This is a genomic window from Bradyrhizobium sp. AS23.2, from assembly GCF_001908185.1.
GTDB lineage: Bacteria > Pseudomonadota > Alphaproteobacteria > Rhizobiales > Xanthobacteraceae > Bradyrhizobium.
Genome location: NZ_LGHM01000108.1, coordinates 1 through 56,569, shown reverse-complemented (window position 1 = coordinate 56,569; position 56,569 = coordinate 1). Strand labels below are relative to the sequence as shown.

50 protein-coding genes and 3 pseudogenes (1 of these 53 cut by a window edge) are annotated in these 56,569 nt (G+C 63.9%); 32 read left to right on the top strand and 21 right to left on the bottom strand.

Features of this window, described 5'->3' with window-relative positions; genetic code table 11:
- Positions 1-678: the 5' portion of an exodeoxyribonuclease III gene (gene xth, locus AC630_RS22680; RefSeq protein ID WP_074120667.1), read on the bottom strand. 120 nt of this gene lie to the left of the window's left edge; 678 of the gene's 798 nt are visible here — the first part of the coding sequence; it begins with the start codon at positions 676-678; its stop codon lies beyond the left edge, outside the window.
- A 154-nt stretch (positions 679-832) separates the two neighbouring features.
- Here xth and AC630_RS22675 point away from each other — a divergent pair, with 154 nt between their 5' ends.
- Positions 833-3,139 carry an ATP-binding protein gene (locus tag AC630_RS22675; protein ID WP_502691529.1) on the top strand — a complete coding sequence of 769 codons (2,307 nt, stop codon included), beginning with the start codon at positions 833-835 and terminating at the stop codon, positions 3,137-3,139.
- 5 nt (positions 3,140-3,144) lie between these two features.
- Here AC630_RS22675 and erpA read toward each other — a convergent pair whose 3' ends face one another.
- Positions 3,145-3,474 carry an iron-sulfur cluster insertion protein ErpA gene (erpA, locus tag AC630_RS22670; protein ID WP_011087527.1) on the bottom strand — a complete coding sequence of 110 codons (330 nt, stop codon included), beginning with the start codon at positions 3,472-3,474 and terminating at the stop codon, positions 3,145-3,147.
- A 123-nt stretch (positions 3,475-3,597) separates the two neighbouring features.
- Here erpA and AC630_RS22665 point away from each other — a divergent pair.
- From AC630_RS22665 to surE, 12 genes and pseudogenes are all read left to right on the top strand, one after another.
- Positions 3,598-4,807: pseudogene (locus AC630_RS22665) on the top strand (deoxyguanosinetriphosphate triphosphohydrolase).
- Positions 4,808-4,816: 9 nt separating this feature from the next.
- Positions 4,817-6,607 carry an arginine--tRNA ligase gene (argS, locus tag AC630_RS22660; protein ID WP_074120664.1) on the top strand — a complete coding sequence of 597 codons (1,791 nt, stop codon included), beginning with the start codon at positions 4,817-4,819 and terminating at the stop codon, positions 6,605-6,607.
- A gap of 139 nt (positions 6,608-6,746) precedes the next feature.
- Positions 6,747-8,324, top strand: coding sequence for an SPOR domain-containing protein (locus AC630_RS22655; RefSeq protein WP_074120663.1), 1,578 nt, complete (start codon positions 6,747-6,749; stop codon positions 8,322-8,324).
- 46 nt (positions 8,325-8,370) lie between these two features.
- The gene (nagZ, locus tag AC630_RS22650; RefSeq protein WP_074120662.1) at positions 8,371-9,399 is read left to right on the top strand and encodes a beta-N-acetylhexosaminidase; all 1,029 of its coding nucleotides are present in this window, start codon (positions 8,371-8,373) and stop codon (positions 9,397-9,399) included.
- Complete coding sequence (locus AC630_RS22645) at positions 9,396-10,235, top strand: segregation and condensation protein A (RefSeq protein WP_074120661.1); 840 nt, start codon at positions 9,396-9,398, stop codon at positions 10,233-10,235. Before nagZ ends, AC630_RS22645 begins: the two co-directional genes overlap by 4 nt.
- A 21-nt stretch (positions 10,236-10,256) precedes the next feature.
- Positions 10,257-11,012, top strand: coding sequence for an SMC-Scp complex subunit ScpB (gene scpB / locus AC630_RS22640; RefSeq protein ID WP_074120660.1), 756 nt, complete (start codon positions 10,257-10,259; stop codon positions 11,010-11,012).
- Between the two features lie 167 nt (positions 11,013-11,179).
- Positions 11,180-11,413, top strand: coding sequence for a twin-arginine translocase TatA/TatE family subunit (locus AC630_RS22635; RefSeq protein WP_074120659.1), 234 nt, complete (start codon positions 11,180-11,182; stop codon positions 11,411-11,413).
- 83 nt (positions 11,414-11,496) lie between these two features.
- The gene (tatB, locus tag AC630_RS22630; RefSeq protein WP_074120658.1) at positions 11,497-12,015 is read left to right on the top strand and encodes a Sec-independent protein translocase protein TatB; all 519 of its coding nucleotides are present in this window, start codon (positions 11,497-11,499) and stop codon (positions 12,013-12,015) included.
- Complete coding sequence (tatC, locus tag AC630_RS22625) at positions 12,012-12,827, top strand: twin-arginine translocase subunit TatC (RefSeq protein ID WP_074120657.1); 816 nt, start codon at positions 12,012-12,014, stop codon at positions 12,825-12,827. Before tatB ends, tatC begins: the two co-directional genes overlap by 4 nt.
- A 199-nt stretch (positions 12,828-13,026) precedes the next feature.
- Positions 13,027-14,358: a serine--tRNA ligase gene (gene serS, locus AC630_RS22620; RefSeq protein WP_074120676.1), complete on the top strand. Its 1,332-nt coding sequence runs from the start codon at positions 13,027-13,029 to the stop codon at positions 14,356-14,358.
- Between the two features lie 95 nt (positions 14,359-14,453).
- Complete coding sequence (locus tag AC630_RS22615; RefSeq protein WP_074120656.1) at positions 14,454-14,816, top strand: hypothetical protein; 363 nt, start codon at positions 14,454-14,456, stop codon at positions 14,814-14,816.
- Between the two features lie 192 nt (positions 14,817-15,008).
- Entirely contained in the window at positions 15,009-15,776 is a 768-nt protein-coding gene (gene surE, locus AC630_RS22610) for a 5'/3'-nucleotidase SurE (RefSeq protein ID WP_074120655.1), read from the top strand.
- A 123-nt stretch (positions 15,777-15,899) separates the two neighbouring features.
- Here surE and AC630_RS22605 read toward each other — a convergent pair whose 3' ends face one another.
- Complete coding sequence (locus tag AC630_RS22605; RefSeq protein ID WP_074120675.1) at positions 15,900-16,271, bottom strand: response regulator; 372 nt, start codon at positions 16,269-16,271, stop codon at positions 15,900-15,902.
- Between the two features lie 242 nt (positions 16,272-16,513).
- Here AC630_RS22605 and AC630_RS22600 point away from each other — a divergent pair, with 242 nt between their 5' ends.
- Positions 16,514-17,164, top strand: coding sequence for a protein-L-isoaspartate(D-aspartate) O-methyltransferase (locus AC630_RS22600; protein WP_143198229.1), 651 nt, complete (start codon positions 16,514-16,516; stop codon positions 17,162-17,164).
- A 108-nt stretch (positions 17,165-17,272) separates the two neighbouring features.
- Complete coding sequence (locus AC630_RS22595; protein ID WP_074120654.1) at positions 17,273-18,670, top strand: LysM peptidoglycan-binding domain-containing M23 family metallopeptidase; 1,398 nt, start codon at positions 17,273-17,275, stop codon at positions 18,668-18,670.
- A 173-nt stretch (positions 18,671-18,843) separates the two neighbouring features.
- On the opposite strand, the gene AC630_RS22590 is transcribed toward AC630_RS22595, so the two are convergent.
- Complete coding sequence (locus AC630_RS22590) at positions 18,844-19,824, bottom strand: ATP-binding protein (RefSeq protein WP_074120653.1); 981 nt, start codon at positions 19,822-19,824, stop codon at positions 18,844-18,846.
- Between the two features lie 181 nt (positions 19,825-20,005).
- On the opposite strand from AC630_RS22590, the gene yajC reads away from it, so the two are divergent.
- The 6 genes from yajC to AC630_RS22560 are packed head-to-tail and all read left to right on the top strand — an operon-like array spanning position 20,006 to position 25,638.
- Complete coding sequence (yajC, locus tag AC630_RS22585) at positions 20,006-20,362, top strand: preprotein translocase subunit YajC (RefSeq protein WP_074120652.1); 357 nt, start codon at positions 20,006-20,008, stop codon at positions 20,360-20,362.
- 47 nt (positions 20,363-20,409) lie between these two features.
- Positions 20,410-22,014, top strand: a complete 1,605-nt coding sequence (gene secD / locus AC630_RS22580) for a protein translocase subunit SecD (protein ID WP_074120651.1) — start codon at positions 20,410-20,412, stop codon at positions 22,012-22,014.
- Between the two features lie 10 nt (positions 22,015-22,024).
- Positions 22,025-23,044: a protein translocase subunit SecF gene (gene secF / locus AC630_RS22575; RefSeq protein WP_074120650.1), complete on the top strand. Its 1,020-nt coding sequence runs from the start codon at positions 22,025-22,027 to the stop codon at positions 23,042-23,044.
- A 60-nt stretch (positions 23,045-23,104) separates the two neighbouring features.
- Positions 23,105-23,488 (top strand): Mth938-like domain-containing protein, encoded by a 384-nt coding sequence (locus AC630_RS22570; RefSeq protein ID WP_074120649.1) that lies wholly within the window; start codon positions 23,105-23,107, stop codon positions 23,486-23,488.
- A complete protein-coding gene (locus AC630_RS22565) occupies positions 23,485-24,348 on the top strand; it encodes a phytoene/squalene synthase family protein (RefSeq protein ID WP_074120648.1) in 864 nt (287 codons plus the stop codon). The genes AC630_RS22570 and AC630_RS22565 overlap by 4 nt, the downstream gene beginning before the upstream one ends.
- A 45-nt stretch (positions 24,349-24,393) precedes the next feature.
- Positions 24,394-25,638 (top strand): threonine ammonia-lyase, encoded by a 1,245-nt coding sequence (locus AC630_RS22560; RefSeq protein WP_074120647.1) that lies wholly within the window; start codon positions 24,394-24,396, stop codon positions 25,636-25,638.
- Positions 25,639-25,654: 16 nt separating this feature from the next.
- Here AC630_RS22560 and AC630_RS22555 read toward each other — a convergent pair whose 3' ends face one another.
- Positions 25,655-26,833, bottom strand: a complete 1,179-nt coding sequence (locus tag AC630_RS22555) for an aminotransferase class V-fold PLP-dependent enzyme (RefSeq protein ID WP_074120646.1) — start codon at positions 26,831-26,833, stop codon at positions 25,655-25,657.
- Positions 26,834-26,971: 138 nt separating this feature from the next.
- On the opposite strand from AC630_RS22555, the gene AC630_RS22550 reads away from it, so the two are divergent.
- Entirely contained in the window at positions 26,972-27,445 is a 474-nt protein-coding gene (locus AC630_RS22550; protein ID WP_074120645.1) for a VOC family protein, read from the top strand.
- Positions 27,446-27,559: 114 nt separating this feature from the next.
- Here the strand turns inward: AC630_RS22550 and AC630_RS22545 are convergent, their stop codons facing one another.
- The 4 genes and pseudogenes from AC630_RS22545 to AC630_RS22530 all read right to left on the bottom strand — a co-directional run bounded on the left by AC630_RS22545 (position 27,560) and on the right by AC630_RS22530 (position 31,011).
- A complete protein-coding gene (locus AC630_RS22545) occupies positions 27,560-28,111 on the bottom strand; it encodes a CAP domain-containing protein (RefSeq protein ID WP_074120673.1) in 552 nt (183 codons plus the stop codon).
- Between the two features lie 92 nt (positions 28,112-28,203).
- A complete protein-coding gene (locus AC630_RS22540) occupies positions 28,204-29,298 on the bottom strand; it encodes a serine/threonine protein kinase (protein ID WP_074120644.1) in 1,095 nt (364 codons plus the stop codon).
- Between the two features lie 7 nt (positions 29,299-29,305).
- Positions 29,306-30,667, bottom strand: a pseudogene (gene trmFO / locus AC630_RS22535) (methylenetetrahydrofolate--tRNA-(uracil(54)-C(5))-methyltransferase (FADH(2)-oxidizing) TrmFO); the annotation flags it as partial.
- A gap of 191 nt (positions 30,668-30,858) precedes the next feature.
- Positions 30,859-31,011 carry a DUF1127 domain-containing protein gene (locus AC630_RS22530; protein ID WP_074120643.1) on the bottom strand — a complete coding sequence of 51 codons (153 nt, stop codon included), beginning with the start codon at positions 31,009-31,011 and terminating at the stop codon, positions 30,859-30,861.
- Positions 31,012-31,664: 653 nt separating this feature from the next.
- Here AC630_RS22530 and AC630_RS22525 point away from each other — a divergent pair.
- Positions 31,665-31,988, top strand: coding sequence for a hypothetical protein (locus tag AC630_RS22525; RefSeq protein WP_074120642.1), 324 nt, complete (start codon positions 31,665-31,667; stop codon positions 31,986-31,988).
- 60 nt (positions 31,989-32,048) lie between these two features.
- On the opposite strand, the gene AC630_RS22520 is transcribed toward AC630_RS22525, so the two are convergent.
- The gene (locus AC630_RS22520) at positions 32,049-32,873 is read right to left on the bottom strand and encodes a lytic murein transglycosylase (RefSeq protein WP_074120641.1); all 825 of its coding nucleotides are present in this window, start codon (positions 32,871-32,873) and stop codon (positions 32,049-32,051) included.
- Positions 32,874-33,003: 130 nt separating this feature from the next.
- The gene (locus AC630_RS22515; RefSeq protein WP_074120672.1) at positions 33,004-33,912 is read right to left on the bottom strand and encodes a DUF2189 domain-containing protein; all 909 of its coding nucleotides are present in this window, start codon (positions 33,910-33,912) and stop codon (positions 33,004-33,006) included.
- Positions 33,913-34,245: 333 nt separating this feature from the next.
- Between AC630_RS22515 and AC630_RS22510 the strand changes: the two genes are divergently transcribed.
- Complete coding sequence (locus tag AC630_RS22510; RefSeq protein ID WP_074120640.1) at positions 34,246-34,659, top strand: DUF3597 domain-containing protein; 414 nt, start codon at positions 34,246-34,248, stop codon at positions 34,657-34,659.
- A gap of 57 nt (positions 34,660-34,716) precedes the next feature.
- Here the strand turns inward: AC630_RS22510 and AC630_RS22505 are convergent, their stop codons facing one another.
- Complete coding sequence (locus AC630_RS22505; protein ID WP_074120639.1) at positions 34,717-34,992, bottom strand: GNAT family N-acetyltransferase; 276 nt, start codon at positions 34,990-34,992, stop codon at positions 34,717-34,719.
- Between the two features lie 104 nt (positions 34,993-35,096).
- Between AC630_RS22505 and AC630_RS22500 the strand changes: the two genes are divergently transcribed.
- The gene (locus AC630_RS22500; RefSeq protein WP_074120638.1) at positions 35,097-36,032 is read left to right on the top strand and encodes a tetratricopeptide repeat protein; all 936 of its coding nucleotides are present in this window, start codon (positions 35,097-35,099) and stop codon (positions 36,030-36,032) included.
- Between the two features lie 93 nt (positions 36,033-36,125).
- Here the strand turns inward: AC630_RS22500 and AC630_RS22495 are convergent, their stop codons facing one another.
- From AC630_RS22495 to AC630_RS45550, 3 genes are all read right to left on the bottom strand, one after another.
- Positions 36,126-36,401 (bottom strand): GNAT family N-acetyltransferase, encoded by a 276-nt coding sequence (locus AC630_RS22495; RefSeq protein WP_074120637.1) that lies wholly within the window; start codon positions 36,399-36,401, stop codon positions 36,126-36,128.
- Between the two features lie 11 nt (positions 36,402-36,412).
- Positions 36,413-36,928 carry a DUF3828 domain-containing protein gene (locus AC630_RS22490; RefSeq protein WP_074120636.1) on the bottom strand — a complete coding sequence of 172 codons (516 nt, stop codon included), beginning with the start codon at positions 36,926-36,928 and terminating at the stop codon, positions 36,413-36,415.
- 91 nt (positions 36,929-37,019) lie between these two features.
- Positions 37,020-37,388 carry a hypothetical protein gene (locus AC630_RS45550; RefSeq protein ID WP_074120635.1) on the bottom strand — a complete coding sequence of 123 codons (369 nt, stop codon included), beginning with the start codon at positions 37,386-37,388 and terminating at the stop codon, positions 37,020-37,022.
- Positions 37,389-37,566: 178 nt separating this feature from the next.
- On the opposite strand from AC630_RS45550, the gene AC630_RS22480 reads away from it, so the two are divergent.
- From AC630_RS22480 to AC630_RS22470, 3 genes are all read left to right on the top strand, one after another.
- A complete protein-coding gene (locus tag AC630_RS22480) occupies positions 37,567-39,174 on the top strand; it encodes an acyl-CoA synthetase (RefSeq protein ID WP_074120634.1) in 1,608 nt (535 codons plus the stop codon).
- 9 nt (positions 39,175-39,183) lie between these two features.
- Positions 39,184-40,044, top strand: a complete 861-nt coding sequence (locus AC630_RS22475; RefSeq protein ID WP_074120633.1) for a PCC domain-containing protein — start codon at positions 39,184-39,186, stop codon at positions 40,042-40,044.
- Positions 40,045-40,150: 106 nt separating this feature from the next.
- The gene (locus tag AC630_RS22470; RefSeq protein ID WP_074120632.1) at positions 40,151-40,948 is read left to right on the top strand and encodes an AAA family ATPase; all 798 of its coding nucleotides are present in this window, start codon (positions 40,151-40,153) and stop codon (positions 40,946-40,948) included.
- Positions 40,949-41,345: 397 nt separating this feature from the next.
- On the opposite strand, the pseudogene AC630_RS22465 reads toward AC630_RS22470, so the two are convergent.
- The 6 genes and pseudogenes from AC630_RS22465 to AC630_RS22435 all read right to left on the bottom strand — a co-directional run bounded on the left by AC630_RS22465 (position 41,346) and on the right by AC630_RS22435 (position 51,494).
- A pseudogene (locus AC630_RS22465) lies at positions 41,346-43,416 on the bottom strand (DUF1217 domain-containing protein).
- Positions 43,417-44,306: 890 nt separating this feature from the next.
- On the bottom strand, positions 44,307-44,963 hold the full coding sequence (locus AC630_RS22455) for an HAD family hydrolase (RefSeq protein ID WP_074120671.1): 657 nt from the start codon (positions 44,961-44,963) through the stop codon (positions 44,307-44,309).
- Between the two features lie 45 nt (positions 44,964-45,008).
- Positions 45,009-46,403 carry an RNA/DNA-binding domain-containing protein gene (locus AC630_RS22450; protein ID WP_083636349.1) on the bottom strand — a complete coding sequence of 465 codons (1,395 nt, stop codon included), beginning with the start codon at positions 46,401-46,403 and terminating at the stop codon, positions 45,009-45,011.
- A gap of 108 nt (positions 46,404-46,511) precedes the next feature.
- A complete protein-coding gene (gene uvrA / locus AC630_RS22445) occupies positions 46,512-49,493 on the bottom strand; it encodes an excinuclease ABC subunit UvrA (protein ID WP_074120631.1) in 2,982 nt (993 codons plus the stop codon).
- Between the two features lie 321 nt (positions 49,494-49,814).
- Positions 49,815-50,483 carry an outer membrane protein gene (locus tag AC630_RS22440; protein WP_074120630.1) on the bottom strand — a complete coding sequence of 223 codons (669 nt, stop codon included), beginning with the start codon at positions 50,481-50,483 and terminating at the stop codon, positions 49,815-49,817.
- Between the two features lie 237 nt (positions 50,484-50,720).
- Positions 50,721-51,494, bottom strand: coding sequence for an outer membrane protein (locus AC630_RS22435; protein WP_074120629.1), 774 nt, complete (start codon positions 51,492-51,494; stop codon positions 50,721-50,723).
- Between the two features lie 452 nt (positions 51,495-51,946).
- On the opposite strand from AC630_RS22435, the gene AC630_RS22425 reads away from it, so the two are divergent.
- From AC630_RS22425 to gyrA, 4 genes are all read left to right on the top strand, one after another.
- A complete protein-coding gene (locus AC630_RS22425; protein WP_074120627.1) occupies positions 51,947-52,444 on the top strand; it encodes a single-stranded DNA-binding protein in 498 nt (165 codons plus the stop codon).
- An 88-nt stretch (positions 52,445-52,532) separates the two neighbouring features.
- Entirely contained in the window at positions 52,533-52,736 is a 204-nt protein-coding gene (locus tag AC630_RS47165; RefSeq protein ID WP_074120626.1) for a GDCCVxC domain-containing (seleno)protein, read from the top strand.
- Positions 52,737-53,060: 324 nt separating this feature from the next.
- The gene (locus AC630_RS22415) at positions 53,061-53,459 is read left to right on the top strand and encodes a DUF2306 domain-containing protein (RefSeq protein WP_074120625.1); all 399 of its coding nucleotides are present in this window, start codon (positions 53,061-53,063) and stop codon (positions 53,457-53,459) included.
- 169 nt (positions 53,460-53,628) lie between these two features.
- Positions 53,629-56,361: a DNA gyrase subunit A gene (gene gyrA, locus AC630_RS22410; RefSeq protein WP_074120624.1), complete on the top strand. Its 2,733-nt coding sequence runs from the start codon at positions 53,629-53,631 to the stop codon at positions 56,359-56,361.
- Positions 56,362-56,569: the final 208 nt, after the last annotated feature.

Here is a 56,569-nt window from a genome sequence, read left to right as displayed (position 1 = left end):
CAGCAAATGGTCGATCCGTAGGCCCTGGTTCTTCTGCCAGGCGCCGGCCTGATAGTCCCAGAACGTGTAGAGCCCGGGCTCGTCGGTGACCGCGCGCAGGGCGTCGGTGAGGCCGAGCCCGAGCAGGGACTGGAAGCTCTCGCGCGTCTCGGTCTTGAACAGGGCGTCCTCGGTCCAGGCGGCCGGATTGTGGACGTCGCGGGCTGCCGGGATGACGTTGAAGTCGCCTGCGAGGATCAGCGGCTCCTCGGTTTTAAGGCGCTCCTTCGAATACTCAAGAAGCCGCGACATCCATTTGAGCTTGTAGGGATATTTCTCGGTCCCAACCGGGTTGCCATTGGGCAAATAGAGGCAGGCGATGCGCAGTACCCCGTGCTTGAGCGTCACCACGCCTTCGAGGAAGCGGGCATGCGCATCCTCGTCGTCGCCGGCGAGTCCCGACTTGGTCTCGTCGAACCGGAGCTTTGAGAGCAGGGCGACGCCGTTGAACGTCTTCTGCCCGTGCGTGACCACGTTGTAGCCGAGCGCCTCGATCTCCAGCCGCGGGAAGGCCTCATCGACGCATTTGATCTCCTGGAGGCAGACGATGTCCGGCTGGCACTCCTTCAGCCAGGTCACCAGGAGATCGATCCGCTGCCGGACCGAGTTCACATTCCACGTAGCTACTCTGATGGGCATTTCGGCGGCTCCAGGCAGGGGCCATGGTTAGAACAAACTGCAAACGCGCCCGTCAAGGACGCCGCAAAATCTCCCACAAAATTAACCCGGCTTAAGCCGGCCCTGGGCCATTGATACCGAAAAGGTTTTTCGAATGGGACGGCCGGACCAATCAATGAAGCGAAGCGAGCCCCGCGACGGCCTGATCGGCGCGTTCCTGTACTGGCTCGGCGGCTTCGAGATCGAGGACGGCCTGACCGCCGATCTCAGTGAGCGCGAGATGCGCCGCATCCGCGCCAAGCAGATCGACGCTGTGACGCGCCTGATCCCGGTGACGATGGCGGTCACCATGCTCAACGTCGCCATCGTGCTGATCCTGTTCTGGGGCAGGGGCTGGAATGACTTTCTCGCGATCTGGGGCCTGACCCTCGCTACCACCGCCTCGCTCGCCGTTCGCGCCTGGCGGCGTTCGCATCAGAACCCGCCGCAGGAAGCCCCGCCCCATGCCGCGCGGCAAATGCTGCGGCAGGCGTTTTTCCTCGCCGCGACCTGGGGCACGCTGCCGCTCGCGCTGTTCAGCCGCGTCGGCCCGACCAGCCAGCTCATCCTGGCCTGCCTGATGGTGGGCATGATGTCCGGCGGTGCCTTCACGCTCTCGACCTTCCCGCGCGCGGGCCTCGTCTATCTCGCCACCATGACGCTCGCCTGCGTCGGCGCGCTGCTCCTGTGCGGCACCGGGCCGCATCTCGTGACCGCTGGGCTCCTGCTGCTGTTCGCGTTCTTCATGGCGCGCAACATCGTCTCGCAAGGCAATCTGTTCCTCGGCAATCTCAAGGCCCAGCTCGAACTCGAACGGCAGACCGAGATCATCTCGCTGCTGCTGAAGGAGTTTCAGGAGAACGCCAGCGACTGGCTCTGGCAGACCGATGCCGATGGGCACCTGGTTGACGTGCCTGAACGCTTCGCCGACGTCGCGCAGCTGCCGCTTCCGCTCCTGAAGGGCTCGCACTTCGCCGACGTGCTCGACATGCTCTGCCCCGAGGACAAGAGCGCGGCCTACAACATCGTCGGCCTGATGGAGCAGAGCGAGCCGCTGCACGAAATGAACGTCAAGGTCGTCGCCGGCGGCGAGGCGCGGCTGTGGTCGCTGACGGCGAAGCCGGCCTACGACCGCGACGGCCAGTTTCTCGGCTATCGCGGCTTCGGTCGCGACGTCACCGAGCGTTGGCGCGCGGAAAAGGCCGAGGCGGAGAGCCGCGCCAAGTCCAACTTTCTGGCGGTGATGAGCCACGAGATCCGGACGCCGATGAACGGCGTGCTCGGGCTTGCCAGCATGCTGCTCGAAACGAAACTCGATCCGGAACAGCGCGAAGCGGTCACCACCATCCGCGAGTCCGGCGACAATCTCCAGCGCATCCTCAACGACATCCTCGATCTCTCCAAGCTAGAGGCCGGCCGCTTTGCGTTCGAGGCCATCGACTTCGCGCCGCAGGCGCTGGTCGAGGCGGTCGCGACCGTCGTGCGCGCCAGCGCCAACAGCAAGGGGCTGGCGGTGAAGGTCGAGCTCGATCCGAACCTGCCGCCGACGCTGCGCGGCGACGTCGCGCGGATCCGGCAAGTGCTGCTCAACCTTGCGTCCAACGCGGTGAAGTTCACCGATGAGGGCGAAGTGACGATATCCGCGACATGTCAGGCGCGCCGCGACCTGCTTGCGACTGTCCAATGGACTGTGACTGACAGCGGCATCGGGATCGCGCCGGAAAAGGTCGGCCAGCTCTTCAGTGACTTCGCCCAGGCCGACGCCTCGATCAGCCGCCGCTTCGGCGGCACCGGGCTTGGGCTTGCGATCTCCCGGCGTATCATTGAGCAGATGGGCGGCACCATCGGCGTCACCTCGACGCCGGGCGAAGGCTCGACCTTCCGCTTCACGCTGGTGTTGCCCTGGAGCCAGACGCGGGCATCTGACCAAACCGCCGGCCGCGATGAAGCCGACGAGCTCAAGGAGTGTATCGCCAGCCTCGATCGGCCGCTGAGGGTGCTGGTCGCCGAGGATGACGCCGTCAACCGCATGGTCGTGAGCAAGATGCTCGGCGCCTTCGATGTCGAGCTGCGCGTCGTCGCCGACGGTGTCGAAGCCGTCGCGGCGGCCTGCGAGGGCGACTACGATGCCGTGCTGATGGACGTGCGCATGCCCGACATGGACGGGCTTGCCGCCACCCGCGCGATCCGCGCCCAAGGCGGCCACTTCGCAAGCCTGCCGATCATCGCGCTGACCGCCAACGCTTTCCCCGAGGACGTCAAGATCTGCCGTGAGGCGGGCATGTCGGACTTCTTGGCCAAGCCGCTACGCAAGCCCGCGCTGGTCGCGGCACTGCTGCGCGCATTGAACCATGTCGCGGCGGCGGATGCGCCGCTTCAGCCGGAGCTGATGCCGGTCGAGGTGGAGTGGACGGACGAGGAAAGGCAGATGACGGGCGCGTAAGCCTATCAGATAGAGAAGCTGGTCCCGCAGCCGCAGGACGCCGTCGCGTTGGGATTGTTGACCCGGAACGAGGCGCCGATCAGATCGTCGACGAAATCGACCTGCGATCCCGCCAGGAATGGCTGCGAGGCGGAATCGACCAGCACCACCGCATTGTCCTGCTCGATCACGAGATCGTCGTCGGTGCGGTCGCGGTCGATATCGAACTTATATTGGAAACCGGAGCAGCCACCGCCCTCGACGGAGATGCGCAGCATCGCGCCCGACCCCTCGCCCTTGAGGATCTCCCCAATCCGGCGTGCGGCCCGGTCACTGATGGTCACGGCAGTCGTCATCGTTGGTCTCCGATAGTCCCGCGGTCATACCAAGTTCACTTGCCCAATTCATTTGGTATCCCGCGCCCGACATAGTTAAGTGCCACCATACGCAGAATCAAATGGATAGGGACTAAATTCGCCGTGTCCGTCGGAATGGCAGCCCCCCCGCGCGCCCTATGCCTGCGACCCCGATCGCAGCCGCGGCCGGCTGGTCGCTGAGCCGCCGAGCCGAACCCGCAGCCCGTTCCGGCGGGATTGCGACCGGGTGATCCATTCCACCGCGTTCCGCCGCCTGAAGTACAAGACCCAGGTGTTCGTGTTCCATGAGGGCGACCACTACCGCACCCGGCTGACCCATTCGCTGGAGGTGGCGCAAATCGCCCGGGCTCTGGCCCGGCAGCTTGGGCTCGACGAGGACCTCACCGAGACCCTCGCACTCGCCCATGATCTCGGCCATCCGCCCTTCGGCCATGCCGGTGAACGTGCGCTTGATGCCTGCCTGAAGGATTTTGGCGGCTTCGACCACAACGCCCAGACCCTGCGCGTCGTCGCCGCGCTGGAGCACCGCTATCCCGAGTTCGACGGGCTGAACCTGACCTGGGAGTCGCTGGAAGGGATCGTCAAGCACAACGGTCCACTGACGGATCGCAGCGGCGCGCCGGTCGGGCGCTATCGCGCGCATGGCGTTCCCGTTGGGATCGCCGACTACATCAAGACCTATGATCTCGAATTGTCGAGCTTCGCCTCGCTCGAGGCGCAGGTCGCCGCGATCGCCGACGACATCGCCTATGACGCCCACGACATCGACGACGGTCTGCGCGCCGGCCTGTTCCATCTCGACGATCTCAAGGTGATGCCGCTCACGGCCGAGATCATCGCCGAGACATCAGCGCATTATCCCGATCTCGAAGACGTCCGGCGCGGCGCCGAACTGGTGCGCGAGCTGATCTCGCACCTGATCGGCGCGGTGTTTGCGGAGGCGCAGAAGAACCTCGCCGACGTCAAGCCGCAATCGGCCCAGGACGTGCGCCAGCAGAGTAGGGCGCTGATCTCGTTCCCTGCCGAGGTCGCCGAGGAGGAGGCTGCCATCAAGCGTTTCCTGTACCAACACATGTACCGCCACAAGCGGGTGATGCGGGTGATGGGGGAGGCGGAGCAGATCCTGTTCGACCTGTTCGCCAAATACCTGAAATCGCCGGACGAGCTGCCGCCGGAATGGTTGATGGGGGCCGAGGCGGACAATGAGGGTGACCGGGCCCGTCGGATCGGCAATTTCATTGCCGGAATGACCGACCGTTTCGCCCTGACCGAGCACCAGCGGCTCTTTGACTCGACCCCGGATTTGCGTTAGGCGGCGCCCATGCCCGACACATCCTCATCGCTGCATCTGTTCGCCGACGTGCTCGCGCGCGTGCACGCCGCCTGCCGTACGCTCGCGGCGGAAGCCAACTGGCCCGAGGGCATCGATTTCTCGCGCGTGGTGGTCGAGCCGCCGCGCGATCCCTCCCATGGTGACATGGCGACCAACGCCGCCATGGTGCTTGCCAAAGAGGCAAAGGCAAAGCCGCGCGACCTCGCCGAGCAGATTGCCGAGCGGCTGCGCGCGGACCCGCTGATCGCCAAGGTGGATGTCGCCGGCCCCGGCTTCATCAACCTGACGCTGAAGCCTGCCGCCTGGGCGGAGGCGCTGCGCACAGTGCTGGGCGAGGGAGCCGATTACGGCCGCGTCCGGGGCGGCTCCAAGGTCAACGTTGAATATGTCTCGGCCAACCCGACCGGGCCGATGCATGTCGGCCATTGCCGTGGTGCAGTGTTCGGCGACGCGCTGGCGAGCCTGCTCCAGTTCGGCGGCCACGACGTCACGCGCGAATACTACATCAACGACGCCGGCGCCCAGGTCGACGTGCTCGCACGTTCCGCGTTTCTCAGGTATCGCGAGGCGCTTGGCGAGGATATCGGCGCTATCCCGGAAGGCCTCTATCCGGGCGACTATCTGAAGCCGGTGGGCGCAGCGCTGGCGAAGGAGCATGGCGACAAGCTCCTCGCGATGACGGAAGCCGAGTGGCTGCCGACGGTTCGCGCCAAGGCGATCGCGATGATGATGGACGAGATCAAGGACGATCTCGCCGCCCTCAACATCCGTCACGACGTGTTCTTCTCGGAGCGCTCGCTGATCGAGAACGGCAACAACAAGGTCGCCCAAACGATCGAGTTCCTGCGCGCCAAGGGCGACATTTATGAGGGCCGCCTGCCGCCGCCGAAGGGCGCGCCAGTGGAGGACTGGGAAGACCGCGAGCAGTTGCTGTTCAAGGCGACGGCCTACGGCGACGATGTCGACCGTCCGCTGATCAAGTCGGACAATTCCTACACCTACTTCGCGTCCGACATCGCCTACCACAAGAACAAGTTCGACCGCGGCTTCGCCGAGATGATCGACGTGTGGGGCGCCGACCATGGCGGCTACATCAAGCGCATGCAGGCAGCGGTGAAGGCGACAACCTCCGGCAAGGGGGCGCTCGACGTCAAGATCGTCCAGCTCGTCAAGCTGCTCCGCAACGGCGAACCAGTGAAAATGTCCAAGCGCTCCGGGGACTTCGTCACCTTGCGTGAGGTGGTGGATGAAGTCGGTCAGGACGCCGTGCGCTTCATGATGCTCTACCGCAAGAACGACGCGGTGCTGGATTTTGATCTCGCCAAGGTCATGGAGCAGTCGCGCGACAACCCGGTGTTCTACGTTCAATACGGCCACGCCCGCGGCCACTCGATCTTCCGCAACGCGCGGACCGAGGTGTTTCCGGAGCTCCCGGAGGATGCTGGCAAGCGCATCGCCTGGCTCAGCGAGTCGGCGGTGGAGCGGCTGTCGGACCCGGTGGAGCTCGACCTTCTCAAGCGTCTCGCAATTTATCCGCGCATGCTGGAAGCGGCAGCAAGTGCCCACGAACCGCACCGAATTGCCTTTTATCTCTATGATTTAGCTAGCGAATTTCACGCGCTTTGGACGAAGGGGCGCGATTTGCCCTATTTACGCTTCATTATCAATAATGATGCAGAGCTTACGAAGGCGCGGCTGGCTATGGTCCAGGGCGTCGTCTCTGTCCTGGCATCGGGCCTCGCCATCCTCGGCGTCCATGCTCCGGACGAGATGCGGTAGTTTGGGGCGAACTACTTAAGGGAATTCGGGGTAACCGGCAGAAGCCGGTACGCTTAGACTTGGTTGAAAGCCTTGTGGGACGAAAGCCGTGCCTGAGTCGAGGGGGCGCGCGGCTTTCCCGAAGGGACGCATCATCACGATGGCCGAACGATATCAGCACAGACCGTTTCCTTCCGATGACTATGGTCGCGGTGGCGATCAGCATGGGAAGACGGAAAACGACCCCTTGGCCGAACTTGCCCGCCTGATCGGACAGACCGATCCTTTCGCGGCGCAGGCGCGGCCCGGCACGCAGCCTCCGGCGGCACCTGTGCCCGCACAGAGCTATCAAGCAGACGACTATCAGCACGACGACTATCAGCAGGACTATGCCGAGCCGGCAGTTGCGCCTCCGCCCGGTCCGCCCTCATGGATGCGGCGCGCCAATGTGCAGCCGCAGCCGGCATCCGCGCCGGAGCCCGACTATCCCAGCTCTGTGAACCCGGTTCATCCATTGCAGCGCTATTCAGCCCAGCCGACGGCGCCCGCGCGTGATTTCCATCAACCGCAGGCCTATCAGGATCACGCTTATCAAGGTCAGGCCCATCAGGGGCAGGCTTACCAGCAGCACGATCAGGCTTACCAGGAGCAAGCCTATCAGGAGCCGTATCAGCAGCCCGATCCGTCGCGCTACGACGACGCGCTCTACGGCAAGCTCGAAGCGGGCGAGCAGGACTACCAGCGCGATCCGGCCTATCCGGACGATCCTTACGCGTTCCAGAGCGACTATCCCGAGGCCGATCTCGACGAGCCGAAGAAGCAGCGCGGCGGCATGATGACGGTCGCGGCGATCCTGGCGCTTGCCGTGGTCGGCACGGGGGCTGCCTTCGCCTACAAGACCTATGTGGGCTCGCCCCGCAGCGGTGAGCCGCCGATCATCAAGGCCGACAACACCCCGACCAAGATCGTGCCGGCGCCGACGGACTCCTCGGCCAAGGTGCCGGATCGCATGGCAAGCGGCGACGGCTCCGAGAAGATCGTGCCGCGCGAAGAGGCGCCTGTCGACGTCAATGCCAAGGCGAGCGGTCCTCGCGTGGTGTTCCCGCCGTTGAACCCAAACGCGAACCCGCCGCCGGTGGCGAGCGTCTCGCCGTCCACGGTGCTGCCTCCAAGTGCGGGGCCGGTCCCGGGCAACGGCACCCTGCCGGCCAACACGCCGCGCCCGATCAGGACTGTTGCGGTGAAGGGCGATCAGACTGACAGCACCGCCCCGCAAGCCGCGGCGGCTGCCAGGTCGGGAACTCCGCCGAAGCCCGTTGCCGCGCCCGCGGCATCGGCTGCGCCGCGCAATCCGCCGACCTCGGCCAATGCCAGCGCCAACCAGCCGCCGCTGTCGTTGGCGCCGCAATCGGCGCCCGCGGCGGAGCCGCAGCGGATGGCTGCGACCAACCCGACGCAGGTTGCGCCCGCGAGCAGCGGTGGCGGTTACATCGTGCAGGTGTCCTCGCAGCAGACCGAGGAAAGTGCCCACGCCTCCTACCGGGTGCTTCAGAGCAAGTATGGCAGCGTGCTTGGCTCTCGCGCGCCGGTGGTCAAGCGGGTCGATCTCTCCGACAAGGGCAAGGGAATCGTCTACCGCGCCTTCGCCGGGCCGTATGGTTCGGCCGAGGAGGCGACGCAGGCTTGCAACAGCCTCAAGTCGGCGGGCCTGTCCGCCTGCTTCGTCCAGAGGAATTAACGGCCGTTTCCTTGACCCTCCCGCAGGGCAGGGTTAATCGGCCGTTATGAGCACGCGGGCCTTCATTACCGGCGTATCCGGAACGGAACTGACCGCCGCAGAGCGGGAGTTTATCCGTGCGGAGCGCCCGTGGGGTTTCATCCTCTTCAAGCGCAACGTCGAGACTCCAGCTCAAGTTGCTGCATTAGTTGCGGAATTGCGGGCGGTGGCGGGCGCCGCCGACGCTCCTGTCCTGATCGACCAGGAGGGCGGACGGGTGCAGCGGCTGGGGCCGCCGCATTGGCCGGCCTATCCGCCGGGCGCCATTTTCGCGACCTTGTACGACACTGATTCGGCTCTCGGGCTGACCGCTGCGCGCCTCAGTGCGCGGCTGATCGCGGCCGATCTCGCTGATCTTGGCATCACGGTAGACTGCTTGCCGCTGGCCGACGTGCCGGTACCGGGCGCCGATGCCGTCATTGGCAACCGGGCCTATGGCACCTCACCTGACAAGGTCGCGGCGATTGCCCGCGCGGTCACCGAGGGTCTGGAGCAGGGCGGCGTGCTGCCGGTTCTCAAGCACATTCCCGGCCATGGACGTGCCACCGCCGATACCCATTTCAAGCTGCCGACGGTCGATACACCCAGGGACGAACTCGAACGGACCGACTTCGCGGCGTTCAAGCCGCTTGCGGACCTGCCGATGGCCATGACTGCACATGTTGTGTTTAGCGCCGTCGACGCCGCCCATCCGGCGACGACATCTGCGACAATGATTGCTCAGGTGATTCGCGGCGCAATCGGGTTCCAGGGTTTGTTAATGAGTGATGACGTGTCGATGAACGCGCTGGCGGGAAGCATTGCTGAACGGACCCGCGCCATCTTCGCGGCCGGTTGCGACATGGCCCTGCATTGCAACGGCAACATCGAGGAGATGCGCGAGGTCGCCGGCCAGACACCCGAACTGTCGGGCAGGGCGCTGGAGCGGGCCAACGCTGCGCTCGCCGCGCGCAAGCCGCCGCAGCCGTTCGACCGGGCGGCCGCACGCGCCGAACTGGACGCATTGATCGCACGGGCAAACACGGCATCCGCATGACCGCAGAAATCCTATCGTTCGAAACCGGGCGGCCCGCAGAACTCGCCGAGGGTGAGCCGGCGTTGGTGGTGGACGTCGAGGGCTATGAAGGCCCGCTCGACCTGCTGCTCGCACTCGCGCGCCAGCAAAAGGTCGACCTCGCCAAGATCTCGATCCTGGCGCTGGCCGACCAGTATCTTCACTTCATCGAAGCCGCGCGAAAGATCCGGCTTGAGCTTGCCGCCGACTACCTCGTGATGGCGGCGTGGCTCGCCTTCCTGAAGTCGCGCCTGCTGCTGCCGGAGCCGCCGACGGCGGAAGGTCCGAGCGCGGAAGAGATGGCCACCGCGCTCGCCAACCGGCTGCGCCGGCTCGAAGCCATTCGCGAAGCCGCCAACCGGCTGATGAACAGGCAGCAATTGCTGCGCGACATCTTCCCGCGCGGCGAGCCCGAGCAGATCGCCGAGATCAAGCATCCGAAATATACGGCAACGCTCTACGATCTGCTCACCGCCTATGCCTCGCAGCGCCAGTCGCGCGTGCTGGCGAGCGTGCATCTGGCCAAGCGTACGGTGTGGTCGTTGGCCGAGGCGCGCGCCACGCTGGAGCGGCTGGTCGGCAGCATCAGCGAACAGGACGACTGGGGCGTTCTCGACGACTTTTTGATCCGGCACGTCGCCGATCCGACGCAGCGCGCGACGGTGTTCGCCTCGAGCTTCGCCGCCGCGCTCGAGCTGGTGCGCGAAGGTCAGCTCGAACTGAACCAGAAAGAGGCGTTTGCGCCCATCTATTTCCGGAAGGGGCGTCCTAAACCGGTCCCGGACGCAGCTCCTGCGCCCGATGCGCCGGTCGGTTAAGTGCAAGAAGGAGGATCTGCCATGGCGAGCCTGGCTGAAGTGCGGGTAGAAGAGGCCGAGCCGATGGAGAACGAGTCCCAGGCACGTCCCGAGGAACTGCGGCTGCTGGAAGCGCTGCTGTTCGCCTCGAATGAACCGCTGGACACCGCGACGCTGGCCAAGCGCATGCCGGAGGGCGTGGACGTGAAGGCAGCGCTCGAGCAGCTGCAGGCCGATTATGCCTCTCGCGGCGTGAATCTCGTGCGGGTCGCCAACAAATGGACCTTCCGCACTGCCGGCGATCTCGCCTGGCTGATGACGCGGGAGAGCACCGAGACCCGCCGCCTGTCGCGCGCGGCGATCGAGGTGCTGGCAATCATTGCCTATCACCAGCCGGTGACGCGGGCCGAGATCGAGGAGATCCGCGGCGTCGTCACCTCGAAGGGCACGCTGGACGTGCTGCTGGAGACCGGCTGGATCAAGCCGCGCGGCCGTCGCAAGACGCCGGGCCGTCCGCTGACCTTCGGAACCACCGAGGACTTCCTGTCGCAGTTCACGCTGGAACAGCTCGGCGATCTGCCGGGCCTGGAGGAGCTGAAGGGCACGGGCCTGCTGGATTCGCGCCTGCCGACCGGTTTCAGCGTACCCACGCCGTCCGATGACCCGACGCTCCGCGAGGACGAGGACCCGCTGGAACCCGGTGAGGACCTCGATCTGGCGCTGGCGCCTGCGGTCGAGCCCGAGACGCCGCCGGAAGGCAGCATCGAGGCGAGTGGTGAGGGCGGCGGCGAGGAGTGACGCCCCGGCCTTCTACGGGCCCCCTGCGACCGGTTAACACTAGCCAGATTACGTAGCGCCAGCAGCGAATTGGCGCTGCCTTGGTCCTTGTTTTTGAGGCCTGCGAAGCCTACGTTTCGGTGAAGATCGGCCGGCTCCCCGGCCATACGCGTTTGGAGGATTGCAGGATGGGTTCACTTAGCATTTGGCACTGGATCCTGGTGATCGCAGTGGTCCTGCTGTTGTTCGGCCGCGGCAAGATTTCGGATCTGATGGGTGACGTGGCGCAAGGCATCAAGGCGTTCAAGAAGGGCATGCAGGACGACGACAAGGTCGCCGACAAGCCCGAGCCGGCCAAGTCCATCGAGCACAATGCCGCGCCGACCGCGGCCCGGTCCGACGTCGGCAGCAAGGCCGTCTGAGCCAAAGATTGGACGGACGCGGGCGGTCCCGATCCTGTGCGAGAGGATTGGGCCGGTTGCGGCTGGCCTGAACGGAAGACCTCATGTTCGACATCGGGTGGAGTGAACTGGTCCTCATCGGGGTCGTGGCCCTGGTCGCCATCGGCCCGAAAGAGCTGCCGGGCGTGCTGCGCACGGTCGGGCAGTGGATGGGCAAGGCCCGCAAGATGGCCGCCGAATTCCAGGGCCAGTTTCAGGAAGCGATGCGCGAGGCCGAGATGGCCGACCTCAAGAAGAGCTTTGACGAGGTCAAGGAAGCGGCTTCCGGCTTCACCGGCAACAACCTGATGACCTCGCTTCAGAAGGACGTCAGCGACGCGCTCCGCGTCGATGCGCTGGACAAGCCGGCCGAGACGTCCTCAACCCCTGCCGTTGAACCGCCGACGACGCCGACGACTCCCGAAGCGCCGACGCCCGCGACTTTTGTGGAAGCCGAGGCGCATGCGGCTGTGAACGAACCGCTCGCTATCACCCGTGAGGTCGAGCAGGCACAGGTTACCCAAACCTCGGTTACGCAAGACACCGTGCCATCCGAGGCGATCAAGGACGCCAAAGCGTCATGAGCGACGCCGATATCGAGGCCAGCAAAGCCCCATTGATGGACCACCTGATCGAGCTGCGTTCGCGGCTGATCAAGGCGCTGCTTGGATTCGGCGTGGCCTTTATCTTCTGCTTCTTCTTCGCCAAGCAGATCTACAATGTGCTGGTCTGGCCGTTCGTGTGGGTCGCTGGTCCCGAGAACTCCAAGTTCATCTACACCGCGCTGCTGGAATATTTCATCACCCAGCTCAAGCTCGCGCTGTTTGGCGCCGGCTTCATCTCGTTCCCGATCGTCGCGACCCAGATCTACAAGTTCGTGGCGCCGGGCCTCTACAAGCACGAGAAGCAGGCCTTCCTGCCGTATCTGGTCGCGACCCCGTTCTTCTTCGTGCTGGGCGCAGCGCTGGTCTATTTCGTCGTGTTGCCGATGCTGATCCGCTTCTCGCTCGGCATGCAGCAGCCCGGCAGCGACGAGACGGCGCAGATCCAGCTGCTGCCCAAGGTCGGCGAATATCTGTCGCTGATGATGTCGCTGATCTTCGCCTTCGGCATCGCCTTCCAGCTTCCGGTGATCCTGACGCTTCTCGGGCGGATCGGTATCATCACGTCGAAGATGCTGCGCGAGAAGCGTCGCTATTTCATCGTCATCGCCTTCGTCATCGCGGCCGTGCTGACGCCGCCCGACGTGCTCAGCCAGTGCTCGCTCGCGATTCCGTTGCTGGCGCTCTATGAGGGCTCGATCATCGCGGTGGCGATGGTGGAGAAGAAGGCATCGGCTTCGCAAACCTCCAGCACCAGCACCGACGTGTCGTCACCGGCCAATCCGGCAGAGTAGGGCGGCCAGACCCTCCTGTGTCATTCCCCGCGAAAGCGGAGAATCCAGCACGCCGCAGCCTATCCAGAAATCACTGACGTCTCTGGAATACTGGATCGCCCGCTTTCGCGGGCGATGACAGCCGTGCTAGGGAAACCAGCCATTTGCACAGATGCAAATCCAGGATTTGCAGGATTGCAACAAGCCCAGGACCACGGCCATGCACGACATCAAATCGATCCGCGACAATCCGCAAGCCTTCGACGCCGGCCTCGCCCGGCGGGGCCTGAAGCCGATGTCGGCCTTGCTGCTCACGATCGACGAGAGGCGGCGGACGGCGATCCTGGCCTCCGAGCAGGCGCAGGCGCGGCGCAACGCTGCCTCCAAGGAAATCGGCGACGCCAAGAAGGCCAAGGACGAGGCGCGCGCGGCCAAGCTGATGGCCGAGGTGGCTGAGCTGAAGACCACGATGCCGAAGCTCGAAGCCGCCGCGAAGGCCGCCGACGAAGAGCTGACGAAAGAGCTGTCCGCGATTCCTAATATTCCGTTCGACGAAGTGCCCGATGGCGTCGATGAGCACGGAAACGTGCAGCACCACGTCTTTGGCAGCAAGCGCAATTACGGCTTCGCGCCGAAACTGCATGACGATCTCGGCACCGCGCTCGGCTACATGGATTTCGAGGCGGCGGCAAAACTCTCCGGCGCGCGCTTCGTCGTGCTGAAGAAAGGGCTCGCTCGCCTCGAACGCGCGATCGGACAGTTCATGCTTGATCTTCACACGACCGAGCACGGCTACACCGAGATCAGCCCGCCGCTCCTGGTGCGCAACGAGGTGATGTTCGGCACCGGGCAGTTGCCGAAATTCGAGGACGATCAGTTCTGGGCGATCAAGGGCGAGCTACTGGCTGCGCCCGATCACGAGCGGCTGACGACAGAGCGCCTCGGCCTCATCCCGACGGCGGAAGTGTCGCTCACCAATCTCGCTCGCGAATCCATTCTCGACGAGAAGCAGTTGCCGATGCGTCTTACCGCGCTGACGCCGTGCTTCCGCGCCGAGGCGGGCGCTGCCGGGCGCGACACCCGCGGCATGATCCGCCAGCATCAGTTCACCAAGGTCGAGCTGGTCTCGATCACGACGCCGGAGACCAGCAAGGACGAGCTGGAGCGGATGCTGTCATGCGCAGAGCAGGTGCTGCAGAAGCTCGACCTGCATTATCGCGTGATGACGCTCTGTGCAGGGGACATGGGATTTTCGTCGCAGAAAACCTATGACATCGAGGTCTGGATGCCCGGGCAGGGCGACGGCGGCATGTTCCGCGAGATCTCGAGCTGCTCGGTCTGCGGCGACTTCCAGGCGCGACGCATGGATGCGCGCTCGCGCGGGCCGGACGGCAAGCCGCGCTTCGTCCACACGCTAAACGGCTCCGGCACCGCGGTTGGCCGCGCGCTGATCGCCGTGATGGAGACCTATCAGCAGGAGGACGGCTCGATCGCGGTCCCCGGCGTGCTCCAGACCTATATGGGCGGCCTGAAGGTGGTCGCGCGCGACTAGGGCGCTACTGCCCGTCTGCAACGCAGAACGTTTGGTTGCGAAGATTGGGCGGCTGGTTATCCTGACCGCCATCCGGCAACTCGAAGCGATCGTTCATGGCCTTGCACCGCGACATCTTCTGGGTCGGCAGACAATGGGCGGTGACGGGTGCCGGCATCCAGGCCGTCGACCAGCGCCTGCGCGGCGTGCTCGACATCGAGATCGCGCGACTCTGGGATGATGATCTCGTCCAGAGCCGACGGGCCAAGCCCGGTGTGAATGCCGCGGATTTCGACAAGGCGCTGACCGTGGCGCGCGCGCGTTTTCCTCAAGCGCCGGTGTCGGTCCCGATCGTTGCGCAATTGGAGGCGCTTGGCGTGATTGAGGCTCCTGTCATAAGTCCGGTCGTGCCGGCGTTGACGCTGCGTGCCGAAGGAAGGCTCGCGCGCTTCCTGCCGCAATGGCGTATCCGCCGCTGATGTGGCCTCGGGCTCGAATAGCCAGGCGTCAGCGCGGAAGTAGGCACCGGGATCGACCGTCTGGAGTGGGTGCTGCGGCGCGGCAACGAACATGCGCGCCGGCAGCCCGGAACCCTCGGCAGCGGCAGGTTTGCCTGATTGGCCATAGCCGGATAAGACGGCCCAGACCCGCTTCAGGAATCGATGTTTCGCATGCGCATTCTCTGCACCAATGACGACGGCATTCACGCTCCCGGCCTCAAGGTCGTGGAGGAGATCGCGCGCGCCCTGTCCGACGACGTCTGGATCGTCGCGCCCGAGCTCGACCAGTCCGGCGTATCGCATTCGCTGTCGCTGAATGATCCCCTGCGCCTGCGCGAAGTCGGCCCGCATCAATTCGCCGTACGCGGCACACCGACCGACTGCGTCATCATGGGCGCGCGCCATATCCTTGGCGCCAGGCCGCCGGATGTCGTGCTGTCCGGTGTCAACAGGGGCCGCAACGTCGCCGAGGATGTGGTCTATTCCGGCACCATCGCCGGCGCGCTCGAAGGCACTATCCTGGGGCTGCCGTCATTTGCGCTGTCGCAGGAATTCAGCGTCGAGACGCGCGAACAGCCGCCGTGGGACACTGCGCGCAAATTCGGGCCCGGCATCCTGCGCAAGGTGCTCGCCGCCGGCATCCCGAAGGACACCGTCATCAATGTCAACTTCCCGTCCTGCGCGCCGGAGGATGTGCTCGGCATTCGAGTGACGCGCCAGGGCAAGCGCAATCCCGGCTTCCTCAGGATCGACGAACGCAGGGACGGCCGCAACAATCCCTATTTCTGGATTGGTTTCGAGCGCGCTGCGATGATGGACACGCCCGCGGAGGGGACCGATCTGGCGGCGCTTCGCGAGCGCTACGTCTCGGTCACACCGCTGAGGCTCGACCGTACCAACGAAGCGTTTTCCGAGACGCTGAGTGCGACGCTGAAGTAAGTGACGGCCTGGAAATAGCGGTTAGAGTGTTTTCGAGCGAAGTGGATACCGGTTCGCGTAAAGAAAACGCGTCAAAACAAAAATCTAGAGCCCCGTTCCGATTCAATCGGAACGGAAATGGCTCTAGCCGCCGCGAAGTGCGGCTTCGATGGTCTTGCCGAGCGCGTCGAGCTGAAACGGTTTCTGAAGTGCCGGCCGGTCGCGGTACTGCTCGGGCAGGCCGGAGGAGCCGTAGCCGGTGGCGAAGATGAACGGGCGGCCTTTCGCCTTGATGAGATCGGCGACCGGCGAGATGATCTTGCCGTTGACGTTGACGTCGAGGATGGCGATGTCGAACTGGGTCGCCTGGGCGAGCCGCATGGCCTCGGTGATATCGCCGGCTTCGGCTGCGACCTTGTAGCCGAGTTCTTCGAGCATGTCCGCGACCATCATTCTGATCATCACCTCGTCCTCGACGAGGAATACAGAGCGGCCCGAAAGCCCTGTCGCGGTCATTGTCGTCGAGTCCTTGCCCATGCCCAAAAATCGTTCGCAGATAACACGAATCGACGCAATGCGCGTTTCGACGAACGGATGTGCGAAAATGGCCTTCGCGGCAGGCCCGTTGCAAGCCAATTTGTGGTCAAATACTCCAGCGGAAGCGTACCATGGGTTCCTGAGCAGGAACAAGATTCCCGCGCCCGGGGGCTTGGCGATGCAAGCATCGGGCTGGACCTGACGAGACGGCACAAGCAGAAATGACCTCCCATCAGCACCCGCCGGAAAAGATGATGTTTCAGCTCACGCTGAGGCGTCGGGGCATCAGCGATCAGGCGGTGCTGCGGACCATGGAGGAGGTGCCGCGCGAACTGTTCGTCGACGAGGCCGATCGCGACGCCGCCTATCGTGATAGCGCGCTGCCGATCGCCTGCGGGCAGACCATCAGCCAGCCCTTCGTCGTGGCCTATATGACCGAGCAGCTCCAGCTCCAGAAGCAGCACCGCGTGCTCGAGATCGGCACCGGCTCGGGCTACCAGGCCGCGGTACTGTCGCGGCTCGCAGGCCAGGTGCTGACGGTCGAGCGTTACCGCAAGCTGGCGGATGCCGCACGTGCCCGGCTCGAAAAGCTCGGCTGTCACAATGTCGAGGTGATGCTGGGCGACGGTCTCAACCTGCCTCCCAATATCGGCCCGTTCGATCGCATCATCGTTACCGCGGCGATGGAGCAGCTTCCGGAGAACCTTGTCGAGCGGCTCGAGGTCGGCGGCATCCTGATCGCCCCGGTCGGCCCGCATCAGGGTGTGCAGACGCTGATCCGGCTCAGCCGGACCGAAGCCGGGATCGGGCGCAGGGAACTCGTCGAGGTCCGCTTCGTGCCGGCGCTGCCCGGCGTGGCGCGGGAGCTGTAATCTCCGGATCAGCTGTGCCGCCAACATCTTATTGGGAGGGTTAAGCCGTTATTTACTCGGCGCGTGTTTACTTAAAAGACCAGTTCTGTTGCGTACGAGTGAGTAACCATGTCTGTTGTCGCCGAGTTGCTTTACTCGCGCCGCGTACCGCAGGTCGCGGTGCTGGCGCTGATCTCCTTCAGCTTCGCAGGGTGCAGCGCCGACATGTCGTCGCGGCTGTCCCAGTCGAACTTCTCCAATCCCTTCGCGGAATCGACCGGTTCGGTGCAGCAGGCGCCGCCGCCGCAACGTGAGCTGCCGCAATATGCGCGGCCGCAGACGCAGCCTGGCTACTATCAATCCCAGCCCTTGCCGCCGCCGACGGTTTCCGCCCCGCAATCATATCCCGTTGCGGCAGGTGGCGGGGTGTCCGGAGGCGGGCGTGGCATGGGGGCCTATGCGCCGCCGGCGCAGCCGCATCTTGATACCACGGCTACCGTGCCGCCACGCTCGGTTGCAGCGGCCCAGCCGGCCGGCGGCACCAAGATCATCGTGGGCACCAGCGACACGCTCGACGTGCTCGCCAAGCGCTATCATGTCGCCCCGCAGGCGATCCTCGCCGCCAACGGCTATAAGGGCCCGCGTGCGCTCTCGCCCGGCCAGCAGCTGATCATCCCGCATCCCGGCGCGACCGCTGCTGCGCCTGCGCCGGTGATGGCTCCCGTCGCGGCGGCTCCGGCGCTGGCACCGGCTGCCAAACCGGTTGCAGTCGTCGCTGCGCCGCCGAGCATTCACTTCGTCAATCATGGCGACACGCTGGCCAGCATCGCGCGCAAGAACCACATCTCGGCTGCCGAACTCGCCCGCGCGAACGGCCTCGCTCCGTCGGCCAAGCTCAAGCTCGGTACCAAGCTGACCGTGCCCGGCGCCAAGACCGCAGCGGCTGCGGCTCCGGTTGCTCCGGCTCCCGTCGCGGCCGCCCCGGTTGCGGGTACGCTGCAGCCCGTTGCTGCTGCTCCCGCGCCAGCCACCAAGATGGCCGCGGTCGCCGCGCCGGTGCAGAGCGCTCGCCTGGCTCAGGCCACGGCCAATGTCGAAGAGAAGCCCGCCGAGACGCCGGCGAAGGCTGCGGAGGCCACCGGCGCACTGCCGACCTTCCGCTGGCCGGTCCGCGGCAAGGTGGTTACGAGCTACGGCGCCAAGACCAATGGCAAATCCAATGACGGCATCAATCTTGCGGTGCCTGAGGGTACGCCGGTCAAGGCGGCTGAAGATGGCGTCGTCGCCTATTCCGGCAACGAGCTGAAAGGTTACGGCAATCTGGTCCTGGTTCGGCACTCCAACGGCTACGTCACCGCATATGCCCATGCGAGTGAGCTGTTGGTGAAGCGCGGCGATCCCATCAAGCGCGGTCAGGTCATTGCCAAGTCGGGTCAATCCGGAGAGGTGGCGTCGCCGCAGCTCCACTTCGAGATCCGCAAGGGATCGAGCCCGGTTGACCCGCTTCAATTCCTGAACGGGGCGTGAGGCGCACGCTTCCTGCGCAAGAACGATGGCGTCGCCCGGCCTGTGCGCAATTGCGCACTGGACCGGGCAGCCCAGTATTCAGAAGCGGTCGTTGTTGAGCCGACAAGCCGCGGCGTACTGGATTGCCCGCTTTCGCGGGGAATGACATTTGTGTGTGGAGCGAGACCTTCGGCTTACTTGGCCGTCAGCTTCACGCCGAGCCGGCCCGCAAGCTCCTGCACGAACTGCCAGGCGACGCGGCCCGAACGCGAACCGCGCGTGGTCGACCATTCCAGCGCCTCGCGCTCCAGCGCCTCGTCGTCGATCTTGATGCCGAAATGGCTGCAATAGCCGCGCACCATGGCGAGATATTCGTCCTGGCTGCAACGGTGGAAGCCGAGCCAGAGGCCGAAGCGATCCGATAACGAGACCTTCTCTTCGACCGCTTCGCCGGGATTGATTGCGGTCGAGCGCTCGTTCTCGATCATCTCGCGCGCGAGCAGATGGCGGCGGTTGGAGGTGGCGTAGAGGATGACGTTCTCGGGCCGGCCCTCGATGCCGCCTTCGAGCACGGCCTTGAGCGACTTGTACGAGGCATCGTTGCCGTCGAAGGAGAGGTCGTCGCAGAACACGATGAAGCGGAAGGACGAGGCGCGCAGCTGCTCCATGAGCGCCGGCAGGCTCTCGATGTCCTCGCGGTGGATCTCGATCAGCTTCAGCTTGTCGGCGGCCTTGCGGTCCGCGTTGATGCTGGCGTGCGCGGCCTTCACCAGCGACGACTTGCCCATGCCGCGCGCGCCCCAGAGCAGGGCGTTGTTGGCGGGCAGGCCGTTGGCGAAGCGCTCGGTGTTCTCCATCAGGATGTCGCGCATCCGGTCGACGCCCTTGAGGAGGAACAACTCGACACGGCTGACCCGCGGCACCGCCGCGAGGCGGCCGTCGGGGTGCCAGACATAGGCATCCGCACGTTCGAACGATTCGCGCTCGACGCCCGGATTGCTCTGGGCCGAGAGGTGCGCCGCAATGGTCTCAAGGGCGCGGACGATGCGCTCCTGGGAGAGGTCTGGGGCTGCGTTAAGGGCTGCCTTGGGGCGTTTTGCCGCGACGCGAGCGGGCTTCCTGGCAGCGGTACGGGGGCCTTTGCCGGCCGGGCTTTTGCTTGGTTTTTTGGGCATGTCCGAAGTTCCTGAGAATGCAGCCTTATCGGGCCTGCGGCCCCGCCGCAAGGTGGCCAAATCGACGGTCTGGCAGCGTTGCAATTGGGGCGGTGGCCGCTATAGTCCGCGCGAATTTGACCGAACCGGTCGCCTTTGAGGGCCTGACCGGCTTTCCCCCGTTCTCACGAGGATCGTCCGAATGTTGATTACCCCTGCGTATGCCCAGGCTGCGGGCGCCGGCGACACCAACAGCATGTTGATGTCGCTGCTGCCGTTCGCCCTGATCTTCGTGATCATGTACTTCCTGATTCTGCGCCCGCAGCAGAAGAAGGTGCGGGATCATGCCGACCTCGTGAAGAACATCCGCCGCGGCGACACCGTCGTGACGTCGGGCGGCCTCGTCGGCAAGGTCACCAAGGTCGTCGATGACGACCAGATCGAGTTCGAGATTTCCGATGGCGTGCGGGTGCGGCAGATGCGCCAGATGATCTCCGGCGTGCGTGCCAAGGGCGAGCCGGCCAAGGAAAGCTCCAAGGACGACGCTTCCGCGAGCTGATCGCTCGCGCAGGCATCTCAAGTCTCCTGATCTGACAGGTCCAGTCGATGTTGTATTTCACGCGGTGGAGGGCGCTGGGGATTATCCTGACGGCGCTGATCGTGTGCCTCTGCGCGGTCCCGAACTTCTTCCCCGAGGCGCAGGTCAAGACCTGGCCCGCCTGGGCGCAGCGTCGGCTCGTGCTTGGCCTCGACCTTCAGGGCGGCTCCTATCTGCTGCTCGAGGTCGACTCCAACTATGTGAAGAAGGAGAGGCTCGACCAGGTCCGCGACGACGTTCGCCGGACGCTGCGCGACGCCAAGATCGGCTTCACCGGCGGCGTCACCGTGCGCAACGACGCGGCCGAGGTCCGTATCACCAAGGAATCCGACGTGCAGCCCGCGCTCGCCAAGCTGCGCGAGCTGTCCCAGCCGCTGGGCGGATTGATGGGATCCAGCGGTCAGCGCGACCTTGAGGTGACCGATGGCGGTGGCGGGGTGATCCGCCTGAGCATCTCGCAGGCCGCGATGCTCGACCGCCTTCGCAAAACCATCGAGCAGTCGATCCAGATCGTCGAACGCCGCGTCAACGAGCTCGGCACCGTCGAGCCTGTCATCCAGCGCCAGGGCAACGACCGCATCCTGGTGCAGGTGCCGGGTCTTCAGGACCCGACCCGCCTCAAGGAATTGCTGGGCAAGACCGCGAAGATGGAATTCCGCATGGTCGACACGTCCGTGCCGCCGGATCAGGCGCAGCAGGGAAGGTTGCCGCCGGAATCCGAACTGTTGATGAGCGCGTCGCCGCCACCGGTTCCCTATGTCGTCAAGAAGCAGGTGCTGGTCGCCGGCGGCGATCTGACCGATGCCCAGGCGAGCTTCGACCAGCGCACGGGTGAGCCCGTCGTCAGCTTCAAGTTCAATACCTCGGGCGCGCGCAAATTCTCGCAGGCCACCCAGGAGAACGTGGGGCTGCCGTTTGCGATCGTTCTCGACAACAAGGTGATCTCGGCGCCCGTCATCCGCGAGCCGATCACCGGCGGGCAGGGCCAGATCTCCGGTAATTTCACCGTGCAATCGGCGAACGATCTCGCGATCCTCTTGCGCGCCGGCGCGCTGCCGGCGCCGCTGACCGTGGTTGAGGAGCGCACAGTCGGTCCGGGCCTCGGCCAGGACTCGATCGAGAAGGGCGAGCTCGCGGCTTACGTCGGCTCGATCCTCGTCATCGTGTTCATGCTGCTGACCTACCGGCTGTTCGGCGTGTTCGCCAACATCGCGGTGGCCATCAACGTCGCCATGATCTTCGGCCTGCTATCGCTGCTCAACGCCACGCTGACGCTGCCCGGCATCGCCGGCATCGTGCTCACCGTCGGCATCGCGGTCGATTCCAACGTGCTGATCTACGAGCGCATCCGCGAGGAGCTGCGCGGCGGCCGCAACGCGATCTCGGCGATCGACGCCGGTTTCAAGCGGGCGCTTGCGACCATTCTCGATTCCAACATCACCACCTTCATTGCCGCCGCGGTGCTGTTCTACATCGGCACCGGCCCGGTGCGCGGCTTTGCCGTGACGCTCGGTATAGGCATCATCACCACGGTGTTCACCGCCTTCACGCTGACCCGGCTGATCGTGGCCTGGTGGGTGCGGTGGAAGCGGCCGCAGAGCGTGCCGATCTAGGAGCCTGATCGTGACTCACTACGTTCTCATCGGGCTTGGCATCCTCATTGCCATTCTCACCGTGGTTGCGGCGCTCGGTCTGCTGCCGTCGCTGCGGATCGTTCCTGACAACACGCATTTCGACTTCACGCGCTTCCGCCGCATCAGTTTCCCGATTTCGGCCGCGCTGTCGATCGTCGCGATCACGTTGTTCTTCACCCACGGCCTGAATTTCGGCATCGACTTCCGCGGCGGCACGCTGCTCGAGGTGCAGGCGAAGTCCGGCCATGCCGACATAGCGGCGATGCGCACCACGCTCGACGCCTTGGGGCTTGGCGAGGTCCAGCTGCAGCAGTTCGGCGGCCCCGAGAACGTCCTGATTCGTGTCGCGGAGCAGCCGGGCGGCGACGCTGCCCAGCAGGCAGCCGTGCAGAAGGTCCGCACCGCGCTCGGCGATTCCGTCGAATACCGCCGCGTCGAAGTGGTCGGTCCGCGCGTCTCGGGCGAGCTGCTGGCCTACGGCATGCTCGGCCTGATGCTCGCGATCGTTTCGATCCTGGTCTATCTCTGGTTCCGCTTCGAGTGGCAGTTCGCGTTAGGCGCCATGATCGCCAACGTGCACGACATCGTGCTGACGATCGGCTTCATGTCGATCAGCCAGGTCGATTTCGACCTGACCAGCATCGCCGCGCTTCTGACCATTCTCGGCTACTCGCTCAACGACACCGTCGTCATCTACGACCGCATCCGTGAAATGCTGCGGCGCTACAAGAAGATGCCGATGCCGCAGCTTCTCAACGAGTCGATCAACTCGACGCTGTCGCGTTCGATCATCACCCACTTCACCGTGACGTTGGCGCTGCTGGCTCTGCTCCTGTTCGGCGGTCATGCCATCCACAGCTTCACCGCGGTGATGATGTTCGGCGTGGTGCTGGTCGGTACCTACACCTCGATCTTCATCGCGGCTCCGATCCTGATCTACCTCGGCGTCGGCGAGCATCGTGAAGATGCGCCCGATACGGCTACGCCGGCGAAGAAAAACAAGGCATGATCCGAACCCTATGCCCTCGCACGAGTTTGCGAGGGCAGTAAGCCTATTCGGACCAAGCTCATGGCCGGCGATCCCAACGCACCGCATTTCCCGCGCTCGGCGCCGATCGATGCCTATGGCAAGGGCGGCTTCGCTTTTGCCGGCATGTCGCATCGGGGATCGCTGCTCTGTCTGCCTGACGCAATCTGGGCGTGGGACGTGACAGATCCCACCGAGATCGACCGCTATTCGCTGGATCGGGTCTTCGCGGCCGCCAACAGCATCGACACGCTCCTGGTCGGCACCGGAACCGGCGTCTGGCTGCCGCCGCCGGAACTGCGCCAGGCGCTGAAGGCGGTGAGGGTGGTTCTGGACACGATGCAGACCGGCCCCGCCGTGCGCACCTACAACATCATGATCGGCGAACGGCGCCGCGTTGCGGCCGCGCTGATTGCCGTGCCATGAGCAGCGCCGCGCCGCCGCCCGATTCGGTTGCCTTCTGCGCCGATCTGGTGCGCAGCCATGACTTTCCGCGCTATGTCGCAACGCTATTCGCTCCCGCCGCCGAGCGCCGCGCGCTGCTGGCGCTCTATGCCTTCAATGTCGAGATCGTCCGCGTCCGCGACCAGGTGAGCCAGCCCTTGCCCGGGGAAATCCGCCTGCAATGGTGGACCGACATGCTGTCGGGCCATGTCCATGGCAGCGCCGAGGGCAATCCGGTCGCGGCGGAGCTCCTGCGTGCGATCGGCGATTTCGATCTGCCGGTCGAGCCGCTGTCGCTGCTCGCCGACGAGCATCAGTTCGATCTCTACAACGACCCGATGCCGACGCTGACGGCGCTGGAAGGCTATCTGGCCGCGACCTGTTCGGCGTTGTTCGCCCTCGCGGCGCGGATCATGGCGCCACCCTCGGAAGCAGCCGAGCATCTCGCGCGGCATGCCGGGCTGGCCCAGGGCATGGCGCAGATCATCGCGAACCTGCCGCGCGATGCCGCGCACCGGCAGCTGTTCGTGCCGCAGCAACTGCTGACGAGCCATGGCTGCGGCATGGAGGACGTGTTCGCCGGCAAGGAGACGCCCAATCTGCATGCGGTGCTGGAACAGCTCACAGGCGAAGCCGAGCAGCATTTGACCACGGCCTTGTCGCTGCTGGCGGAGGTGCCGGCATCAGTGCGTCCAGCGTTCCTGCCGCTGAGCCAGGTGCGGGCCGACATCAAGCGCCTGTCGCGGCCGGGACGCAATCCGTTCACGCCGCAGCCATCGTCGCGGCTGCGCACGCTGTGGACGCTGTGGCGGGCTTCACGATCGCGGGAATTTACCAAATAGAGGTTGGCTTATCGCCTCGACCTGCCAAATGCTCTATGCTGTCCCATGGCTGAGTTGTCCCAAAGCACGTCGTCCGATCTGAGTGGCTTTCCGGTCGCGCCGGCCGACATTCATGCTGCCGCCGAGACCGTCCGGGGCGCCGTCGTCGAGACGCCCTGCAGCTACAGTCGTACGCTGAGCAATATCTGCGGCTGCGACATCTGGCTGAAGTTCGAGAACCTCCAGTTCACCTCCTCGTTCAAGGAGCGCGGCGCGCTCAACCGGCTCACCGCGCTCACAGAGAAGGAACGCGCGCGCGGCGTCATCGCGATGTCGGCGGGAAACCACGCGCAGGGCGTCGCCTATCACGCCAAGCGGCTCGGCATTCCCGCGACCATCGTGATGCCGGTCGGCACGCCGATGGTGAAGGTCGAGAACACGAAGCACCACGGTGCCGAGGTGGTGGTCACCGGCGCGACGCTGGAGGAGGCGGCCGCGTTTGCACGAAGCCACGGCGAAGCCCGCGGCATGATCTTTGTCCATCCTTATGACGATCCGCTTGTGATCGCGGGGCAGGGCACTATCGGGCTGGAAATGCTCAAATCTGTGCCGGAGCTCGACACCCTGGTCGTCCCGATCGGTGGCGGCGGACTGATCAGCGGCATTGCCATTGCCGCTAAGTCGCTCAAGCCGTCGCTGCGGATATTGGGCGTCGAGGCCTGGCTCTATCCCTCGATGTACAACGCCATCCACGACAGCAATCTGCCGGCGCGCGGCGATACGCTGGCCGAAGGCATCGCGGTCAAATCACCAGGCAAGATCACCACCGAGATCGTCCGCCGTCTCGTCGACGACATCGCGCTCGTGAACGAAGCCGAGCTCGAGCGCGCGGTTGCGACCCTGATCTCGATCGAGAAGACTGTCGTCGAGGGCGCCGGCGCCGCCGGCCTTGCCGCGCTGATGTCCGATCCGTCCCGCTTCGCGGGCCAGAAGGTTGGCCTGGTGCTAAGCGGCGGCAATATCGATACAAGGCTGATTGCCTCGGTGCTCACCCGCGAGCTGGCGCGCGAGGGGCGGCTGACCCAGCTGTCGCTCGATATCCCGGACCGGCCGGGCCAGCTCGCTGCCGTGGCCGCGCTTCTGGCTGAAGCCGGCGCCAACATCATCGAAGTCTCGCATCAGCGCACCTTCTCCGACCTGCCGGCCAAGGCGACGCTGCTGCAGCTCGTCATCGAGACCCGCGACAGCGCGCATCTCGAGGAGGTCATGGCCAGGCTCGGGGCATCCGGATTGAGCGCGCGCTGCACGTGAGCGGACGCGCACCACGTTAGCGCTGCGCTAGGCTTGCGAGGTGGTCGATCAGCCGGTCGATCTCGGCTTCCGTATTGTAGTAATGTGGGGATGCACGCACGACCGGCGGCAGCGAGCGGAGTTCGGCATCGATGCGGGTGCTCGACGGATGTGACACGCCGATCGCAATACCGGCGGCAGCGGCACTGCTGACAATACCGTCCGCCTCATATCCCTTCATTGTGAAGCTAACGATGGCGCCCGGCGTGCGGCCGAGGTCGCGAATGGTAATGCTGCGAATGGAAGCGAGGCCATTGCGGAGGCGGTCCGCAAGCATGTGGCCACGCTGCTCGATAGGGGCAAGGCCGATCTCAAGAGCATAGTCGACAGAAGCGCCCAGCCCCAGCCGGGCCGCGTAGTTGTTCTCCCAGGTCTCGAAGCGGCGGGCGTCGTCGCGGAGTCGATATTCATCTCGCGAGACCCAGGGGGCCGCGAAGTGGTCGATCATGGGCGGCTCGAGTTGTTGCAGCAACGCCCGGCGGACGTAGAGAAAGCCGGTGCCGCGCGGGCCGCGCAGGAACTTGCGGCCGGTCGCAGACAGCATGTCACAGCCGATGGCTTCGACGTCGACCGCTATCTGGCCGACCGCCTGGCACGCATCGAGCAGATAGGGAATGCCCCGTGCTCGTGCGATCTTGCCGACGGCTGCCGCGGGATTGACGAGGCCGCCGTTGGTCGGAACCCAGGTGATCGCGATCAGCTTCACGCGCGCATCGATCATGCGCTCGAGCGCGTGGACATCGAGCTCGCCGCTGGTATCGCTGGGCACCACGTCGATGATCACGCCCGTACGCTTGGCGACCTGAAGAAAGGCGACATAGTTTGCGGCGTATTCCGCCTCGGCCGTCAGGATCCGATCGCCCTTGCGAAACGGAAGCGCGTAGAAGGCCATCTGCCAGGCAACGGTCGCATTCTCCATGAGGGCGATCTCGTCAGTTGCGGCATTCAACAGACGGGCGACGGAGCCGTAGACCGCTTCAAGCCGATCGGCCTCGCGGTCGGCGGCAGCATAACCGCCGATCTCGCTCTCCAGATCGATATGCCGCTTCATCGCCGCGACAACGGGCGCCGGCATGAGCGCCGCGCCCGCGTTGTGGAGATAGGCGAGCCGCCGTGCGGCCGGCGTGTCGGCACGTATGCGGTCGATGTCGATCACGTGAGATCCTCTGCCATCGGGTTCCCTGAGGTAGCCACAATGACGCACGCGAGCAAGATCAGGCAAACTGGAGCATGCCGATCCGGGTGCCTATGCTGATAGAGAGCGCGATTTGGCCCGGAACCGAAAGGACCCGCAATGGCGAAGAACACGATTTGCCTCTGGTACAACAAGGACGCCGAGGCGGCTGCCCGTTTCTATGCCGAGACGTTCCCCGACAGCGCAGTGAGCGCCGTCCACCGCGCGCCCAGCGACTACCCATCAGGCAAGGCCGGCGACGTGCTCACCGTCGAATTCACGGTTGCTGGCGTTGCCTGTCTCGGCCTCAACGGTGGTCCCGTGTTCAGCCACAACGAGTCCTTCTCATTCCAGATCGCCACCGACGACCAGGAGGAGACCGACCGCTATTGGAACGCCATTGTTGGCAATGGCGGGCAGGAGAGCGCCTGCGGCTGGTGCAAGGACAGATGGGGTATTTCCTGGCAGATCACGCCGCGCGTGCTGACCGAGGCGCTGGCGGCCGGCGGCACGGAAGCCAAGCGCGCATTCGAGGCGATGATGGGGATGACGAAGATCGACATTGCCGCGATCGAGGCGGCGCGTCGTGGCTGATATCGTCTCGCCCTAGAGCCATTTCCGTTCCGATGGAATCGGAACGGGGCTCTAGATTATTGTTTTGACGCGTTTTCTTTACGCGAACCGGTATCCACTTCGCTCGAAAACGCTCTAGATGCAGAGGCTGAGCAGCTTGATGTGGCAGCCGCTGGATTTGGGCTTGCTTGCAGGCGCGGTCTCGCGCTTCACGGCAACCAGCGGCTCCTTGTCTTTCTTGCCCTTGCCCTTCGGTTCGTAATCGCCAGCGATCACCATGGCCCAATAGGTGCGCTTGCCGCTGGTGTTTTTGGCGCTCGCGATTCCGACGCGGGATGCGTTGTGCAGCAGCAGGTTCCTGCGGTGCCCGGAGGAGTCGATCCACTGGCCGAGCGTCTTCTCGAAATTGTCGTAACCGTAGGCGATGTTCTCGGCGGCGCGGCCCGCGCCGGCCGGTGCGACGCGCCGGTTGAACGGGCCGAGGGCGTCGTGACTGAGATCGTCCTTTGCTGCCATCGCGCGCGCCTGGTCCATGGCAATGCGGTCGAGGGTGGCATCGCGCACGACGCGGACCTCGCCATGCTTGAGGCGGAAGCTGGAGATCAACTCGGCCGGGGATTCGGCCGCTGCAGGCGCAACCGTGAGCAGCAGAAGGCCGGCGATCATGCCGCCAACCGCACGTTGCATCATGGTCCCCCGAGTGCCCATAACCCCGCCAAGCCCGAACTATCCGACTGCTTCTCTATCGCCAATGTGGACGCTTCAAGGCACGGGCCGCGCTAGCTCGTCGGCAGGTCCGCCTCGAAATTGAAGCGGTCGCGCAGGTTCTTGCGCTGCTCCAGGATGTCCTTGAGGAAGGCGCGATCCTGGTCGTTTTTCATCATGGGCTCGATCAGGTCGAGTTGGTTCATGGCGACCAGTTGCAGGATCTCGGTGCGCGGCTTGCCGGTGGTGTCGCGCGGCAGCGCATGCACGACCTGGATGTGCTCCGGCGGCTTCGGACCCTTGGCAGCCGAAAGCTCGTCGCGGAGCTGGCCTTCAAGCGCGGCCTGATCGGCTTCGACGAAGGCATAGAGCCCGACGCCGGAGCGGCGGTCGGCGAAGGCGACGATGGCGGTGTCGCGCACGGCCGGGTTCCTGCGGATCAGCTCGGCCAGCACCGGCGCGTCGTTGACCAGCCTGCGGCCGCCGCCCTCGCGGTCGGTGAAGTTGAACACGCCGCGCGTGATCGCCCGGTAGACCTTCTTGCCGGTGGCGAGCCACAGGCTCGCCGCGAATGATTTCTTCGCCAGGATCTTGCGCTCGCGCGGCGTCAGCGCATCGGGCGCATAGGAACGCTTGTGCTTGAGCAGATGCCGGAGGTCTTCGTAGGCAAGAATGCGATAGAGGCGGCCGCGGCGGGCAAAGCAGGCAGCGAGCTGGAAGTCGGTCACGTAGGCGCGCCCATCGCGGCCCACCAGCCAGTTCTGCTCTTTGGCGAGATCGTTGTGGCAGATGCCGGCGCGACGTAGCCGGCGCAGTGCCGCCTTGGCCGAGCGGAAATAGGCGAGGTCGCCATGCGGCTTGGCCAGATGCAGTGCAACGCCGTCCACGAAGCCGCGAACCAACGCGCGACGGCCGGCCCAAAGCAGCTCGGGGCCGACGTTAAGACCTTTGGCGAGCGCCAGCGCATGCTTTTCGCGGGCGAACAGATGGCGCGCCAGGAGGAAGGACCACCACGGCACCTCGTCGAGCCGGCGCAGGACCGCGTCGACCTCGCCGTTGTCGCTGCGGAAGCGGCCGCGCTCGACGGTCGAGAACACGTCGCGCTTGAGCAGCACGCCCTCGGTCCAGCGCGCCGAGAGCTCTGCGGCGTCGTCTTTGGGGAGGCTCATCGAAAACTCACGCCGCAGCGGCTATGTGCAGGTGATCCGCGATCCAGCGATCGAGATCGGCGAGCGCCCGTGCACTCATCGCCTGCTTCTTGGCCACCGTCTTCTCGTTGCCGCGCAAGCGCGTGCCATCGGGCTTCTTCGTCGGAACGGTCGCGAGCGGCGGGAACAGGCCGAAATTGATGTTCATCGGCTGGAACGAGCGCGTGCCCGGCTCGATGGTCTCGATATGGCCGCCGGTAATGTGGCCGAGCAGCGATCCGAGCGCGGTCGTGCCGGGTGGGCTCTCCAGCGTTTGGCCGCGTGCATCTGCGGCCGCATAGACGCCTGCGATCAGGCCGACGCTGGCCGACTCCACATAACCCTCGCAGCCCGTCATCTGACCGGCAAAGCGCAGCCGCGGCTGTGCGCGCAGGCGCAACTGGCCGTCGAGCAGCTTCGGCGAGTTGAGGAAGGTGTTGCGATGCAGACCGCCGAGGCGGGCGAACTCGGCCTTTTCCAGCCCGGGAATGCTGCGGAAGATGCGCTGCTGCTCGCCGTATTTCAGCTTCGTCTGGAAGCCGACGATGTTGTAGAGCGTGCCGAGCTTGTTGTCCTGGCGCAGCTGCACGATCGCGTAGGCTTTCGTCGCCGGATCGTGCGGATTGGTGAGGCCGACCGGCTTCATCGGGCCGTGGCGCAGCGTCTCGGGGCCGCGCTCCGCCATGACCTCGATCGGCAGGCAGCCGTCGAAATAGGGCGTGTTGGTCTCCCATTCCTTGAACTCGGTCTTCTCGCCGGCGATCAGCGCGGCGACGAATCCGTCATACTGCTCCTTGGTCATGGGGCAGTTGATGTAGTCGGCGCCGTTGCCGCCGGGACCGACCTTGTCGTAGCGCGACTGGAACCAGGCTACCGACATGTCGATGGACTCGCGGTGCACGATCGGCGCGATCGCGTCGAAGAAGGCGAGCGCGCTCTCGTCAGTGAGTGCACGGATGGCGTCGGCGAGCGGTGCGGAGGTGAGGGGGCCCGTCGCAACGATGACGTTGCTCCAGTCGGCCGGCGGCAGGCCTGCGATCTCGCCACGGGCGATCTCAATGAGGGGATGCTCGTTGAGCGCCTTGGTCACAGCCGCGGAAAAGCCCTCGCGGTCGACGCGAGCGCGCCGCCGGCGGGCACCTGGTTGGCGTCGGCCGCGCGCATGATCAGCGAGTCGAGGCGGCGCATCTCCGCGTGCAAGAGGCCGACAGCGTTGTTGGCGGCGTCGTCCGAGCGGAACGAATTGGAGCAGACGAGCTCGGCGAGCCCGTCGGTGCGGTGCGCCTCCGTCATGCGGGTCGGCCGCATCTCGTGCAGCACCACGGGCACGCCGGCTTTGGCCACCTGCCAGGCGGCTTCTGAACCGGCAAGGCCGGCGCCGATGACGTGCACGGTATTGGATAGGGGTCCTGTCATGGGGCGGACAGGTAGCGCTTTTCGGCGGTCAGTGGAATCGCCGAGATCGAGTTTTCTGCCATCAGAAACGACAACGCCCGCACGAGGCGGGCGCTATCGATTCGTCCGGTTAAGGGCTGAAGGAAATCAGCCCTGATACTGACCGGCGGCAACGCGCGGGATGTCCGAGCGATCGAGGCCGATGTCGGCCAGCTCGCGATCGCTGAGCTGGGACAGCTCGGCAACATTGCGCTGATAGTCCCGGAAAGCCTGGATCATGCGGATGAACGAGAGCAGCATTGGTAGTCTCCTGTAGTTCGATTCAGCCCTTGCCCGGGCCTCATCGTTGAAATGAATATAGATGAGCGTGGTGCACTGCGAAAGTTCCGATGTTGCGGTGCAGCTAAGCAAAGAACGCATAGCGGCGGTAACGAACGATTAACCGGAGGGCAGTCTCGCCCAAAGGGTAGGCGGAACACGGAATGAAATGCTATAAATCTCCGTAGATTCACAGGGTTACAACATTTTGCCGAGTTCCGAGCATTGCGGAAATAAGTTTCGTTCCCGCTCCCTGCAAGGCGATCTGTCAGCCTCTGCGCCCAAGTCTCGTATGCGCGAATCGCATGAGAGTGGAACTATAAAAATGAATTTATATTCGTTTTTTGGTCGAGCCAGACTGTGGACTGGCAGCAGGGGTACCCGGACGATTCGCCCCCCCCCGCGGACGGCGAGATCCGTCCGGCGAAGCGCTGCAAGGCCGGACGAAGCACCTGGCGTCATCAGGAGGTGCCTGCCGCCTCGCTGGTGCAACGCACACACGCCAAGCGTGTGGCATTGATTACGAGGATGTAATGAAAATCGGAAATTCCGCATGCGGCTCTGCGCAGCGCGCAACATCACGCAATTCTCGCGGGGAATTTATTGCGGCAAGTTGCCGCGTCCGGAGGAAAGTCATGTCGCAGATTCCGCAATGTCGCGGGCTGTCCAAAGAACAAGAGAAGGAAAGTAACGTCATGACGAAGTTACTCGGGGTTATCGCAATTGCTGCCGTCGCGTTCGCCGTCGCGCCGGCCCAGGCCGCCAAGCACGCCATGGGCGGCTGCAGCTCGGCGAATCTGGAGCACACGGAGACCGCGATCGAGGCCATGCCCGACGGCGACAGCAAGAATGTCGCGCAGAAGGAGATCGCGGCCGCGCAGGACTCGCTGCTCAACGGCAAAATGGGTGCGTGCGGGATGCACCTGAACAAGGCGATACACGCCACCACGGGTAAGTAAACGCACCAAGAGAGGGCCGGTCGCTCGGCGATCGGCCCTACGCGTTTGTTTGGATGAGTCTTAAGGAGCGTGCGCGAGCTGGGTGGCGAAATATGCGACGGTCTTGGAATAGACCTCGCTCTTGTTCCACTGCAGTAGCACTGCGAAGTTAGGGCTGCCGGGCTGCCAATCCTTGCCGCGCTGCCAGCCGTAGCCGGCGAGATAGTTGGCGGTGGAGGCGAGCACGTCGGGCGCGTTGTGAAGCAGATCCCGCTTGCCGTTGCCGTCGAAATCGACGGCGTATTTCAGCCAAGACGAGGGCATGAACTGGGTCTGGCCGAGCTCGCCGGCCCAGGCGCCGCGCATGTCGCCGGGTGCCAGGTCGCCGCGCTGGACGATGCGTAGCGCATCCATCAGCTCGCCACGAAACTGCTCGGCGCGCCGGCAGTCATAGGCCAGCGTCGCCAGCGAGCGGATGGTTGCAAACTTGCCGGTGTTGACGCCGAAATCGGTCTCGAGACCCCAGATCGCGACCAGCACCTCGCCCGGCACGCCGTAGGTCTGTTCGATGCGCGACAGCACCGAGCCGTATTGTTTCATCATGTTGGAGCCGCGCTGCATGCGCGGCGGCACCATGCGGCCGGAAAACTCCTCGAAGGTCTGGGTGAAGACCTTTTGCGAGCGGTCGCGGTTGAGCACGCTCTGATCGAGCGTTACGCCGGCAAGCCCGGCGGTGATGGCTTGCTGTGAGATGCCTTTGGCCGCGGCGTCGGTTTTGAAGTCCGCAAGCCAGGCGTCGAAATTGCCTGAGCCGCAGGCGACCGCAGCGAGCGCTGGCTCGGCAGAAATGATCGAAGCGGAGAGGGCGAAGGCTGCGAGGGCGAGACGAGAAATCGTCGGGGTCATTCGAGTAGATCGATTCCGTGAAATGGCCTGGCCGGCGGCGGCAATCTCGGTTGTAACCGCGGCCAAAGCAAGGCGTATGACAATGCGCGATCCTGCCCGACCCGGGGCAGGATCGCATGTCACGATATCGTCAGGCGTCCGTCCGATTCCGCCAGGGGAAGAGGTTGGCGGGGAAGTCGGCGGCCGGCTTGCGCGGACGATGCGGCGGCGGCGGCACCGGGCGTGCATCGGGCGCGGACACGATCACCTTGCGATAGAGGTGCCAGGTTGCGTGGCCGAGCAGGGGGATCACCACGGCGAGGCCGAGGAAGGCGGGGATCGTGCCGAGCGCCAACAGCACCGCCACGATCAGGCCCCAGGCCGCCATCGGCACCGGGTTCCTGGCGACCACGCGCAGCGAAGTCACCATCGCCTCGAACGCGCCGGCGTGGCGGTCGAGCATCAAGGGGAACGACACGGCGCTGATGCAGAGCGCAGCGAGCGCGAACAGGAAGCCTGTGCCGCAGCCGACCACGATCAGCCACCAGCCTTGCTGCGTCGTCAGCACGCGCGTCATGAAATCCGAGATGCCGGTGACGCCCTCATAGCCGAACGCCGCGACATAGATCGCCTGCGCGGTCGCAACCCAGGTCACGAACAAGGCGAGCAGCAGCGTGCCGAGGCCGAGCATCGCACCGAACGAAGGCGAGCGCAGCACCTCCATGGCATCCCAGGCGCTCGCGTCTTCGCCGCGTTCGCGCCGGCTCGAGAGCTCATAGAGGCCGAGAGCGGCGAACGGACCGATCAGGGCAAAGCCCGCGGCCAGCGGAAACAGAAGCGGCAGTACCGAATAGCCCATCACCACGCGGGCGAGCACGAGGCCCAGCACCGGATAGATCACGCACAGGATGATGGCGTGGCTCGGAACGGCCTTGAAATCTTCCCAGCCGAGCTTGAGCGCGTCGTGCAGGTCGGACAGTTGGATGGTTCGGATCTCCGGTCCAGCCGCGTCGGCGGTCTGGGCCGTCGTGGGCACATTGCCTTGGTAGAATGTGGCCATGGTCGCTAGCTCCCTTGCCATGCAGCCGAATTCGGCGCCGGCAAACGGCGCAAGCGGCCGCTTCTTGAAGTTTCGCGATTCCCACCAGACGCGAATTCCGGATGGCATCGCGAGCTGAGCGTCAAGCGTACCCTCAATTCCGAGTCCTGTCCCTCACGCTTGGGTGAAATTCGATGCCGCATTGCAACCTCGAATGTGTCATTCGGTCGTCATTTCGCCGCAGATAAGCTCATGCTGCTTGTTGGTTCGCAGAACTCCGCGGGCGCAACGCAGAAAGTTGGTCTATAAGTGCCGATCAAGGCGCTTCCAACGGATCCTTTTCGGGGAATAGACATGAGCATTTTTGGAAAAATCATGGGCGCGATCTTCGGCGGCCATCCGGCTTCCGCCGCACCCACGGGCAACACACCGTCGGGCAGCGCGCCCGCAGGGGCCGCGCCGAGCGGATCGACGCTGTCGTCAGCTCCCGCTGCGGCGCCCGCCGCAACGGTGGACGTCGCCGCGATAGTTGACAAGGCGGTGGCCGCGCACAAGGGCGAGAAGCTCGAATGGCGGACCTCGATCGTCGACCTCATGAAGGCGCTCGACATCGACTCCAGCCTTGCCGCGCGCAAGGATCTCGCCAAGGAGCTCGGCTACAGCGGCGACACCAATGATTCCGCGAGCATGAATGTCTGGTTGCACAAGCAGGTGATGTCCAAGCTCGCCGCCAATGGCGGCAAGCTGCCGCCGGAAATCAAGCACTGACCGATCCCGCGGTCGAAGCACAGGGCCCGCGATCTCGCGGGCCCTTTTGCGTTTAATTCAGGCGACGAGGTCAGCATCGTCCGGATGCCTCTCGAGATAGTCGACGACGAAACCGCAGCCGGCGATCACCTTCTTGCCGTCGCGCCGGATCAAGTCCAGCGCGCCCTTGATCAGCTCGGATCCGATGCCGCGGCCGCGGAGCGCGCGCGAGGTCTCGGTGTGGGTGATGATCACGGCCGACGGCGTCAGCCGGTAATTGGCGAAGGCGACCTCGCTCCCGACGTCCAGCTCGAAGCGGCTCCCGTCCTTGTTGTCCCGTACCAATGCCGCCATGCAAGATCCTTCCGAGGTGCTGCTTCTTCCCTGATCTAGGCGCCTGAACCGGTCCTTGCCAAGATGCGACCAAGGGAGGTTGCCGCAGGGGAGATATCCGGAAAATGCGTGTCCCGCTCAGTCTCATGGCGTTGCTCGCCACGCTCGCCTCGTCCGCGCCAGTGCCGGCCTCGGCCGAAGGCGGTCCGGCCTGGGACGCGTGCGTCGGGCTGACCAGCACGCCGGAAGAGCGGGTCAAGGCCTGCTCGACCGTGATCGATACGAAGAGCGAGAGCGGGCACAGGCTCGCCGGCGCCTATTGCAATCGCGGCCACGGGCTCACCGAGAGGCGCGAGCTCGATGCCGCGTTGTCCGATCTCGACGAGGCGGTCAGGCTCAATCCGGCCTATGCCTGCGCCTACAACAATCGTGGCCGCGTCTATAGTTTCAAGCGCGACTACGATCGCGCCATCGCCGATTACGACGAGGCCATCAAGCTCGATCCATCGCTGGCGCTGGCCTACAGCAATCGCGGCGAGTCCCGCTACAACAAGGGCGATCTCGACGGCGCGTTCGCCGACTTCGACGCCGCGATCAAGCGCGATCCCAACTATGCCACGGCCTATACCAATCGCGGGCTGGTCTACTATCGCAGGCACGACATGGTGCATGCCATCGCCGACTACACCATGCGGATCAAGCTCGCGCCGAACCTGCTCGCCTATATCGATCGCGGCAACGTCTATCGCGACAGCGAGCAGCTCGACCGCGCCGCCGCCGACTATGGCGAGGCGATCCGCATCGCACCGACCGACGCACGCGGCTGGCGCAATCGCGGCATGATCCGCCTCTACCAGGGCGACAACAAGGGTGGCCTCGCCGACTACGACAAGGCGCTGCAATACGATCCCTCCGACGTGTTCTCCTGGAACAACCGCGGTCAGGCCCGCTTGCGGGTCGGCGACAAGCAGGGCGCGATCTCTGATTTCAGGAAGGCGCTGGAGTTGAAGCCGGGCTTGCCGATGGCGCAGGAGTCTTTGAGGAAGCTCGGGGCGTTGTAGTTGTCGCCGTCATTCCGGGGCGGCTCGCAGAGCCGAACCCGGAATCTCGAGATTCCGGGTTCGATGCTGCGCATCGCCCCGGAATGACCATCCTCATTTCTTCACCAGGTCCTGATAGTCCGGGTGCTTCTCGATCCACGCCTTCACGAACGGGCACTCCGGGATCAGCTTCAATCCGGCCGCGCGGACCTGGTCGAGCGCGCCCTGCACCAGCTTCGAGCCGATGCCCTTGCCGCCGAGTTCTTTCGGCACCTCGGTATGCACGAAGGTGATGACGTTGCCGTCGAGCTTGTAGTGTCCGGTCGCAAGGTAGCCCTCAACCTCAAGCTCGAAGCGGTGATGGGCCTTGTTGTCGATGACGTCGCTCATGTCGTCTCCGGTCAGCTCTTCAGCGAGTCCGTCAGCATCTTGCGGATCGACCAGGCTTCGCCGTCGGACGAGCCCCTGATATCGTCGATCCTCCAGCTGTTGGCCTCGCGCACGAAGTCGTAACGCACGATCTGGTCGGCGGGTTTGCGGTCGTTGCGGTGGCCGGTGATGGTCACCGCGATCGTCGCCTTGTCGGCCTCCATCTTCTCGGCGTCAACCTTGAACGACTTAACGTCGGGGTCCTGCGAATTGGTGACAGGATCGAAATCGACCGGCCCGATATCGCCCTTGGGCGTATGCGCATCGGCCTTGGCCCACAGCGCGACCAGGGCCTGGGAGAGATATTTGCCCTTGGCCGCCTTGTTCTCGATGACGAAGGCGCCGCCGCCATCGCCCTTGCCCTTGGCCGCGCGGGTGTAGATCGCGGTCAGGATGGCGACGGGATCGCTTGGAGCAGGCATCACGGCGAATGCCGGAGAGGCGGAGGCAAGCAGAGAGGCGGCGACGAAGGTCCGACGGGTGAGCATGGAATGTCCCTCTGATGCTGGCGTGCGACGCCGAGCCGGAGCGGCCAGCGTCGGCGCGTATCTCTGTAGACCGATCGAGGGGCCGTTCGGTTCAATCGGACGCTTTGGCCAGCCGCGCATCTTCTGGCTGTGGCTGTTGGCGGAGGCAGCCCTGGCAGATGACGAGGGAGCGGTTGACCCTGGCGTCCTGCTCGGCCTCGATGCCGTCCTGGGCCTGCCACCATTCCTTCGAATAGGGCTGAAGCCCGGCTTGCGACCTGTTGAGCTCGGATGCGGCGGCGGCGCGCGTTGTACGCGATGGCCCTGAGGCGGAACGCGGCTGATTGGGATCCTCGCCGGCACCGTCCCAGGCATAGCGCGCAGGCTTGAAGGCCGGATCGGACACAAGATGCGCCTGCGGGGCCACGGCACATCCGGCGAGCGCCAGCGACAACAGGAGGAAGGCGGGCGCTTTGACCATGATGCTGCACTCTGTACGCAAGAACTAATGGAGGTTGCGCCGATCATGTTTAAGATTCCTTGAACATGCGCATGGCTCCGCTCTGGCCAGCGGCCTTGCGAGGCTGCGGACGATGGCGATAAATGGGCTGCAATGAGCGGGCGGCCGGTGTGCCGTCCGCCATCGAAGAGGAAGCCCGATGCAGCCCCTGCGCATGTCCCGCCGTGTCATGAATCTCGCTCATATGCTGACCCAGAATGCGCGGCGGCATGGATCGCGTCCCGGCTTTGTCTGGGGTGACAAATCCTGGAGCTGGCGCGAGATCGACGCACAGGTCTCGGCACTGGCCGCGGCGCTCGCCGCGCGCGGCATCACGAAGGGCGACCGTATCCTCGTCCATTCCGAGAATGGCGACGAGATGTTCTTCTCGATGTTCGCCGCATTCCGGCTCGGCGCCGTCTGGGTCCCTACCAATTTCCGCCTGATGCCGGATGAGGTCGCCTATCTCGCGCAAGCCTCCGGCGCGAAGGCGTTTCTGTGCCATGTCGATTTTCCCGAGCACGCCGCGGCCGTGAAGGGCGGCGCGCTGGAATTCACCTGGAGCATCGACGGCGGGGCGCCATTCGCCGAGACGTCGGTTGCGGATGCCGTCGCATCGCGAGCCGGCAACGTGGTCGAGAACGTTGCGGTCGAGCACGACGATCCCTGCTGGTTCTTCTTTACGTCCGGCACTACCGGCCGCTCCAAGGCCGCGGTGCTGACCCATGGCCAGATGGGCTTTGTCGTCACCAACCATCTCGCCGATCTCACGCCCGGCGTAACGGAAGGGGATGCGTCGCTGGTGGTGGCACCGCTGTCGCATGGCGCAGGCGTGCATCAGCTGGTGCAGACCGCACGCGGTGTGCGTACCGTGCTGCTGCCGACCGAGAAGTTCGACATCGATGAGGCGTTCCGGCTGATCGAGGCACATCGCGTCAGCAATCTCTTCACCGTGCCGACGATTCTGAAGATGATGGTCGAGCACCCCGCCGCCGACAAATACGATCACTCCTCGTTGCGTCACGTGATCTATGCCGGCGCGCCGATGTATCGCGAGGATCAGAAGGCCGCGCTGAAGAAGCTCGGCAAGGTCATCGTGCAGTATTTCGGCCTGGGCGAAGTCACCGGCAACATCACGGTGCTGCCGGCGGCGCTGCATGATCCCGAGGACGGCCCGCACGCGAAGATCGGCACCTGCGGCTTCGAGCGCACCGGCATGCAGGTCTCGATCCAGGACGACGAGGGCCGCGAGCTCGCCGCAAACCAGGGCGGCGAGATCTGCGTGATCGGGCCTGCGGTGCTCGCCGGCTACTACGACAACCCTGAAGCCAATGCGAAGGCGTTTCGCAACGGCTGGTTCCGCACCGGCGATCTCGGCCACATGGACGAGGAGGGGTTCGTCTACATCACGGGACGTGCCTCCGACATGTACATCTCCGGCGGCTCCAACATCTATCCGCGCGAGATCGAGGAGAAGATTTTGACGCATCCCGCGGTCGGCGAGGTCGCCGTCCTCGGCGTGCCGGATGCGACCTGGGGCGAGGTTGGCGTCGCCGTCTGCGTCGCGCGCGAAGGCGAGAAGCCCGTGAGCGAAGCGGAGATGGCGGCGTTCCTCTCGCCGAAGGTGCCGCGCTACAAGATGCCGAAGCGCTTCTTCTTCTGGGAGGCTCTGCCGAAATCCGGCTACGGTAAAATTCCAAAGCGCCTGGTGCGCGATGAGCTCGAGGCGCGCGGGCTGCTCGATCTCGACAAGAAGCAGGCGGGCTGAGCGAAGGTCATGCGCAGCATCAAGCAGCCGGGCGCGCCGCATCCCGAGCGCGTTCAATGGGTGGAGGCGAGGGGACGCGCCTTCTCGTTCACGCTTGAAGCGGGTCTGCCGCTGCTCGAAGCCGCGCGTCGCGGCTTTGCGGCGGAGGGCTTTGCCGGTGGCGTGCTGAATTTTGGCAGCGGCGCGCTTGGGCCGTTCGGCTATGTCATGCCGGCGCTGTCGAAGACGGGCGAGAACGCAGCGTTCTATAGCGACACGTTCCGGCCCAAGGGCGTGACGCGTACGAAGCTCGGCCGCATGACGCTTGGCATGCGCGACGGCGCGCCGGTCTTTCATTGCCACGGGCTTTGGACCGAAGCCGACGGCCGCGCCAGTGGCGGGCACATGCTGCCGGACGAGACGATCGTTGCTGAGCCGTTCGAGGTCGAGGCCTTTGGTATCGATGGCGCGATGTTCACCGCCGAGCCTGATCCCGAGACGAATTTCAAGCTGTTCGGGCCGGTCGCGTCCGCAGCGACCGGCGCGCGAACCACGAGCCGCGCCTTTGCGCTGCGACTGCGTCCCAATCAGGATTTTGCCGGCTGCCTCGAGGAGTTCTGCTGCGTGCACGGCATTGCCCACGCAAAGCTCCACGGCGGCGTCGGCTCGACGATCGGCGCGCGCTTCACCCATGGTGGCGTGACCGAACCGTTCGCGACCGAGTTGGCGATAACGGCCGGTACGATCGCGCCCGGTCCCTCCGGCGCGCCCGAAGCGGTGCTCGACGTCGCCCTGATCGACTACACCGGTGGCATCGCCGAGGGCCAACTGATCCGCGGCGACAATCCCGTGCTGATGACCATGGAGCTGGTGCTGGAGGTCTTGGGCTAGGGCACGACCGAAGCTTGCGGCGTCCCGCAGAAGCCACTTCCATGCGATTTATGTTCCTGATATGTTCCATAGCGAATTTCGGTTGGGACGGAGCGGGGGCAGGAACATGAGCCGGACACGACGCCGTCAGACCACATTGCGTGCGCCTTATCTCAGGCGCGTCTGGCTCGATCGCGCGCGGGTCGAGGACTGGGAGGCTTATCCGTTCTGTCTTCCCGTGTTCAGGGACGAGTTCGATCACAGCTTCGACGCCGCGGTCACGATCATCGTCGGCGAGAACGGGACCGGCAAATCGACCATCCTCGAAGGCATTGCCGGGATGGCCGGCTTTGCCAGCACTGGCGGGCGCAAGGGTTTTCAGGAGATCGACGGCGGTGGAATCGAAATCACCGGCGAAGAGCTGTCGTCCACCTTGCGGGCAGCGTGGGTGCCGAAGGTGACCGACGGCTGGTTCTTTCGTGCCGAGACGTTCTTTTCTGTCGCGCGTTATCTCGACCGCTCGGCCGTGAGTGCCGCAGAAACCATGGAAGGCGTGTTTGGCGCGAGCGTTCAGCAGGCGCCGGACTATCTCTCCTTCTCCCATGGCGAGGGCTTTCTGGTGTTCTTCGAGGAGCGCTGCCAGAAGCAGGGCATCTACATCTTCGACGAGCCGGAATCGGCGCTGTCGCCGGCGCGGCAGATGGATTTCCTCAAGCTGCTGCATCGCATGGATCTCTCCGGCAACTGCCAGGTGATCATGGCGACCCACGCGCCTCTGCTGATGGCCTATCCCAATGCGCAGCTGCTGCGGCTCGGGAAATACGGCCTTGAGCCGACAACGGTGGAGCAGACGGATCATTACCGGGTCATGCGAGAGTTTTGCGCAGATCCGCGTGGGTTCGTGGAGGCGACGCTGGGGGAGTGATCGACGGCCGCGACGACGCAGGCTTTCTCCATCGTCATTGCGAGCGCAGCGAAGCAATCCAGATTCTCTCCCCGGCCGCAGTCTGGATTGCTTCGCTGCGCTCGCAATGACGGCGCCGAGCAACAGCGTCCCACTCTCGTGTCCCGGACGCGCTGGCGCGCCTGCAATGCGCATAGCGCGTCGAAGACGCGCGTGAACGCGCTTATGGCGTTGCTGCGCAGAGCCGGGACCCAGATGGCGAAACAGTAAGGCAGCACCGTTACATGGGCCCCGGCTCTGCAGCGCACCGCCGGAGGGGCGCTGCGCTGCGTCCGGGGCACGAGAGCGGAGCATCTTCGCATTCCAATCTAGATCACACGCCTTCACATCCTCGCGGCACGTCGTCCCCGGCTGGCGATCACCAGGGGCGAGCGCGTACTTTAGCCATGGCCAGGAATGTCGATTCACTTATGCCTGATATCCCCGAGCTCGATCCTTGAAAGAGGTCGAGCGCTGGCGAGTAAGTCTGACTGGCGTTTTTCGCGTCATACATGGCGGAGAAGCGGTTCAACAGCTTTGCAACTTTCGTGGGATCCGAAAGATCTTTGAGATTGAGGTATTTTCCCACGATCTTGGCTTGCTGATCGATCTGCATCGCAGCCATCTGATCAGGCAAATCGAAGGTGGTTCTGAACACCTCCGAAAGAGCCTTGTCGGCAAGTATGTCGTAGGCAGACGTGATGTGTCCCGCCATTCGCTGGAAATACAACGCCAGACGCACACCGGGATTCGTATCCCCCTGCTGCTGCTCCAGGCTTTGCTGGAGATAGTTCTTTTGCGTTGCCAGAAATTGGTCGCGTTTTTGCGCACCCATCATCGGAAGACGCGCGACGTTGCCCTTGCTGTCGAAATTGAACGACGCCGCGATCTCGGCAAAGCGAGGATCGCTCTCCGTGTTTGCAAAGCTCTTTGGATTGCTCAGATCGGAGCCGAAGATCTTCTCGAGATATTCGTCGCTGACTTTCTTAGGCTCCAAACCCTTGGCCACAAGAATGAAGTCGACCATCTTCCTGTTTTTAAGCAGATCGGTAACGCTTCCGATTCCTGCGACTGCTTCCTGATAGGCCGTCGCGACTTTCTGGGCTTGTTCCCGAACTGCCTTCTGCTGCTGAGGGCTTGCGTTTTTGATCGCTGCGATGACGTAGTCCTTCGCAATCTGGAGGACTTGAGCCGAGTCCTGGGCCACCAGGGGGGGTCGTCAGATTGCCTTTTGCGTCGAAGTTGAAGGCGCGTGCGAGCTGTACGTATCGATCGTCCTTGAGGGTATAGACGTAGCTCTTGGGGTCGCTGAGGTCGCTTTCGAGGACAGCCTTGACGGTGGCCTGCGAGACGTTTTTGGGATCGAGGCCGACGGCGCCCAGCGCAAAATCATACACGCCCGGTGTCGATACAAACGCCTGGACTGAATTAATCTTGAGGAGGTCCGATCTGAATTGCTTGATCGCCAAAGCTTCGTATATCGGGCTTGCAGCTTGGTAGACGGCGGCCTTGCTGGCGTCGAACCGCTGTTTCGTGATGGTGACGTTTGCAGCAGTCTGCGCGGACACCCCCGACGGGAGTGATCCATCGGGCAAGAATTCGAACGCGCCGGCCAGGTCTACAAACCCGCCAATCGTCGCTATCTGGTCGTTGAGGCTGGAGATGCTGTTCGTATATGACTCCAGGTGATGCTTTTCCACCAGGATCTGGACGTTCAACTGGGTCACGTTGGCGCCCGGTTGCGATAGTTGGGCCGTGTAGTTGGCTATGTTCGAATTGGCGGCGCTGGCATCCGATTTGGCTTGAGCAAGCTGGGCGTTGAGGCCGCTCAACTGCGAAGCGAAAGTGGTGTTGACGTAGCTGTTTGGATCGGATGGATCGCTGCGCAGGACCTGGCTTATCGTAGCAGCCGGCCACTTGCTTTGGTCGATCCCGAATGCCGAATAGACATAGTTGCGAAGACGGTCGTTGTTCAGGAGCTGGTCAGGAGTGCTGATGTTGCCGATCTGGGCGCTGTAGTAATCCGAGTCGCCGGCAAGCGCATCGACCTGGCGCTTCTTGGTCGCCGTGTACAGACCGATCGTCTCATCGGTCTGGTCGCCCGATTGCGCAACCGGCGTTGCGCCGCCATTGAAGGAAAATGCCGCGGCAAACTCCCGGTAACGCTTGTCGACCAGCTTGTTGACAAAGCTTTTTGGATCGGAGAGGTCGCTCTCGAGCACCTTCTTCATGAAAGCCTTGGCGTAGGCCATGTCTTCCAGGCCGTAGGCTTTCGTTGCGTAATGATACAGGCGGTAATCCTTCATCAGATCGTCAACGGTGTGGACCTTGCCGATGTTGGCTTTGTAATAGGCCGCTTCGCGCGCGACGTCCGATTGCTGCGCCACCCGCGTCAGGGATTGCGTGAGATTGCGCGCGATGTAGCTGTAGCTGAAATACGTTGACACCATAGGGTATTCCTGACGGCTCGGCGGTCCTGGACTTCCGTCAATCATTGCCGGGTCGTCGCAAGGTGGAGACTGGCCTCATGCCAGCAGACAGAATGGCGGTTAGTTTTTACTGCGATTCTCAGTTACAACTTTAGGTATCACTAGCGTCCAAGTGCCGCATCGCCAGGATATTTCCGGCAAGCCCCCCGCAAGCTTCGTCTTCTAACTGGCATTCGAAAATCGCGGGCACAGTTACACCTCCCCGCGGCACGTCGTGCCCGAGCTTTTGCGTCCGTTGCCGCCCTCGAAGGTGCCGAGGGCGCAGGGAAGGCCGGGCGCCGGCTGGCACCCGCGGTCCGCTGTGCGCAAATGCGCTGGAATAGATGCACAGCGGCATACAGGGCAGCCTGGACATCCCGGCCTTCCCTGCGCAGTGGTTTTACGGCTTATGTCGCGCTCTCCCCGGGGAGCGATGCACTATTGCCCCCGTCGCCTTGCGGATGACTGATGTGCGGACCCGGTCGGGCCGCAGATCACCGCACGACTTGGCGCGCAGGCTCCGGGCGCCAGGACCACACGATTTTGCCGTACGCAGGCTGCACCGGTCGTGTGCGCGAAGGGCGTTGCTCACGGAGTGACCCGCCCTGCAACCACCTTCGCGCCGACGCCGCCCGCGTCCACCACGTCCCATCCCGCGTTCGTGACGATCGCGATGCGCCCCTCGGCCGGGTCGGGATGGCCGAAACATGCGATAAATCCGAATTCGCGTAAAGCGAAATGTTTTGATCCGGAAGCATTGACCCGGGTCTGGCGTGTTTTGCCCGCCGGGCGGCGCAAGGGCTTGTGGGTGCGTAGGGCGGGTTAGCGTAGCGTATCCCGCCGCTCTTTTGCGCGCGAGGCGGGATGGCGGATTACGCTCCGCTAATCCGCCCTACGGTCTCGGGCCGGCACAACACGCGCGCGATATCCTCCATCCGCTCGAACACCATGTCCGGCCCGTGCGCCCGCAGCGCCTCCGGGGCCGCATAGCCCCAGCACACGGCACCGCAGGCGATTCCCACAGCCCGCGCAGCCTCGATGTCGCGGACCTCGTCGCCAATCGAAATCACGCGGTTTGGGTCGACGTCGGCAAGCCGGATGACCCGGCGGAATTTCGCAGGCTTGCCGAACACCGATGCCGCGCAGTCGAAATGCGAGAACAGGGCGGCGACCTCGCCGAGCTTCTCGCGCGCATTGGCTTCGCTGTCCGATGTCACCAGCGCGAGCTGCACGCCATTCCCGGCCAGCGTCCGCAGCATCGCCTCGACGCCCGCAAACAGCGAAATCTCCGCCGCGGCTTCTGCCTTCAGTCGCCGCGCATGCCGCGCGATCGCCGGCAGCTTCCAGAGCGGCACCTCGAGGCGGGCGAGGATCTCGCGCGTCGAGGCATGTCGCAGTCCCTCGACATCCTCATCCGCGACACGGCGAAAGCCGAAGCGATCCGCGACATCGTTGATGGTGCGCAGGAACCACGGAAAGCTGTCGGCCAACGTGCCGTCGAGATCGAAGATGGCGAGGGAGTGGGGCAACATTGCGGGTACGGGAGTTGTCGAGCGTGCCCAATTGCTCGGGTGTTACTTCGTCGCCTTGCTTGGAAAGTTCGGGCCTCTCCTGTAACCCGTTTTTGCTTGAGCTCGATCGGGAATTCGTTCGATAATCTTACTCTTCATCATCTTATTGAATATTCGCTTTACTGAGTTTTCTGACCCGATAAAGGTAATTTCCCGCGCCTTCGCGTTGTTGATTTCTGGATGCACTCTCAAATATTCGCAGATCATCTCTTCCGGTGAAGCTAGCTTCTCATGACGAAGTGTAACTTTCACACTGCCATCTAACTGTTCAATCACCGGGTCCCGAAACTTTAACTTTCGCATCGCTTCGAAGGCGGTATTCAGACCTTCACCGACATCCTTGTTTGGGGGATCTTCATACTTGTTAATTAGGCGTACGATCCTCTGATTTCGAGCGAAGCGCTCTTCCAGAATATTCTCAACAGTGACGTGTGCTGGCAACACGCCCGGACTCTGAACCTCGATGCGGTTGTCGTAGATGCGGATATGGATGTCATCATTTAAGCTGTAGTCTCGATGGAGCACGGCATTCGTGATGATTTCGTGGATAGATTCGCGTGGATAAGACACGTTTTCCAATCCAGTCGTTCCAACTACCGAAACCTTTTCCACAATATCAACGGTTGCCTGCACTGCTTTTGCGATCAACGCGTAAGCATGTCCTTCGATGCTAGCGGGATTTCCAACCAACGTATCACGTGTTCCCATACCCGAGGTTTGATAACGGTAGATCTTTATCCCCGCCTTTGGCAGAGCAGCTTGAGGCTCCTCGGCATAGAGGAGCACGGCGGCTACGGTCGGTCTGTCTTCATCAATGAGTTGCTGTTTCTTGAGCCACGGCAGAGGCTCTGCCGTCGGAATGTTCGCAAGCATGAATTCGAGTATCGGCTTGGAGTTGGTGACCTCGCCAGAATCAATTTTGACGACGTGATCTTCGTAAGAGGTGATGCCCTTGTTGAACTTGAGTCTTGATATTTGATCTTCACGCGTTTGAGGCAGATTTTGCGCTCCGCGCCTCAAATAGAAGGTGCTATCGCTTGCCGAACGGATATCGGGAGTTTTCAAAATTTCGCAGTGGAGCAACAACCCGGGATAGCGGTCAGACTTCAGAAATTGGTACTTGAAATAGCTTCCAAGCGGGAAAAACTCTTCGAATGCCTGGATGTGGCCGTTTGCGGCCTCAGCGTCTACAAAACCTGACCAGCGCTTGATAGATGATCCACTATTTAGCACTCCTATGAAGAGCTCACCACCATCAGCGTTGGCGAAGGCAGAAAGCGACTTAGTGAGCTTCGCCGGTGACACTTCCTTTGCTTTGAAGTCTAAGAAGTGGCTCTCGCCGCGAGTCAGCAGATCAGCGAATTGAGCATCGGATACCGTCGTTACATCGATCGTCAAGAGTCCTCACTCCTCAGCTCGCGCTGTCATGGCTGAGCTGAAAGAGTAACGACCAGCGCTACAACTTCAAGAAGAAAGGGCGCTCACCGTATCGGGGGCTCCGGTTATCTACTCCGCCGCCTCGCTCGTGCTCCTGCGCTTCGGCTTCCGCGCCTTCTTCAGCACCGGCTCCAAAAACTTCCCCGTGTAGCTCCGTGGCGCCTTGGCGATGTCTTCCGGCGGGCCCCAGGCGACGATCTCGCCGCCGCCGTCGCCGCCTTCGGGGCCGAGGTCGATGACCCAGTCGGCGGTCTTGATGACTTCGAGATTGTGCTCGATGACGACGACCGTGTTTCCTTGCGCGACCAGCTCGTGCAGCACCTCCAGCAGCTTCTTGACGTCGTGGAAGTGCAGGCCGGTGGTCGGCTCGTCCAGGATATAGAGCGTGCGGCCGGTGGCCCGCTTGGACAGCTCTTTCGCCAGCTTGACGCGCTGTGCTTCGCCGCCGGAGAGCGTAGTGGCCTGCTGGCCGACGTGGATATAATCGAGGCCGACGCGGTGCAGGGTCTGGAAGGTCTCGCGCACGCGCGGCACCGCCTTGAAGAACTCGGCGGCCTCCTCCACGGTCATGTCGAGCACGTCGGCGATGCTCTTGCCCTTGAACAGGACTTCCAGCGTCTCGCGATTGTAGCGCTTGCCCTTGCAGACGTCGCAGGTGACGTAGACGTCGGGCAAGAAGTGCATCTCGATCTTGATGACGCCGTCGCCCTGGCAGGCCTCGCAGCGGCCGCCCTTGACGTTGAAGGAGAAGCGGCCGGGTTCGTAACCGCGCGCCTTGGCTTCGGGGAGCCCGGCGAACCATTCGCGGATCGGGGTGAAGGCGCCGGTATAGGTCGCGGGGTTCGAACGTGGCGTGCGGCCGATCGGGGACTGGTCGATGTCGATGATCTTGTCGATGTGCTCTAAGCCCTCGATGCGGTCGTGCGGGGCGGCGCCTTCGCTGGCATTGTTCAGCTTGCGGGCGATGGCGCGGTAGAGCGTGTCGATCAGCAGCGTCGACTTGCCGCCGCCGGAGACGCCGGTGACGCAGGTGAACAGGCCGAGCGGGATCTCGGCCGTGACGTTCTTGAGGTTATTGCCGCGCGCGTTCACCACCTTGATGGTGCGACGGTGGTTCGGCGGACGCCGCTCCGGCACCTCGACCTCGAGCTCGCCGGTGAGATATTTGCCGGTCAGCGATTTCGGGTTGCGCATGATCTCGGCCGGCGTGCCTTCGGCAACGATGTTGCCGCCGTGCATGCCGGCGCCGGGGCCGATGTCGAGGACGTAGTCGGCGAGGAGAATGGCGTCCTCGTCATGCTCGACCACGATCACGGTGTTGCCGAGGTCGCGCAGGCGCTTGAGCGTATCGAGCAGGCGGGCGTTGTCGCGCTGGTGCAGGCCGATCGACGGCTCGTCCAGGACGTAGAGCACGCCGGTCAGCCCTGAGCCGATCTGCGAGGCGAGGCGGATGCGCTGGCTCTCGCCGCCGGACAGCGTGCCGGAGGCGCGGGAGAGGGTGAGATAGTTGAGGCCGACGTCGAGCAGGAAGGTGAGGCGCTCGCGGATCTCCTTGAGGATGCGGCCCGCGATCTCGTTCTGCTGCGCGTTCAGCGCCTCGGGCACGCCCTCGAACCATTCGCCGGCCTTCTTGACCGAGAGTTCCGAGATCTCGCCGATATGCTTGCCGCCGATCTTGACGCAGAGCGCCTCGGGCTTGAGCCGAAAACCCTTGCAGCCCTCGCAGGGCACGTCGTGGAAGTACTTCGCCAGCTCCTCGCGCGCCCACTCGCTCTCGGTCTCGCGATAGCGGCGATTGATGTTGGTGATGACGCCCTCGAACGGCTTCTTGGTGTCGTAGGAGCGGACGCCGTCCTCGTAGGAGAACTTGATCTCGTCGTCGCCGGAGCCGTAGAGGATCGCGTTCTGCGTCTTCTTGGCCAGATCCTTCCACTTGGTGTCGAGCGTGAACTTGTAGTGCTTGCCGAGCGCGGTCAGCGTCTGCGTGTAATAGGGCGATGACGACTTGGCCCAGGGCGCGATCGCGCCCTTTCGCAGCGTCAGATCCTTCTCGGGGATGACGAGATCCTCGTCGACATGCTGCTCGACGCCGAGGCCACCGCAGGCCGGGCAGGCGCCATAGGGATTGTTGAAGGAAAAGAGTCTGGGCTCGATCTCGGGAATGGTGAAGCCGGAGACCGGGCAGGCGAACTTTTCCGAGAACAGGATGCGCTCGGGCCCGCTCTTGTCGTGGATTTTTGCGGTCCTCTTTTTCTCTTTCTCTTCAGCAGGTGCCGCCGCCGGTGCGTCGGCGAACTCGATGACCGCGAGGCCCTCGGCGAGCTTCAGCGCGGTCTCAAAGCTTTCGGCGAGGCGCTGGCCGATATCGGCGCGCACCACGATGCGGTCGACGACGACGTCGATATCGTGCGGGAATTTCTTGTCCAGGCTCGGGGCTTCCGCGAGCTCGTAGAAGGTGCCGTCGATCTTGACGCGCTGAAAGCCCTTCTTGAGCCACTCGGCGAGCTCTTTCCTGTACTCGCCCTTGCGGCCGCGCACGACCGGAGCGAGCAGATAGAGGCGCGTGCCTTCGGGCAACGCCAGCACGCGGTCGACCATCTGCGAGACGGTCTGGCTCTCGATCGGCAGGCCCGTGGCCGGCGAATAGGGCACGCCCACGCGCGCCCAGAGCAGGCGCATGTAATCGTAGATCTCGGTCACCGTGCCGACGGTGGAACGCGGATTCTTCGACGTTGTCTTCTGCTCGATCGAGATTGCCGGCGAGAGGCCGTCGATCTGGTCGACATCCGGCTTCTGCATCATCTCGAGGAACTGGCGCGCATAGGCCGACAGCGATTCAACGTAGCGGCGCTGGCCCTCGGCGTAGATGGTATCGAAGGCGAGCGAGGATTTGCCGGAGCCGGAGAGGCCGGTGAACACCACGAGCTTGTCGCGGGGAATCTCGACGTCGACGTTCTTGAGGTTGTGCTCGCGCGCGCCACGGATCGTAATTGCGCGCAGGCTCGAGCCCGCGTTCTGCTGTTGGCGCTTCGCCTTGATCACTTCATCCATCCCGGTGGTCCTCAAGGAAATCCCAACGGCGCGCGATCGCGCCAGTGTTGAAGGCGCGCATCGCCCGGAACCGGGATCGGCGCCGTTGGGTATGTCCGCGAACGTAGGAAGAACGAGGACGGATTTCCAGTGCGACTTGCGAATCGTCAACGGATTGTTGGCGCGCTGGCGGCAACTGGCAGTAGCGGCTCATCCGGAACAGGCGAAAGGCCGGCGCGAGGCCGGCCCTTCGTGCGCGTTTGAAGGCCGTCGCGCGAAAACAAAAAGGCCGGCGCAAGGCCGGCCTTTCGTAACGCGATGGCGTTGGCGTTGGGGCGAAGCTTAGTACTTCGCGACCACCGGGGCCCCGAAGTGATAGTTCACGCCGACCTGCACGGTGTGGAAGTTGGCCGTGCCCGAGTTCACGGGAACGCCGACGCCAGAGAAGTACGTCTCGCCGCCGAGGCTGCGATACAGGTACTCGCCCTTGACCGACCACTGCGGCGCGATGAACGCTTCGACGCCCGCGCCGACGGTCCAGCCGGAGTGGAACTTGCTGTCCGACACCGACAGGCCGGCTTCGGAGACGGTGACCTTGTTGTCGATCCAGGCGTAGCCGCCGGTGCCGTAGAACAGGACGTTGTTGACGGCGTAGCCGATGCGGCCGCGCACGGTGCCCATCGCATCGGTCTTCGAGGTCAGCGAGTCGGTGCCGTCGCTCACTGAGGCGCTGACGTCAGCCCAGGCGCCATCAGCTTCGAGGCCGAACACGACGTTGCCGGTCTGCCAGTTGTAGCCGGCGGTGCCGCCGACGAAGCCGCCCTTCATCTTGATATCGGAGTCGCTCTGCCAAGCGCCGCCGCCGACGATACCCAGGTAGAAGCCGGTCCAGTTGTAGACCGAGGCGACAGCCACCGGAGCCTTGGTGTAGGGGCGAGCCGCCAGATCGGCAGCCGAAGCGGCGCCGGTGAGGGCGAACAAACAGGCCGAAGCCAACAAAACCTTCTTCATTTTCAACTTAATCCCAGTCCCAGTTTCTATTTTTGCCTTCCGTGCGTCGGAAGGGCAGCGGACGCTGTGGTCCAACTGATGTCGTGCTTACACCAGCAAAGCCGCAAGTTGTGTCTCTCAAAAGCCACAACAGTCGCAAAACGTCACAATTGCTGACAGATTGTCGCAGGGTGCCGCGCCTAGCAAAAAGGCCGGCGCGAGGCCGGCCTTTGATCTCCAAACAATATCAGAGAGATATTAGTACTTCGCGATCGCCGGGCCACCCCAGCGATAGTTCACGCGGACAAGCCCCATGTCGACATTTTGGCTGATGCGATCGGTGCCGTCAAAGACACCGGCGGGCGTGAAGAAGTCGCGGTTCCGGTTACCGAGGAAGATGTGGTCGTACTCAACGCCGACCGACCAGTTCGGAGCAAAGCCGACTTCCAGACCGGCACCAACCGTACCGCCCCAACGGGTGCTGCTGGCGGCCGAGGAGAGCAGGATGCCAGTCGGAGTGTCGAAGACGTCGAATTTGGTGTTGACCACAGCAGCGCCGCCCTTCACGTAGAACAGAACGTTGTTCCAGGCGTAGCCGACTTGGCCAGTGATCAGGCCAAACGCATCCATGCGCGAACGGTTGGTGACAAGCGCACCGTTGAGGGGGTTGATAACAAACGAGCTGACAAAGTCGCCCGAGAAGTCGGCCCAGTTGCCCTGGCCTTCGACGCCGAACACCCACTGACTCGACTGCCAGCGATAGCCGATCTGACCACCGACGGTGCCGCCGGTCGCGTTGTGGCAGCCTTCGCGCGTCGCAAAGCCCGTCACGGGGTCAATGAAGTCCCAGCACGAGTGCATGGAGCCGCCGCCACCGTTGATGCCGATGTAGAAGCCGCTCCAGTCGTAGATGGTGGCGACCACCGGTGGCGGAGCCTTGGTATAGGGACGCGCAGCGAGATCCGCCGCGCTTGCGGGAGCCGACAGGATCAACGCCGCGGCCCCGATTGCACCAAACAAAATCTTATTCATTGCAGTCTCCCCAGTTTCGTCCGCTTCTTGAGGTCCCCGAAGCGGCTGATCAGGCGCGACGCCCATATGAACTCAATTCCGAGGCGATCGTAGCCTAAGCTGGGGGTAGAGTCCGTCGCCCAAATGCAACAGTCACGAGCCGATTGAAGTGCGCGTAACTTGATGAATGTTAAGCGGTTTCTCTCGTTTGCGGGAACCCAAAAAAGTTCCATTCGGGTTCCGCATTTTGTTGCAGATTGGACGGTCTCAGGTTCCCATTTTCGGGGGCTTCCTTAATGAGAACAAATCTGGAACACTCCGCTGGGCGGTGCTATATGTGGGGATAACCTGTGGGGCAATGGGCTGATCGGTGCGCGCAAGCGTATAGGGTCGCCTCAGCACAGGTCGCAGAGCATCGCGGAGAGCGGGCTCGGCCCTTTGAAATTCAGTGGCATTTGGAGTGGAGAGCGGCGATGGCGGGAAGCGTCAACAAGGTCATTCTGGTTGGAAATCTCGGCAAGGATCCTGAAATCCGCCGCACCCAGGACGGGCGGCCGATCGCCAACCTTTCCATCGCCACCTCGGAGACGTGGCGCGACAAGGCCACCGGCGAGCGCAAGGAAAAGACCGAGTGGCATCGCGTCGTGATCTTCAATGAAGGGCTCTGCAAGGTCGCCGAACAGTACCTGAAGAAGGGCGCCAAGGTTTACATCGAGGGTGCGCTGCAGACCCGCAAATGGACCGACCAGAGCGGCGCGGAGAAGTACTCCACCGAGGTCGTGCTCCAGGGCTTCAACTCCACGCTGACGATGCTCGACGGCCGTGGCGGTGGCGGGGGAGGTGGCAGCTTCGGCGACGAGTCGGGCGGCGATTTCGGCTCCTCAGGTCCCGTCGGCAGCGCACCGCGCCGTCCCGTTGCCGCCGGCGGCGGTGGCCGCAACAACGACATGGACGACGATATTCCGTTCTAAATCGGGGAGCGCCTGAAGCGGCCGCGACGGCATTCATTGGCTCGGTAGCTGCGCGTCCGCTTTCCAAAATAATCGGGACATCGCGCTGATGCAGCTTCAATCGACCCTGACCTGTCCATGCTGCGGGCACCGAGCGACTGAGACCATGCCGACCGATGCTTGCCAGTTCTTCTACGATTGTGCCGGGTGCGGAGTCCGGCTCAAGCCCAAGGCCGGGGATTGCTGCGTGTTCTGCTCCTACGGCACGGTGCCGTGTCCGCCGGTACAGCAGACGAGCGATTGTTGCGGGTAAGGCCGTCCTGTGCGCTGAACGGGGGGCAGAAACACTGACGGGACAAAGCGCACGGCGCCTCGGCGGATTCCAGGGCGAAGTCAGCGACTGAACAGTCTTCTGGTCCTTACCGTTCATAGGGCCGGCTCGGAGGGCGCTCGTCCGTCGGATTGGCTTGGTCGCGTAAGACAACAGGATTTCTTGCCAATTGGCGGGCAAAGCTCGGCTTTCCCGTGCTTGCCTCGTGCCCGCACGAGCGTTTGACGACGTGCGATGTGAATGGTATTAACTTAATGTTAATTCTATTCACATGGGAGGCTCCGGCTGACCCGGAGGACGCTCCTCATGAGCCTCTCGCCGCTGCTCGAGGCTGCCCCGGCCATTCCGCTGCACGCCTTCGCGGCGATGACCGCCTTTGCGCTTGGTCTGGTGCAGTTCGCGGCGCCCAAGGGCACGCTGCCCCATCGGACGATCGGGTGGATCTGGGTGGTGCTGATGACTGTGGTGGCCGCATCCTCGTTCTGGATCCACGCCATCCGCCTGGTTGGGCCGTTCAGTCCGATCCACCTGTTGTCGATTTTCACGCTGGTGGTGCTGCCGTTTGCTGTGTGGCGGGCGCACACCCATCGCGTGGCCGATCACCGGCGCATGATGATCCTGCTGTTCACCGGCGCGTTGGTGGTGGCGGGGCTGTTCACGCTGGTGCCTGGGCGGATCATGCACCGGGTGATTTTCGGGGTCTGACGGGCGGTTTGCAGCAAGCTGTTTCGAGCGTGCTTCCGGTGGTGGCGGGAGGAGCGTAAGTCTCTGGAAAAACAGTCGGAAAAAGCGCCTCTGGGGACCCTTGCAAGGGTGGTTATCAGGGCCCCGATGCGCTATATGATTCCCAGATAAAACCTCACCGGATTTCCCCTTGGCTGACGACGACAACAAGCCCGGCGACCAGCCGGCGCAACCCTCGGACATTCGCCCCGTTTCCATCTACGAGGAGATGAAGAAGTCTTACCTCGATTACGCCATGAGCGTGATCGTGGCGCGTGCGCTGCCCGATGCGCGCGACGGGTTGAAGCCGGTGCATCGCCGCATCCTGTACTCGATGAACGAGCAGGGGCACACGCCTGACAAGAAGTACGTCAAGTCGGCGCGCGTGGTCGGTGACGTGATCGGTAAATATCATCCCCATGGCGACCAGTCGATCTACGACGCCATGGTTCGGATGGCGCAGGACTTCTCCATGCGCGTGCCGCTCATCGACGGCCAGGGCAATTTCGGCTCGGTCGACGGCGATCCCCCGGCCGCCTATCGGTATACCGAAGCGCGGCTGACGAAGGCGGCGCTGGCTCTGCTGGCCGATATCGACAAGGACACGGTCGACTTCCAGCCGAACTACGACAACAACGAGACCGAACCCTCGGTCTTGCCGGCCAAGTTCCCGAACCTTCTCGTCAACGGTGCGGGCGGCATCGCGGTCGGTATGGCGACCAACATCCCGCCGCACAATCTCGGCGAGGTCATCGACGCCTGCGTCGCGTTGATCGACAACCCTGCGCTCACCATCGACGAGCTCAACAACATCGTGCCGGGACCGGATTTCCCGACCGGCGGCGTCATTCTCGGACGGCAGGGCATCCGAGCCGCCTATCACCTCGGCCGCGGCTCGATCGTCATGCGCGGCAAGGTCGCGATCGAGACCATCCGCAAGGAGCGCGAGGCGCTCATCATCACCGAGATCCCCTACCAGGTGAACAAGGCGACGATGGTCGAGCGCATCGCCGAGCTGGTCAAGGAAAAGAAGATCGAGGGCATCGGTGACCTGCGCGATGAATCGGACCGCGAAGGCTACCGTGTCGTTATCGAATTGAAACGCGACGCCGTGCCGGATGTAGTGCTGAATCAGCTGTACAGATTCACGCCGCTGCAGACGAGCTTCGGCGTCAACATGGTGGCGCTCGACAGCGGCCGTCCGCGGATCATGCATCTGAAGGACCTGCTGGCCATCTTCGTCGACTTCCGTGAGCGGGTCGTCACGCGGCGTACCAAGTTCCTGCTCGCCAAGGCGCGCGATCGCGCCCATATCCTGGTTGGTCTGGCGATCGCGGTCGCCAATATCGACGAGATGATCCGCGTGATCCGGACCTCGCCCGACCCGACCACTGCCCGCGACACCCTGATGTCGCGCGACTGGCCGGCCCGGGATGTGGAGGACATGCTCGCGTTGATCGACGACCCGCGCCACCGCATCAGCGAGGACGGCACGATCCGGCTGTCGCTGGAACAGGCGAGGGCCATTCTCGACCTGCGCTTGCAGCGCCTCACCGCGCTCGGCCGTGACGAGATCCGCGACGAGCTCGACAAGCTCGCCGGCGAGATCGCCGATTATCTCGACATCCTGCGCTCGCGCGACCGCGTGCTGGGCATCATCAAGACCGAGCTTGCCGAGGTGAAGGCGGAATTCGCCACCCCGCGCCGCACCGTGATCATGGAGCAGGAAGGCGAGGTCGAGGACGAGGACCTGATCCAGCGCGAGGACATGGTCGTCACCGTCTCCCACGCCGGCTACGTCAAGCGCGTGCCGCTGTCGGCCTACCGGGCGCAGCGCCGCGGCGGTAAGGGCCGCTCCGGCATGCAGACGCGCGACGAGGATTTCGTCAGCCGGCTGTTCGTCGCCTCCACGCACACGCCGGTGCTGTTCTTCTCCTCGCGCGGCCAGGTCTACAAGGAGAAGGTCTGGCGCCTGCCGATGGCCGCGCCGAACGCGCGCGGCAAGGCGCTGATCAACATCCTGCCGCTGGAGCAGGGTGAGCGCATCACCACCATCATGCCGCTGCCGGAGGACGAATCGACCTGGGGCCAGCTCGACGTGATGTTCGCGACCACGGGCGGCAACGTCCGGCGCAACAAGCTGTCCGACTTCGTCGACGTCCGCCGCTCCGGCATCATTGCGATGAAGCTCGACGACAATGAATCGATCGTCGACGTGCAAATCTGCACCGAACGCGACGACGTGCTGCTGACCGGCGCCGGCGGTCAGTGCATCCGCTTCCCCGTCACCGATGTGCGCGTGTTCACCGGGCGTACCTCGATGGGTGTGCGCGGCATTGCGCTTGGCGAGGGCGACAAGGTGATTTCGCTGGCGATCCTGCGCCACGTCGAGACCACCTCGGACGAACGCTCGGCGTACCTGAAGATGCGCCGCGCGGTGGCCGGCGAAGCCGCGGCTGACGAGGCGGCCGTGGATGCCGAGGCCGAGGAGACCTCCGGCAGCTTCCAGCTCGCGCAGGAGCGCTATGTCGAGATGTCGGCGCAGGAGCAGGTCGTGCTCACCGTCTCCGTCAACGGCTACGGCAAGCGGACCTCGTCCTACGAGTACCGCACCACGGGCCGCGGCGGCAAAGGCATCGTCGCCATGAGCGTCAACAACCGCAACGGCAATCTGGTGGCCTCATTCCCGGTGGAAGACGCCGACCAGATCATGCTGGTCACCGACAAGGGCCAGCTGATCCGCTGCCCGGTCGAGGGTATCCGCGTCGCCGGCCGCTCGACCCAGGGCGTGATCGTGTTCGACACCGCCGAGGACGAGCACGTCGTCTCGGTCGAGCACATCACGGAAGAGGCCGAGAGCGGGAACGGAGCGAATGGGGAGTAATCTGTCGCACCCGTAGCCCGGATTTCGCGAAGCGAAATCCGGGACTCTGGATGCTCGGCAAGAAACCCGGATTACGCTTGCGCTCCATCCGGGCTTCTGTAACGGGCCTGAGTTAGTCAATCCCTTTTTGCGTCATCCACTCGCCGGGAACCTGCTTCTGTACGGGATCGGCGCGGTGGCCGTCGCCTGATGGGGTTCTGGAGAGGAG

Coding starts and splice junctions, on each gene's coding strand:
- AC630_RS22615 (WP_074120656.1), top strand. CDS start 14,454: ATGGCCTTGCACCGCGACATCTTCTGGGTCGGCAGACAATGGGCGGTG.
- AC630_RS45550 (WP_074120635.1), bottom strand. CDS start 37,388: ATGGTCAAAGCGCCCGCCTTCCTCCTGTTGTCGCTGGCGCTCGCCGGA.
- argS (WP_074120664.1), top strand. CDS start 4,817: ATGCCCGACACATCCTCATCGCTGCATCTGTTCGCCGACGTGCTCGCG.
- surE (WP_074120655.1), top strand. CDS start 15,009: ATGCGCATTCTCTGCACCAATGACGACGGCATTCACGCTCCCGGCCTC.
- AC630_RS22480 (WP_074120634.1), top strand. CDS start 37,567: ATGCAGCCCCTGCGCATGTCCCGCCGTGTCATGAATCTCGCTCATATG.
- uvrA (WP_074120631.1), bottom strand. CDS start 49,493: ATGGATGAAGTGATCAAGGCGAAGCGCCAACAGCAGAACGCGGGCTCG.
- scpB (WP_074120660.1), top strand. CDS start 10,257: ATGGCGAGCCTGGCTGAAGTGCGGGTAGAAGAGGCCGAGCCGATGGAG.
- yajC (WP_074120652.1), top strand. CDS start 20,006: ATGTTGATTACCCCTGCGTATGCCCAGGCTGCGGGCGCCGGCGACACC.
- AC630_RS22590 (WP_074120653.1), bottom strand. CDS start 19,824: ATGCCCAAAAAACCAAGCAAAAGCCCGGCCGGCAAAGGCCCCCGTACC.
- AC630_RS22515 (WP_074120672.1), bottom strand. CDS start 33,912: ATGGCCACATTCTACCAAGGCAATGTGCCCACGACGGCCCAGACCGCC.
- AC630_RS22425 (WP_074120627.1), top strand. CDS start 51,947: ATGGCGGGAAGCGTCAACAAGGTCATTCTGGTTGGAAATCTCGGCAAG.
- AC630_RS22540 (WP_074120644.1), bottom strand. CDS start 29,298: ATGAGCCTCCCCAAAGACGACGCCGCAGAGCTCTCGGCGCGCTGGACC.
- erpA (WP_011087527.1), bottom strand. CDS start 3,474: ATGACGACTGCCGTGACCATCAGTGACCGGGCCGCACGCCGGATTGGG.
- AC630_RS22525 (WP_074120642.1), top strand. CDS start 31,665: ATGTCGCAGATTCCGCAATGTCGCGGGCTGTCCAAAGAACAAGAGAAG.
- AC630_RS22550 (WP_074120645.1), top strand. CDS start 26,972: ATGGCGAAGAACACGATTTGCCTCTGGTACAACAAGGACGCCGAGGCG.
- AC630_RS22510 (WP_074120640.1), top strand. CDS start 34,246: ATGAGCATTTTTGGAAAAATCATGGGCGCGATCTTCGGCGGCCATCCG.
- AC630_RS22415 (WP_074120625.1), top strand. CDS start 53,061: ATGAGCCTCTCGCCGCTGCTCGAGGCTGCCCCGGCCATTCCGCTGCAC.
- AC630_RS22600 (WP_143198229.1), top strand. CDS start 16,514: ATGACCTCCCATCAGCACCCGCCGGAAAAGATGATGTTTCAGCTCACG.
- AC630_RS22560 (WP_074120647.1), top strand. CDS start 24,394: ATGGCTGAGTTGTCCCAAAGCACGTCGTCCGATCTGAGTGGCTTTCCG.
- serS (WP_074120676.1), top strand. CDS start 13,027: ATGCACGACATCAAATCGATCCGCGACAATCCGCAAGCCTTCGACGCC.
- tatB (WP_074120658.1), top strand. CDS start 11,497: ATGTTCGACATCGGGTGGAGTGAACTGGTCCTCATCGGGGTCGTGGCC.
- AC630_RS22675 (WP_502691529.1), top strand. CDS start 833: ATGAAGCGAAGCGAGCCCCGCGACGGCCTGATCGGCGCGTTCCTGTAC.
- AC630_RS22520 (WP_074120641.1), bottom strand. CDS start 32,873: ATGACCCCGACGATTTCTCGTCTCGCCCTCGCAGCCTTCGCCCTCTCC.
- AC630_RS22490 (WP_074120636.1), bottom strand. CDS start 36,928: ATGCTCACCCGTCGGACCTTCGTCGCCGCCTCTCTGCTTGCCTCCGCC.
- AC630_RS22655 (WP_074120663.1), top strand. CDS start 6,747: ATGGCCGAACGATATCAGCACAGACCGTTTCCTTCCGATGACTATGGT.
- AC630_RS22505 (WP_074120639.1), bottom strand. CDS start 34,992: ATGGCGGCATTGGTACGGGACAACAAGGACGGGAGCCGCTTCGAGCTG.
- AC630_RS22645 (WP_074120661.1), top strand. CDS start 9,396: ATGACCGCAGAAATCCTATCGTTCGAAACCGGGCGGCCCGCAGAACTC.
- nagZ (WP_074120662.1), top strand. CDS start 8,371: ATGAGCACGCGGGCCTTCATTACCGGCGTATCCGGAACGGAACTGACC.
- AC630_RS22470 (WP_074120632.1), top strand. CDS start 40,151: ATGAGCCGGACACGACGCCGTCAGACCACATTGCGTGCGCCTTATCTC.
- AC630_RS47165 (WP_074120626.1), top strand. CDS start 52,533: ATGCAGCTTCAATCGACCCTGACCTGTCCATGCTGCGGGCACCGAGCG.
- AC630_RS22435 (WP_074120629.1), bottom strand. CDS start 51,494: ATGAATAAGATTTTGTTTGGTGCAATCGGGGCCGCGGCGTTGATCCTG.
- AC630_RS22440 (WP_074120630.1), bottom strand. CDS start 50,483: ATGAAGAAGGTTTTGTTGGCTTCGGCCTGTTTGTTCGCCCTCACCGGC.
- AC630_RS22605 (WP_074120675.1), bottom strand. CDS start 16,271: ATGACCGCGACAGGGCTTTCGGGCCGCTCTGTATTCCTCGTCGAGGAC.
- AC630_RS22565 (WP_074120648.1), top strand. CDS start 23,485: ATGAGCAGCGCCGCGCCGCCGCCCGATTCGGTTGCCTTCTGCGCCGAT.
- AC630_RS22595 (WP_074120654.1), top strand. CDS start 17,273: ATGTCTGTTGTCGCCGAGTTGCTTTACTCGCGCCGCGTACCGCAGGTC.
- AC630_RS22500 (WP_074120638.1), top strand. CDS start 35,097: ATGCGTGTCCCGCTCAGTCTCATGGCGTTGCTCGCCACGCTCGCCTCG.
- AC630_RS22530 (WP_074120643.1), bottom strand. CDS start 31,011: ATGCTGCTCTCGTTCATCCGCATGATCCAGGCTTTCCGGGACTATCAG.
- AC630_RS22545 (WP_074120673.1), bottom strand. CDS start 28,111: ATGCAACGTGCGGTTGGCGGCATGATCGCCGGCCTTCTGCTGCTCACG.
- tatC (WP_074120657.1), top strand. CDS start 12,012: ATGAGCGACGCCGATATCGAGGCCAGCAAAGCCCCATTGATGGACCAC.
- AC630_RS22475 (WP_074120633.1), top strand. CDS start 39,184: ATGCGCAGCATCAAGCAGCCGGGCGCGCCGCATCCCGAGCGCGTTCAA.
- secD (WP_074120651.1), top strand. CDS start 20,410: ATGTTGTATTTCACGCGGTGGAGGGCGCTGGGGATTATCCTGACGGCG.
- AC630_RS22635 (WP_074120659.1), top strand. CDS start 11,180: ATGGGTTCACTTAGCATTTGGCACTGGATCCTGGTGATCGCAGTGGTC.
- AC630_RS22495 (WP_074120637.1), bottom strand. CDS start 36,401: ATGAGCGACGTCATCGACAACAAGGCCCATCACCGCTTCGAGCTTGAG.
- AC630_RS22570 (WP_074120649.1), top strand. CDS start 23,105: ATGGCCGGCGATCCCAACGCACCGCATTTCCCGCGCTCGGCGCCGATC.